Genomic DNA, 44,913 nt, shown 5'->3' on the forward strand with positions numbered 1-44,913 from the left:
CCCACCCTTCCCACCCCGGACCAACTCGGTTCCTTTACTTACCAGTCGGTGCCCGGCGATCCAATGCAAGCCAGGATTTAGACCCTGGACAACGGGCTCACAGTATATATCAGTGTAAATAAAAACGCCCCGCGCATCCAGACCTACATTGCAGTAAGAGCCGGCAGCAAGAATGATCCGTCGGATGCCACAGGCCTGGCCCATTACCTCGAACACATGCTTTTTAAGGGAACGGATAAATACGGAACCATGGATTTCTCCAAAGAAGAGCCTATGCTGAAAAAAATTGAGGAACTCTACGAGAAATACCGGTCTACCAAAGATGAGAAACTGAGAAAAAGTATCTACCGCGAGATTGACAGCATCTCAGGTCTGGCGTCGAAATACGCGATCGCCAACGAGTACGACAAAATGATGTCGGTTATTGGTGCTAAAGGTACAAATGCCTATACCTGGATGGAACAAACAGTGTATGTAAACGATATCCCATCCAATCAATTATCCACCTGGTTAGATGTTGAATCGGAGCGGTTCCGGAATCCTGTCATGCGCATTTTCCATACGGAGCTTGAGGCGGTGTATGAGGAAAAGAACATCTCCATGGATAACGACCAGGATAAACTCTGGGAAAACCTTTTCGCAGGATTGTTTCAAAAGCATACTTACGGAACGCAAACCACGATTGGGACCGTTGATCACCTCAAGAATCCAAGCATTAAAAAGATCAGGGAATATTATAATACCTATTACGTTCCCAATAATATGGCGATCTGCCTGTCCGGCGATCTGGATCCTGACGCCACAATAAAAATGATCCGTGAAAAATTCTCCGGGTGGAAGAAGAAGGATGTGCCGGTATTCAAGGTGCCCGCAGAAGTGCCTTTCCTGAAACCGGTAGAGAAACATGTTTACGGGCCGAATGCCGAAACCATGGTCATGGCATTTCGTTTCAATGGTGCCGGTACGCGCGATGCCGACCTGTTAAACCTGATCAGCCGCCTGTTATACAACGGCACCGCAGGAATTATTGACCTGGACATTGTACAGGAACAGAAAGTGCTCGCAGCATCCGCATTTCCCCTGATTATGAAAGATTATTCCGCACTTGTGCTCAGCGGTGACCCAAAGACGGGGCAGAAACTGGAAGAAGTCCGTGACCTTCTCCTGCAGCAGATAGAAAAATTAAAGAATGGCGATTTCCCCGACTGGATGATTGACGCCACAATTAATAATATCCGCTATGAGGAAATGGTGCAGATGGAACAGAACCGGTACAGGGCCGATCTCTTTGTAACTGCATATGTGCAGCATCGCAAATGGGAAGAGGTAATTGGGGAAACTAATCGCCTCGCGGGCATTACACGTAAAGATATAATGGAATTTGTGAAAGCCAGTCTGGGAAATAATTACGTATGTGTATACAAACATACCGGTGAAGACAAAAATGTTCAGAAGGTGGAGAAACCTGTGATCACCCCGGTGGAGGTAAACCGCGATGCCGCCAGTGGTTTTGTTCAGGAAATTATGTCCAGAAAAGTGCAACCCATTGAACCGGTTTTTTTGAATTATGAAACAGATATCAAAAAGTACTATTTCAAAAACCGCGCTCCGGTTTACTATGCAGAAAATACAGAAAATAAGACCTTCAGCGTGAGTTTCGTCATCCGAATGAGTAACAAGAAGGACCGCAGGGTGCCCATTGCAGTAGACTACATCAATTACCTTGGAACATCCAAGTACACGCCAGCCGCACTGAAACAGGAATTTTATAAACTGGCCTGCAGCTATTCCGTTTACGCCAGCGAAGAAAATGTTCATGTCAATATTTCCGGTCTGACGGTAAACATTGAACCGGCACTGGCACTTTTAGAACAATTACTCAGGGATGCAAAACCCGATGAGTCTGCCCTGAAAAACCTGGTAAGCGACGTCCTTAAATCGAGGGCGGATGCAAAGCTGAATCAAGACCAGATACTTTGGTCGGGCATGATGAATTACGGCACCTACGGAAATGCTAATCCGTACAAACACATGCTCAGCGAAAAAGAACTGACTGCACTGAAAGCAGAAGACCTGGCGGCTTTCCTGCGTGACCTGATCAATTACGAACAGGAGATATTCTTCTATGCGGACCTCCCCGGAGAAAAAATGCTTCAGCTCTTTGAAAAACATCATCCACTTCCCGCTGAATTCAAAGTGATGAAAGACAACATCACATTTACCCGGCTCCCCAACACGGAAACGAAAGTTTTTGTTGTGGACTTCGACATGAAGCAGGCAGAGATTCTTTTTCTGAGCAAAGGCCCGGACTTTGATCCCGCCCTCATTCCATATGCACGCATGTTCAATGAGTATTTCGGAGGCGGCATGGGTTCTGTAGTGTTCCAGGATATGCGCGAGTCCAAAGCACTGGCCTATTCTGTATTCTCCAGCTTTTCGGTGCCCGACCGCAAGGAAAAGCCCTTTGGCGTGATGGCTTATATTGGTACTCAGTCGGATAAATTATCTGATGCAATGGCCGGCATGATGAATCTGCTTACCAAAATGCCCCAGTCGGAATTGCTCTTTAGCACTTCCAAAGATGCCCTTTTGCAAAACATCCGTTCACAGCGCGTCAAACCATCGGAAATGCTGGGGTATTTTCTAAATGCAACAAAACTCGGAATGAATTACGACATTCGCAGAAATGTTTTTGAGACCGCCGGAAAAATGACACTCGCAGATATCAATTCTTTCCACGAAAAGAACATTTCCGGAAAAAAGTATAACATTATGATTCTTGGAAAAAAGAGTCTTCTGGATATGAAAACCCTCGAAAAATACGGAAAAGTGGAGTTTCTTACGCTGGAACAGATTTTTGGATATTGAGGAGAAAGTAAACATCATACAGGAGCAAATGAAGATAAAAACGATACTATGAAAAAGATCAAAGTAGCCAATCCGGTAGTGGAACTTGATGGGGATGAAATGACCCGCATCATCTGGAAATTTATTAAAGACAAATTGATTCTTCCTTACATGGAGGTGGATATTAAATATTATGACCTTGGCGTAGAACACCGGGATAAAACAAACGACGAAGTAACTGTAGAGGCCGCGAATGCAATCAGGAAGTATTCCGTTGGTATCAAATGCGCCACGATTACGCCCGATGAAGCACGGGTAAAGGAATTTAATCTGAAACAAATGTGGAAGAGTCCGAACGGAACGATACGGAACATTCTCGACGGAACGGTTTTCCGCGAGCCTATCGTGTGTAAAAACGTTCCCAGGTTAGTACCTAATTGGACAGCACCTATTTGTATTGGGCGTCACGCATTCGGCGATCAGTATCGTGCTACCGATGTGCTGATCAAAGGAAAAGGGAAGCTCACCATGACCTTTACTCCCGAAGATGGTTCGGCACCACAAAACTGGGAAGTGTTCAACTTTAAGGGCGATGGCGTGGCCCTCAGTATGTACAATACAGATGCTTCCATCGCCGGTTTCGCTCAATCGTGTTTCAACCTGGCCTTACAGAAAAAATGGCCCTTGTTCCTCAGTTCTAAAAACACGATTCTGAAGAAATATGACGGTCGTTTTAAAGACATTTTCCAGGAGATCTATGAAAAGGAATGGAAATCTAAATATGAAGCTGCCGGAATATACTATGAACACCGACTGATCGACGACATGGTAGCTTCCGCCTTGAAAATGCACGGGAACTTTGTGTGGGCCTGTAAGAATTACGATGGCGACGTGCAAAGTGATACCGTGGCTCAGGGTTTTGGATCGCTGGGCTTAATGACCTCTGTGCTGATCACGCCAGACGGAAAAACCATGGAAGCCGAAGCAGCTCACGGAACAGTAACCCGGCACTTCCGGGAACACCAGAAAGGCAAACCTACCTCTACCAATCCCATCGCCTCTATTTTTGCCTGGACACGCGGGCTTGAATTCCGGGGAAAGCTGGACGGGAATCAGGAACTGGTTAATTTTTGTCAGACCCTCGAAAAGGTTTGTGTAGAAACTGTGGAAAGCGGTAAAATGACAAAGGATCTTGCGGTTTGCATTCATGGCGGCCAGGTGAATCACGGGGAGCATTTTCTTTACACGGATGAGTTTTTAAACGCCCTGGATGCGAATTTGAAGAAGAAACTGGGGTAAGGAAAAACGCGGGATGATGAAGACCTTTCAAATGATCTTGTACGCCTACACGTTATCCCGCACCTCCTAACCCATGCCAAAATTCACCAGGGCCACCTTTTTAGATCCTCTGGTAACCGCCGTATACAACCAGCGCAGGTACTCGAGATTCAGCATCTCATCCTTCATATAGCCCTGATCAATAAATACATTTTCCCATTGGCCACCCTGGGCCTTATGACAAGTGATTGCATACGCAAATTTGACCTGTAAGGCATTATAGCAGGGGTCTGCCTTAATCTTTAAAAAACGTTCCCGCTTGTTCGTATAGCCCGAATAAAACTCCTGCATGGACTGGTACATCCGGTTACTGTCATCCCGACTCAATGCAGGGCCATCCGCTGTGAGTGTATTAAGCACAATGCGGGCTTCGCGCTCAGGCTCGTCCGGATAATCGGCCATACTGAATAAAATGTCTGCAAAGCGCAAACCATATAGGTTCTTTTTCGATTTCACCTTGGATACAATAATAGTGTCGCCATTTGCTATGAAGCCGGCCTTGCTTTCCGGCGGAAGCCAGGTGTAATTATTCTTCACTACCATCAGGTGATCTCCCGCACTCAACTCCTCCTCCTGGTACCTGATCCTGGCACGGATCTGTGCGTTATAAAGATTCGCATTTTTGTTGCTGCGGCAAATCACAATCGTTTCCTCCACCCCGCCCGCCGAGTAGGCCGCATTGAGCAATTCTTCCAGATCCGATCCGTAAACGGCCCTGAAATCTCTGAAACTTCCGGTATTAAATACGGGTTTGCTCACCGCCTCATTCCTGATCATTTCCCGCAGCATGGTGGCATTGTGAAGGATGCCGGATTCACCGGCCTGCCGCACCACCTCCGTCAGCTCGCACTTATAAACTTCCAGGTAGAACGTTCGGGAAAGAAACTTTTCATCGAGTGCCGGACTTTGAGCCGATCCCACCGGCGGCAGCTGTGCAGTATCTCCCGAAAATAATATTCTGCAATTCTCGCCCCCATACACAAAACCGAAAAGATCCTCCAGAAGATTCCCGCTCCCAAATACATGCTGATCCGGGCTTCCGGCTTCACCCATGATCATCGAAGCCTCGTCCACAATGAACAACGTATTCTTCCATTTATTCTCTCTGAGGACGAATTTTTCCACACCACCGGTACTAACTTTCCAGTAAATATTCCTGTGAATCGTTCCGGCCGGCTGTCCGGAATAATTTCCCAGCACTTTAGCCGCCCTTCCCGTAGGTGCCAGCAACACCACTTTCATCCCAACATGCGGAAGGGTGTTCACCAATGCCGAAAGCAAGGTTGTCTTTCCGGTACCGGCATACCCCTTCAGAACAAACAAAGATCGCGGATTGTTGTTGTACAAAAACTGCGACATCAGTACAATGGCATCCTCTTGTCCTGCCGTAGGCTCATGCCCACACTCCTTTCTCATCAAATGACGGAATAACACTTCGTCTGCCATTGGGTAAAGATACCCGTAAGAGTGGTATATTTAGTATCTTTATCCGTGCTTCTTTCCGTGGACGATCAGGAAAAAATCTCACTTACCGACGAACAGGCCTTTTCTGTACCGGCCGGCTCCTGCAGTCTGCACCTGCTGTGCAGGGATGGCGGATGGGAAGCGGGACTCTTTCACCGGACCGAACAGCGATGGCTGGGGATACATACCGGAAAAACAAATGATCTGTCATTCAATGGCCCTGAATGGTTGCATCGGGAGCATGGTTCCGTTTCGGTTTCCTGGGTTGGGAGACGTTTTACATTTATACCCAGCGATCTCTTCAACGACCGTCATACGGAGGATTACCTGAATACCGGCTGCGGGCGCGATACAGAGCATAAAACTTTTGTAGTTCCAATGAAGCATCTGCCCGCCCAGCTGATCTTCGGTATATACAAGGATACCACAGAGCGCATCCGTTCACTATGGCCGCGCGCAGAATTTCATCACCAGGCCAGGTTCACCGTAGACCCCTTCCTGGGAAGAAACAAGAACAGCGCGGGGAAAAAGGTGCAGGCCTGTATGCATGAGAATTTAATGGAGATTGTGGTCACAGAGGGCAATCAGCTTATTCTCTACAACGTAACAGAATACCGGAATCCGGACGAAGCCGCTTATCATGTAATGAATGCCTATGAAGTGCTTCGCCTCAATCCAGAGTCAGTGCCTGTGACCCTCGGTGGATGGTGCGGAAAAAATTCAGCTGTATACGCTTTGATTTTTAAATACGTACGACAGGTAGAACATTTTCCATTCCCGGAAGATCAACAGTTCTCGTGGCAACTTGCTGAACTCCCTGCCTACCGGTTCCATCCGCTTTTTTCCCAATGCGCATCATAGGGGGCAGTCACCGCAGCCGCAGGATAGGAGCTCCCCGCGATCTTCCACTGCGTCCAACCACTGATTTCGCCAAGGAATCTCTTTTTAATATTCTGCAAAACAAAATAGATCTGCAGGAAATCCGTGTACTTGATCTTTTCTGCGGAACAGGTGCTATTAGCTTCGAATTCTCATCCCGCGGCGCTGCAGAGGTGATTGCCGTGGATACCAACGCAAAATGCACCGGATTTATCCGTGAAAAAGCAGGTGAATTCGGATTTAGTAATCTGCGTTCAGTTCGAATGGATGCATTCGGCTTCCTGGAAACCAACCGGCTGGACTATGACATAATATTCGCCGATCCGCCTTATGATTACAAGAAATACCGTGAATTGGTGAAGGTTATCCTTAATGGCAATGCGCTGAAACCTAATGGCTTATTGATCGTAGAACATGAAGCCAAAATGGAATTTCCAGAGGAGGAACGATTTTTGGAAAAAAGAACATACGGAGCCGTAAATTTCAGTTTCTTTCAAAAGGACAATGCATGAACAAGACCGCTGTATTTCCGGGATCCTTTGATCCCATCACCAAAGGGCATGAAAGTGTGATCCGCCGTGCGCTTCCCCTATTTGACCGGATCATTGTGGCGGTAGGGAAGAATTCGGAGAAGAGCGGACATTTCCCGCTCGAAAAAAGAATGGATTGGATACGCCATACATTCGCGGGTGAAAAAAAACTGGAAGTGAAATCCTACTCCGGTCTTACTATTGAATTCTGTAAAGAGGAAGGAGCAGCCTACCTGCTGCGTGGGTTAAGAAGCGGAGCAGATTTCGAATTTGAAAAAACGATTGCGCATATGAACCGCGATATGCGGTCCGGAATTGAAACAATTTTCATTCTCACACTCCCCGAATACGCCCATGTGAGTTCCACCATTGTACGTGAAATCATCCGTAACGGAGGAGATGCTTCCATCTTTGTACCGGCGGCAGTAGCGCTTAAATAACATGAGAATATTCTTTTTATATCTCAGCCTGATCACAGGTTTTTCTTCCGCATGGGCTCAGAAAACCACGCTGGTAGGAAAAGCGGATGCAGTCTATTTCGGAAAAGAGATCCGGTTGGTGGGATATGATGACAATCTGAGCGACAGGGAAGTAGTACTCGCACGAGATACAGTACGCCCGCCTGGCTTCTTCACCTTTGTACTTCAGATGAAATATACCCGCCCCCTCTTTATCCGATGCGGAAACAAACAGGCGGTCATTTATGCTGAGCCTGGCAAAACGTATAAACTGGGATTGCTGAAGGCGGATTCTTCCATCATTGAAACAGTCGGGGGATTGATCCCGGTAAATCTTGTCTTCATGAACAGTGACTCAGCGGAGTTGAATTATCTGATATCCCGGTGCGATGAACGGCTGAATGAACTGTTAAAATCGGAGAAGGGCACAGCGGTCAAGGATCAGCGACCCAACGACCTGAAGCCGGACAGTATGGAGCGAAAGAAAAATCAGAACTACCGATTGCTGAAAAAGATTGATTCGCTTGAGAATGTGCTTCGTGCTGAACTGAAATACGCTAAACAGGATTATTTTCACACCTACCGCATGTATACGTTCGCAAAAGCGAAACTTCCGCTGATGAGCGGACAGGCCGCCTGGAAGGAATTCCTGAAAGGAAGACCGATTCTGTATGAACACCGGGAATACATGGAATTTATCTGCGCATTCTACGAATCTGAACTGGAGCACAAGTTGTACACCCATCCGGTGATCGGCGTGGTGAATGCCAATGAGGATTGCCTGAAGTTTCGTGATCTGGTAAAACACAGTGTGTACACTCCGAACGACACGCTGAAGGAATTGTCAGCCCTGGTTCTGCTTCGCCTGGCACAGAGCATCAAGCAATATAACAAGGATAGACTTTGCCGGACCATTTCCAGAGCCGCGGCAGAGTACAAACATCCGTACCATATGGTAATGGCCGGGAATCTCTCATTTGTATATTGCCGAATGATCCCCGGATCCGACCTGCCCTTGATGCATTTTCGGGATATCCAGGGAAATGAACGTACGCTGAAGGAATTTGGTGACCGGTATATTTATGTGATGTTCTGGCGCAGCGATATTTCCGTTTGCGAGGAGCACATGAGGCAGATTCCGGAATTAAAGCGAAAGTATGGTCAGAAAATTGCCTTTGTAGCAGTGTGGCTGGATGAGGATGCAGGAACAGTCAAGGCTCTGATGAAAAAATATCCAAAAGCCGACTGGGAAACATTCTTTCCTTCACCGGGAGGAGAAGTTCAGGAGCTTTTTAATGTACGCGGAGTGCCCATATATTTTCTGATCAATCCCTTTCATCGTTTGTCACTTTCACCTGCACCCGAACCGGGCTTAGAGATTGAGAAAAAGTTCGATGAGGTGAAGAAAAAAGGCAACAAAGCTTTTTTGCCGGGGCAGAAAGAGAATTAAGAACCCCGAAGACATCGCCTGATGTACTTCGGGGTTGTGATCCCGCTGGGGCTCGAACCCAGGACCCTTACATTAAAAGTGTAATGCTCTACCAACTGAGCTACGGAATCTCTCACCTTTCACGGCACGAACCGCAAAGGGCAAATTACCTTTCTAAAAAGGCCTGCAAATATACAAGTCTTCCCTATAATCCCAAACCCACCTGTCCTTTTTTTTAACAGGTTTTCAGCTAGTTAGCCGGGTTAAACTACCGGATGTCCTTTTCAGGTAAAGCATTACTTTTATCCTCAGTGGTAAAGGACATCCTTATTATTAAACCCGTTGTTGGCCTGGGCAACCTGAACTTCGGTTCTACCGTTGAACAGGCTATTGCATTGTTTGGAAATCCGGAAGAAACAGAAGAAATGGACAGCGCCGGGGAATACCCCTCTATGGTACTTCACTTCTGGTCCAAAGGATTCTCTCTCTTCTTCGACCATTCCCATGGAAAAAAATTCTCCTGTGCCGAAGTGGATAACCGTTCCACCCTGTTATGGGAAATGCCGGTGTTCTCTCTCTCCGAAACACAACTGAAAGACCTTTTCAGTTCCAAAGGCTATAACCAGTCGGAAACGGAAAAACACGAATGGGGTGAAAACCGCATCTCCTTTGATGAAGCCCTCATTGATTTCTACTTCGAAAAGGGGAAAATGAGTTCCATAAATTTCAGTATCCCGCCTGACGGGAAACCCCAACAGGTTCTTATACTCCCTAACTAATGATCATCTACCTCACCGGATTCATGGGCAGCGGCAAATCTACCGCAGGAAAACAATTGGCCGCTCTATTGCAATTCCCCTTTTTCGACCTGGACGAAGAACTCTCTAAGACCTGCGGTATGAGCGTGACGGAAATATTTTCCGAAAAAGGTGAACCCTGGTTCCGGGAACAGGAACACTCTCTGCTGCGTACGCTATCTGCCAGCCCAAACGCTGTGATTGCCACCGGCGGCGGCACCCCCTGCTTCTATGACAATATGGATTTCATGAATTCCAGCGGCATCACCGTTTACCTGAAACTTAGTGCCAGTGCGCTGCAGAACCGGCTCACCCCAAACCAGCAAAGTCGTCCGCTCATCGCCCGAAAAAACCCCGGTGAATTACTCAAATTCATTACCGAACTGCTGGAAAAAAGGGAAGATTTTTATCGCAAAGCCTCCTACACCGTGAAGGGCACTAATCTGGATGTTCACAAGCTGGCAGATATTCTGAAAGTAAAAGAAGTCAGATAAATTCCCGAGGCAGACATCACCCTACCGGATAAAAACACCACCCCCTTTACCGAACTTCACCTCCACGTGCTCCTGTAACGTGGTGGAAAGGGATAAACCCACATGATCTGCATGTACCGGATACCGGCGGTGGGAACGGTCAACCAGCACCGCTGTATTGAGCTTCTTAAGCGGCACAGATAAAAAAGGCTTCAGCCCATACATCAACGTGCTGCCGGAATTAAGTACATCATCCACCACCAGCACCACCTTCCCCGTTAGTTCACCGGCCGTTAATCCGGTTTCTACCTTCTTGCCGATCGGATGTTCTTTATCCACCCGCAGGCTTCGAAGCAAAATCCTGAATCTTTTATGCTTCTTCAGCGCCTTTGCCAGCTCCTTCGCCAGAAGAAAACCATTCTTCTCTATGCCCGCTATTATCAGCTCCTTCTCCCGGTAGTTCCGCTCCAGAATCTCCATAGCCATTCGCTCCACCTTTTGGCTGATCTGCTTCTGACTCAGCAATAAAGTGCCTTTGTTTTTCATGTGAGGGTAAAATTATGAATTTTCAAGGTTGAAATCCTTTTCCTGACCATTCATTCAACTCGCTGGTTTCCTTATATTTGTCCCTGCCAATGGCTACCGTACCTTCCTTTAAGATCATCCCACCCGCCATCTCCTCGGCCGGATTGTATTATTTCACCACTGATCTGGGAATAAAATATGAAGTTCGTTTTGGACGGAGGAAAGACAATATTCTTAAAGCCACCATCGTATTTGGTGTGATCAATGACGAATTTGAAGGGGAAGAATATGTTGTCACCAACAGCGGTGAACTTTACAGGGTAATGGAAACCATCAACCAGATCATTGCCTTGTTTATGAAAGAACATCCAAAGATGATTTCATATGAATTCACGGGACTGGCCCGTGAAAATGAAACCGAAGACAAAGCCTCCGCACGGATCAATCTTTATTTCCGTTATGCCAAACGCATATTTGATAAAAACTGGAAAATTGAATTCCAGGGAAATAACACCATTCTGGTTTCAAGAACTGGAACGTGATCAGGATGAAAGAGATCAGCAAAGTCTTAGTGGCAAACCGGGGAGAGATCGCTCTCCGTGTGATGCGCACCTGTCGTGAAATGGGGATCTGCACCGTAGCTGTTTATTCGGATGCCGACAAAGGAGCTCCCTTTATGCGCTATGCGGATGAAGCGGTAAATATCGGCCCCCCTCCTTCCGCACAATCCTATCTGGTAGCGCATAAGATCATTGAGGCTGCGAAGAGCACCGGTGCCGACGCCATTCATCCGGGCTACGGATTTCTCTCCGAAAATTCCGAATTTGCCGAAGCCGTTGAGAAGGCCGGTATTATCTTCATTGGCCCCTCTCCTAAAAGTATGGATACCATGGGAGACAAACTTTCGGCAAAAGCAGCGGTCAAAAAATTCAATATCCCCATGGTTCCCGGCTCAGACGGAGCCATCACAACTGTTGATGAAGGAAAAAAGATTGCCGCAGCCACGGGGTATCCGCTCCTGATCAAAGCCTCCGCCGGCGGAGGAGGCAAAGGCATGAAAATAGTTGAGAAAGCGGAAGAATTCGAAGAACAAATGAAACGCGCGGTCAGCGAGGCTACTTCCGCCTTTGGCGACGGAAGTGTATTCATTGAAAAATATGTGACCGGTCCGCGGCATATTGAAATTCAGGTACTGGGCGATCGGCACGGCAATGTAGTGCATCTGTTTGAAAGAGAATGTTCCGTGCAGCGCCGGCACCAAAAAGTAGTGGAAGAAGCCCCTTCTTCTGTGCTCAGCCCTGAACTGAGAAAAAAAATGGGCAACTGTGCTGTTAATGTTGCCAAAGCCTGCGATTACGTGGGCGCTGGAACCGTGGAATTCCTGGTCGACGAAGGAATGAATTTCTACTTTCTCGAAATGAATACCCGTCTGCAAGTGGAACATCCTGTAACAGAAATGATCACCGGGGTAGACCTGGTAAGGGAACAGATCCGCGTAGCCCGCGGCGAAAAACTTTCGTTCTCACAGGACGATCTGGAAATACGAGGACACGCCATGGAGATCCGGGTGTATGCGGAAGATCCTTCCCGTGGTTTTCTGCCCGATATTGGCAAACTGATTCATTATCAAACTCCCAAAGGCCCGGGGGTTCGGGTAGACGATGGCTTCGAAGAAGGAATGGATATTCCTATTTTTTATGACCCCATGATCGCTAAACTTATCACCTACGGTAACGACAGAAATGACGCGATTGAAAAAATGAAAAGGGCCATCCGGGAATACCGAATTGTTGGAGTGGAAACAACCCTCCCGTTTTGCCGTTTCGTAATGGAACATAAAGCGTTTGTTTCAGGAAAATTTGACACTCACTTTGTGAGCCGTTTCTTCCGGCCGGAGCTGATGGACGAGCAGAAGGAGGATGAATTACTGGTGGCCGGCGCGATGGCAATGCTTCTCCAACAGGAAATAAAAGCAGCATCCTCCGGCGTTAAAACTACCGCACAACCCCGTACCGCCTGGAAACGCAGCAGGTAGCCTCTGTTAAGGAGTACTCAAACTTACCGGCAATACCTTTCCGTTAAAGTATTTGTGCCCGTTCACGGTAAAATCGGCAATAAACTCTCCCATCTGTGACGCATTCACCGGCGCCTTGAAGCCCGGAAAGGCCTGCGCTAACATCTCAGTCTGAACTGCTCCCGGGGCGATGCCGTTCACGCTGATATTTTTCTTTTGCAATTCAACTGCCAGGCATTCGGTAAGAATGCTCAACGCTCCTTTCGACGAAGAATAGGCACTTAGTCCGGCAAACTTGGCGGTTCCCGTTATCCCGCCCATGCTGGATATATTCACGATGTGTGCTCCCCTGGCCTGGATCACCTGCTGCCGCAATGACAGTCGCTCCCCGAGACGCTCTCCCCCGGAAGATTCCAATACTTCAGTGGATTCCACAGTAATAACACCTTCCATCAGGGGAACGAGATACTGGATCAGTCGGAAAACGGAGAATACGTTAACTTCAAATACCCGCCGTAGTTCAGCAGAGCTGATTTGTTCAAAAGGCCTGGAAACAAGCAAACCCGCATTGTTCACCAGGGCATGAACTTTCGGAAAAATCTTCTTTACCTTCTGCTCTACCAGCGATTCCATATCTCCCTTTTCCAGGTCAAAGGAAATCATCTCAAACCGGGCTCCGGGCATTTCCCTTTGCAGCCGTTCGGCCAGATCCGGGGCGTTTCTCGAAATCCCCAGCACATGGTGTCCGCCCAATACAAGATGACGGGCCGTTTCATAACCGATCCCCCGGGATACACCTGTTACAATAATGTTCATATCACAAAGGTAGACAAAACGGGTAGTCTCCTTTTTAGTAATTTTAAGGAACGGAACCCATGAAAAATAAACTACAACATTTGCTGCATCCTGTCCGCTTACTGCTTCTGCCGTATGCCTTACTTATCGCAATCCCGGTTTTTTCTCAGGATGATTTCATGACTGATTCTGTCAAACATCCGCCGAAACAAAAAAAGGAACCTTTCTGGAGCTGGGATAAAGTAGAGTTCGGTGGTTCGTTGGGAGCTTCCTTCGGCAATGTCACCTTCATTGATGTTTCACCTACTATCGGTTATCGCCTGGTAAAAAATATTGTTGCAGGTGCGGGTCCATTATATAATTATTTTCACGATAAGAGAAACAATATCGAAATCAATATTTACGGCGGCAGAACCTATGTAAGGCCTTACATTTATAAAGGCGCCTTTCTCCACGGCGAACTGGAGTGGATCAACGGTAATTTTCTCCTGAACAAACCGAAACAGCGTTTCAATGTGTTCGGATTACTGGCAGGCGGGGGGTTTCAGCCAAGTCCCGACGGGGGTTTTTTCGTGCTGGCACTGTGGGAACTGCTTCATGATCCTTTGTATCCTTATCCCAATCCCATCTTCAGAATGGGATTTACCATCGGTATTTGATTCTCCTTCAGGCACTTCGACTAAAACGTTGATTTTTTCGCCCAATTGCCATATTTTAGCGATAAATAAAGCTCTTATGCGTTTTTTGACACTTTCCCTCGCGCTTTTTCTTTTCCTCCAAGGTTATTGTAATGAAAAGCAAATTCATAATCTGTACGGTAAGGCATTCACAGAAGCATACCACCTTCACCCGGAGATTCCGAAAGGATTGCTTGAAGCCGTATCCTTCACACAGACCCGATTGTATCACCTCACTGCCAATGAGCCGGTATCATGCCTCGGACTCCCGCAAAGTTTTACCTTATTCGGAATGGTGGAAGACGGGAAAGGCGTTTTCAGAAATAACCTCCAGACCATTTCCTCCTTATCAGGCTATTCTGCGTTAGAAATTAAAACGGATCCCCGCACGGCCATCCTTGCTTATGCCACTGCACTTGTAACACTGAATACAGAGACGCGAGGTTCCGCTTTTTTTTCAGCCGACTTTCCCTGGCTTACACGGGTTAGCATGTTATCAGAACTGCCGGCAAAGAAAGATTTTGCATTCGATTCCTTCCTGTACGAAGTGGTGCGGTTCATAAACAACCCTGAAATGGCAGCGGAATATGGTTTTAAAATACTGGGGTGGGACGAAGAAAAAATTTTTGGTGAAAACCTGAAAGTACTGTCCTCACGAACGATCATCGCAGGAGAGAAGGACGTAAAGACCCCGGAAGGGAATGTATACAAACTCTCGCCGGAACTGCAGTCGCCCGATTATCCCCCCGCCCTCTGGAATCCTGCGGGATCATGCAACTATTCCAACGGCCGTTCCCAGGCTGTTTCCGCCGTTACCATTCACACGGTTCAGGGCTCTTATGCAGGTTGTATCTCCTGGTTTCAAAACTGCGCTGCTTCCGTTTCCGCCCACTACGTGGTACGCTCCTCGGACGGACAGATCACTCAGATGGTGCTGGAATCAAACACGGCCTGGCATGTTGGAAATCAGAATTCCTACACGGTTGGAATAGAACATGAAGGTTATGTAACCCAACCGAGCTGGTATACTATGGCCATGTACAACGCCTCTGCTGCTTTGTCGGCCGACATTTGCGCGAGTCATGGTATTGACCCGCTCAGAACGGGTTGGTGGCCCTGGCTGGCAACTACTAATTACAATACATCTTCCATCCCCGGAGCCTGTACCCGGGTGAAAGGACATCAGCATTATCCCAGCCAGACACATACAGATCCCGGGCAATACTGGGACTGGGATCTGTACTACAAACTTATCAACCCGGCCCCTGCGGCCACGATGCTCACCTCGGCCAGCGGAATTTTTTTTGACACCGGCGGATCCGGCGGAAACTATACAGATGATGAACGCGTTGTATGGACCATTGCCCCTCCCAACGCCAGTTCAGTCACCCTCACCTTCAGCGCATTTAGTGTAGAGAACACCTGGGATTATCTTTTTATCTACGACGGAAATTCTGTCAATAGTCCTTTGATTGGTATGTATACAGGCTCCAACTCTCCGGGCACAATACTGTCCACCGGCAGCAGCATGACGATTGAATTCAGGTCTGACTGTTCCACAAACGATGCCGGCTGGAACGCCACCTGGAATTCCTCCGCCTCTGCCCCGCCCTCCAACTTGACGGTACAACAGAGCAGCTGTCCTTCACTGGGTGTAACCCTTAACTGGAGCAATACCGGCAACGGCTGGTATGCAGATGTTTCCACAGACCCTAACTTCACCGTTTATTATAACAAAAACGTTTCCAATACCACCAGCTCCGCCTGTCCGGGCAGCTTTTGCGAATACCCTTCGTGCAACACCTACCTGCAGTTTGAACCCAATACTACCTACTACTGGAGAATCTGGGATGGAATCTCACAAACTTACGGCACACCGTTTACCACTCCCGTTTGTGCCACCACGGATAATAATTGCTCGGGGAGCATCGATGATTCAGGAGGGCCCAACGGCAACTACGGAAGTAACGAAGATTATACTTTTACCATATCTCCGCCGAATGCCGGAAGTATAAGTATTAATTTTTCCGCATTTGACCTCGAGAACGGGTTCGACTCACTCTATATTCATGATGGTCCGAACGTAAATGCTCCCTTGCTGGGCGCATGGACCGGGTCCATCAGCCCCGGTATAGTGAATTCTTCCGGCGGAAACATGACGCTGCATTTCGTATCCGATCCACTGGTGAATAACACAGGTTTCAGTGCTGTATGGAGTTGTACACAGGTAACCGGAACAAATGACCTACCTGCTCTTTTCCTGAATACCTACCCGAATCCGATAATGCCAGGGGAAGATCTGTTCATTCAAACATCAGTGAGCGGAATGGCTGATATTACTCTCTCCGACATTTCAGGAAAAATTGTTCTCCGCTACCGCATGGAACTCAATACCGGAGACAATGCAATGATCCTGCCCTTGCTGGCCGGAGGCAGTTACGTTCTCGATATCCACATGAACGGCTCGAGCCGGAGATTTCCGGTGCTGATCAGATAATTTCATCCTATTTATCTGACTATTCAGCCCTCTTGCTGATCTATTAGGCGAAAGACTTTTGTTTTCACCTTTCTCCCCGTTAGATTTGAGGAAAACCAGGCTCTATGAAAAAGATCTTTACGACGATCATTTCGTTCATCACACTATCCGCTGCGGCTCAGTGGGTAAATCAGAATTCCGGCGTAACCCAGGAATTGAAAGGAGTATTCTTTGTGGATCAAACCACAGGATGGGCAGTAGGAAACCAGGGAACCCTTCGCTACACGAATAACGGCGGAACCAACTGGACTTCCCAGGTTTCGAACACCACCTGGAACCTTTGGGATATTTTTTTCGTTAATTCTCAGGTAGGTTTTGCCTGCGGAGCAAACGGAACGATCATTAAAACCATTAATGGCGGAACCAACTGGACTACACTTACCACCGGTACTACTACCGAAATGCTCAGCATTTTCTTTCTGGATGCAATGAACGGTATCTGCGTTGGAAGGGGAGGAAATATGATTGGCACCATCAATGGAGGAACCAGCTGGAATCCGCTGACCTCCGGCGTTACGGAAGATCTTTATCATATTCAGTTTGTGAGCGCATCGGAGGGATATATGTGCGGCGTAAACGGCGTTTTTCTTAAGTCAGTGAATGCCGGAATTACCTGGACTCCGCAAACTACTTCTACAACCGACACCCTGCAGGCACTTCATTTCAGTGCATCCGGAAACGGCTATGTTGCGGGACAAGGAGGGCATGTTCGTTTTACTGACGGTGCCGGAACGTTTACATCTGTCAATACACCAAATAACAAATCAATGAACGATGTTCACTTTGTTTCCAATACAAGAGGATGGGTCGTGGGAGATTCCGGAAAAATTTATACTACATCCAACGGCGGGACAAACTGGACACTTCAAACATCACTCACAACCCAGCGACTCAACGCCGTGCATTTTCCAAATGACACTACCGGATGGTGTGTCGGAAAGAACGGTATTATCCGCAAACTGCAATTTACAAACGTGAATCCTGGATGGTCTGAAAACAACAGCCTGAAGATTTCGGCCCGTGTGTTTCCTAACCCTACCACCGGAACTATTCATCTGAGTTATACCATGAATGCAGCCGGAACCGTAATGGTTGCCGTTGTAGATCTGCTAGGAAAGGAAACACTGATTGTAAAGGATCAGAAATCAGTGAGCGGGCAAAATCACCTTTACCTGGATCTGAACGAGCTGAACTTAAAGAAAGGCGCTTATTTTGTAAAAATCCGCAGTGGAAGCAGTGTTTCTTACGCGAAAGTGCTCTACCAATAATAGACTGTCATTCTGAGCGAGTCTGCGTCAGCAGACGAGACGAAGAACCAAAGCCCCGGAAGAGTTGGAGCTTCCGGGGCGAGACCAATTAACCAATTAAACCAACTATTGTTTTTACCGGATGAAAACGCTGGCCGCGGCCACACCGGTATTAAAATTCAGTGAAGCGGAAGTCTGGATCACGCCGTCAGAATGAATTTCCAGAACGATCTCCTTACGCTCCCCCTTCGTATTCCAGGCTTCAATGCTGACCTGGTTATTTCTGGGAATTTCAACTTCAAATTTCTCATCCGCACGGAGAACATATTTCTCAACTACCGTCAGCATTCCGTTCTCAAATACAGTGTACCGTACAGTTAAATCCGCGCTCTCTCCGTAAACGGAGTACTTCACCAGCGCAGGAGAAGTATTTACAGGAGTTTGGGTAATACTGTTTTGCGGTGCCGGGCTGTTCTTTTCACAGGATGTGAAGCCGGCGGCAAGTACGAGAAGAACAAAAAACACAAGAATGGATACAAGAACCTTTTTCATTTTTAAAGACCTTTAATTCGGGCGCAAAAGTAATACAATCAGGCCCAGAAAGCAAGATTCGTCGATAAAATAACAGCTTTTATCGAATAAATTTAAATACTTGTCTGATTTTCAATGTAATGGGCTCAGCGCACGGATTCCTCCGTAATACCCCGTCTTTCTTTTACGGCGTTCCGCCCTTTTCCATTTTTTCTTGTGTGCCTTGTTCTTCTTCTTCAGCAATTTGCTTGTTTCCTTGCTGCTTTCGGTGGGACGGAGCTTGTTTGGCCCGCCGCAGGAGAGCAGCAGGAACGAGAACAATCCGATACACAGCACTGTGAGACGCATGGTGCCGAAAAATAAGTACTACTTTTATACGGTGAATATCACTTAAGGGTAATAATATTAACATGCCTTCCATGCAACCTTCCCGGGTTTTTGATCTTTTAAAGCGTTTACAGGAAAAGTTTCCGAAAGAAGACGCGCTTGCTGCAAAAGAAAACGGAGCCTGGAGAAAATGGTCTACCACTGAATTTACGGAAACGGTGGATCATCTGGCTTCCGGACTCTTGCTGGCCGGATTGGGCAAGGGAGACCGGATCGGGATTATCTCCAACAACCGTCCGGAATGGAATATTGCAGATTACGCCACGCAGCGGATTGCCGCAGTTTCCGTTCCCATTTATCCCACCATTTCCGAGACCGACCTGGCTTTTATTCTTAAGGACGCGGAAGTGAAACTGATCTTCGTTTCGTCGGAAGATCTTTACCAAAAAGTGAAGAGTGTGGCCACTGTGGCTGCACCGCAGATGTCTGTTTACTGCTTCAATACCATTCCCGGATCCTTGCACTGGACCGAGCTTACCGCCTCCGGAAAGTCGCACCCCCAGAAGGATAAGATCGAAGCCCTTTCCGCAGCCGTAAACAGCAATGATCTTTTTACGATTCTTTATACTTCCGGCACCACCGGTGTCCCCAAGGGTGTGATGCTCTCCCACGCCAACCTGCTCAGCAACTGCATGGCCACAGAAAGTCTTGCGCCGTTCCGTTCGGACTGGCGGGCACTCTCTTTCCTGCCGCTCAATCACGTATACGAACGCATGCTGAATACCTTATATATATACCTCGGCATCTCGATCTATTACGCTGAATCCCTGGAAACCATTGGCGAGAACCTGAAAGAAGTGAAGCCACAGATATTTGTTACCGTACCCAGGCTGCTGGAAAAGGTGTATGATAAAATTGTTGCCAAGGGCGCTGAACTAAGCGGTGTTAAAAAGAAACTATTCTTCTGGGCACTGAACCTCGGCCTGCAATTTGAGCTGGAAGGTAAGAGCGCATGGTATTCCATGCAGCTTTCCCTCGCCAATAAACTGATTTTTTCAAAATGGAGGGAGGCACTGGGAGGCAATATTGTAGCCGTATGTTCAGGAGGTGCCGCCCTGCAGCCCCGACTCGCCCGTGTTTTCAATGCGGCACAGATCAAGGTTTTGGAAGGATACGGACTTACTGAAACCTCTCCGGTTGTAGCCGTGAATACATTTTGGCCGGGAGGAATGAAATTCGGTACCGTAGGACCTGTTATAGAAAAAGTAGAAGTGAAACTCGCCGATGACGGAGAGATCCTTGTCAAAGGACCCAACGTAATGCTGGGATACTATAAACGGCCCGACCTTACCGCAGAAGTGATGGATACAAACGGGTATTTCCGCACCGGTGATATCGGCACTTTCATCGACGGAAAATTCCTTAAAATTACTGACCGTAAAAAGGAAATCTTTAAAACTTCAGGCGGCAAATACATTGCCCCGCTTGCCATTGAGAACAAGCTGAAAGAATCGCCATTTATAGAACAAGCCATGGTGATTGGGGAAGGGCAGAAATTCCCCTCGGCTTTCATTACACCCACCTTTGCCGCCCTGGAATCCTGGGCTCAGAAAAAAGGCATTAATATAAATGACCGTTTAGTGCTGGTGGAACATCCTGAAGTAAAAGCCCTGTTCCGCCAGGAGGTGGAAAAAGCGAATACGCACCTTGCCCAGTACGAAAAGATTAAGCGGGAAGCCGTGCTGCCCGCAGAATGGTCTGTGAACGGTGGAGAACTCACCCCGAAACTCTCCCTGAAAAGAAAAGTGATCTTAGAAAAAAACAAGTCGGTGTACGACCGCATTTACGCAGAGTAAACGATGACCCGAAATATCAGGAAAGTAGCCGTGCTGGGAAGCGGCGTGATGGGTTCCCAGATTGCATGTCATTTTGCAAATACGGGAGTTGAAGTCCTTCTTCTGGACATTCCTGCACCCGGATCTGCTCCGGATAACCTATCTGCAAGAAACAAAATAGTAAACGAAGCGCTGGCCAACGCGCTCAAAATGTCACCCTCCCCGATTTACCGGAATGCATTCGCCGGCCGAATTCAAACGGGCAACCTTGAAGATGATTTTGCACGCATCAGCAATTGCGACTGGATCATCGAGGTGGTGGTAGAGCGGCTCGATATAAAAAAACAAGTATTTGAAAAAGTAGAAGCCCATCGCCGTCCGGGCAGCCTGGTTACCTCCAATACCTCCGGCATCCCGATTCAGCTTATGACCGAAGGCCGTAGCGATGACTTCAGGAAAAATTTCTGCGGAACACATTTTTTCAATCCTCCCCGCTATCTGCGCCTTCTCGAAATCATTCCCACCTCTTTTACCGACAAAGAGGTGATTTCCTTTCTGATGGAATATGGAGAACTGCACCTCGGTAAAACCACTGTACTCTGCAAAGACACACCGGCCTTTATTGCTAACCGGGTGGGAGTATACAGCATCATGTCGCTCTTTCATACGGTGGAGCAAATGGGTCTAACCATTGAAGAAGTAGACAAACTGACCGGACCGGTGCTGGGCCGGCCCAAATCCGCCACCTTCCGCACGTGTGATGTGGTAGGTCTGGACACCCTGGTTCATGTGGCGAACGGCCTTGAAAAAAATCTTCCGGACGACGAGGCGCGCGCCTTGTTCACCCTTCCCGGTTTCATTCGCAAAATGACGGAGAATAACATGCTGGGTGCTAAAACCGGTAAAGGTTTTTACTACAAACCAAAAGGAGCCTCCAAAGATGAAATACAGGTACTGGATCTTTCCAAAGGAGGTTACCGGGCCCGGCAGAAAGTAAAATTTGCCACACTGGAAGCCGCAAAACCCGTAGAGGATCTGCGGCAGCGCATGAAGATTCTGATCAGCGGAAAAGACAAAGCAGGCGATTTTTACCGGCCCAGTTTTGCCGGTTTATTCTCCTATGTATCACATCGCATACCCGAAATCGCCGACGAGATTTACAAGATCGATGATGCTATGCGATCGGGCTTTGGCTGGGAACTGGGACCATTTGAATGCTGGGATGTTTTCGGCGTGAAGGAAACAGTAGAGATGATGAAAGCCAACAACGTGAAAGTAGCCCCGTGGATAGATTCAATGCTCGCCGGCGGAAATTCATCCTTCTACCGCCTGCACAACGGAAGAAAAGAATTCTATGACCCTTCGGTAAAAACATATCAACCCATCCCCGGAACGGAAGATTTCCTCTTCCTCGACATCCTTCGCGGAGAAAAAACGGTATGGAAAAATGCCGGAGTTACCCTTACCGATACCGGCGACGGAATACTCAACCTTGAATTTCATACCAAGATGAATTCCATCGGCGGCGAGATCATCCAGGGCATCAACACCGCCATTGAAAAAGCTGAAAAAGAATTCAGCGGACTGGTCATATCCAACGAAGGACAAAATTTCTCGGCAGGCGCTAATGTTGGAATGATCTTCATGTTCGCCGTGGAACAGGAGTGGGACGAACTGAATCTGGCCATCCGGATGTTTCAGAATACCATGATGCGTATACGTTACTCTTCCGTTCCTGTGGTGGTGGCTCCGCATAATCTCGCGCTTGGCGGTGCCTGCGAAATGAGTATGCATTCGGATCGTGTGGTAGCGCATGCAGAATGTTATATGGGTCTCGTGGAATTCGGCGTAGGATTAATTCCCGGCGGTGGGGGAACCAAAGAGTTCGCCCTGCGTCTTTCAGATGAAATCCGCGATGGGGATGTAGAACTCAATGCCTTCCGGAACCGCTTTCTCACCATCGGACAGGCCAGGGTGGGAACCTCTGCCTACGAGGCTTTTGACCTCGGATACCTTCGCAACGGAAATGATCTGGTAGTAGTATCCCGTCAGCGCTTACTCACTGAAGCAAAAAAGCAATGCAAAATGCTTGCGGATGCCGGTTATACACAACCCCAGCCTCGAAAAGACATACGGGTGCTTGGAAAACAAGGACTGGGTTTGGCCTATCTCGGTGCCAACTCCATGCTGCACGGCCATTATATCTCAGAACACGACGTCAAAATTTCCCAAAAGCTGGCCTGGGTACTCTGCGGCGGCGATCTCTCGGCACCAACCAAAGTGAGCGAACAATACCTCCTGGACCTCGAACGCGAAGCCTTCCTTTCTCTTTGCGGAGAACGAAAAACCCTTGAACGAATCCAAAGTATTCTGACCGGAGGGAAGGTGCTCCGGAACTAGACGAAAAAGCCTCATCCCCGGTCAAAGCCGGGTTATTCACCGACCTGTTGAAAAACCTGCGTTTTTTAACCGACTGATAATCTGTGATTTATATCAATCTTCGAATTAAGGTGCATCCTTTTTGACTCGTTGATTGTCAATCAGATAGTAGGAAGATCATTATTTAAAAACAGCAGATTTTCGTACATTTAAAGGTTGATTCGTTCATCATTTTTAGAACCATAAGCCCCATGGTCGAAGTTATAACGGCATTGCGTAAAGGAGCGGTGATTTCGCTCACACTGCTCTATGTCTTTTCCGGTGTACGTGCACAAAATAAATCCGGAAACTGGAGTGTATCCAAACCATTCCGTCAATCTGCCTTTATTGAGAATAAGGATCAGTTCCGGGGACAGAACGGGCTTCCTGAAGTTCCGGTGCAGTTTGGAATTTCTAATGATGGAGTAGACATTTTCCTCAGCAAGAACGGAATTACCTACCGGCATTTTGAAAAAGTTTCAAAAGATTATTCAGGAACTCCTACCGGAAAGCGGTTGAAGGGACAAACCAAATGGGAAGCCGTTCCGCATTATGTTCATGTTCGTTTCGCCGGAGCTAATCCCAATTGCATTGCCACTCCCGAACAAGCCCTTGCATGGTATTACACTTACTCGCATCCTGACGATGACAACAAGGGGCTGAAGTGCAGCGCCTTCAAAAAAGTGATTTACAAAAATCTTTATCCCGGCATTGACATAGAATACACTGTACACGAACAGGGGGGAATAAAATATTCCTTCATTGTTCATCCCGGCGCAGATCCTTCCGTTATCCGCCTGGAATATTCCGGCGAAGTTGATCAATTGGAACTGGAGAATGGAAACCTGCTGATCCGTTCAGCCGGGGTGGGAAACATTACGGACCATCAACCGGTTTCCTTCATGCAGTCGGGAAACACTCCCGTGAGTTCCTCTTACGTATTGTCAGGAAATTCCATCACTTTTAAGCTGGGAAAATACAACACAGCCGGAACACTGATCATTGACCCCTGGACGTCTCCCACCGCTTTTACCGGTTTTCAGGGCGCTTATGAAGTGGATTATGATCAGAACGGAAATCAATGGGTTTATGGCGGTGCTTACCCCTGGCAGGTAATCAAATACAACAACGCCGGCGTTCAGCAATGGGTTTTCACCTGCAATGCCTTCAACCCTACCTGGAGTTATTATTTCGGTGACTTCTGCGTTGATCCTGTAAGCGGAAGTGCCTACATGGTAGAGTCCATCAACACAGGAATCGGAGGAGAAATCATCAAGATCAACACCAACGGAATACTGGTGATCGTATTCCCCGGGAATGTGATGCTGGAAGAAATGTGGAGAATAGCTTACAATGGCTGTACGGACAAGCTGGTGATCGCCGGAGGCGGAGTTTCACAAACCAACCAGGCCTGCCTGATCGACACTTCGCTCACCTCCGGATTCGCAGCGTTTAATGTATGCAGTACGAATGAGATTGCCCATGACATGTGTTACCTGGCACTGGATAATGCCAACCAGGCCTATATGCACACCACCAACTGGGGCAACCCGGCACTGAATAACCGGTTGCTAAAAATGCCGGCCAATACACTTACTCCCACCACCTGGATGGTTGCAACCAACTACACTTATCAGGAAGGAGGGAACCTGACCTATATCAACGGAGGTGGTTCTCAGTCGAATGGTCACAACGGAATTGCGGTAAGTCCGAACTTTATTTACACCTGCGACGGCGCCGATCTTAAAAAATGGGATAAAACCACCGGCGCGCTTATCCTCTCTGTGAATATTGCACCTACTCCCAGAACATGCGGAGGAATGGCCGTTGACAATTGTGATAATATTTTTATCGGCGTTCAGAATAATATCCGTGTGTACGATGTGAATCTCACCCTCCAGCAAACCATTCCCGCAACCGCTGTTGTTTACGATGTTCGCCTGAACGGCAGCCTCATCCACGTTTCCGGAAACAACTTCGCGCAAACAATTACCAATCCCATCACCTGTAACCAAAGTCTGAACCTGACGGTAACATCCACCGGCTCGTCCTGTTCATCCAACTCGGGAACCGCTACTGTTGTTGTTACCGGTGGATCCGGGCCCTATTCCTACGTGTGGAATCCGGGAGGGCAAACCACGGCAACAGCAACAGGACTTTCTTCCGGAACCTACACAGTTACCGTTACGGATGCATCCTGCATTGCACTTGTTCAAACAGCCACTGTAACCGTTACCAACTCCGGTGGTCTTACCGTAACAACGCAGCAAAATAATCTTGCATGCGCCAGCAGCACCAATGGGAGCGCTACTGTAACCGTTACCGGCGGTCAGTCGCCTTACACCTATGCATGGAATCCCTCCGGGCAAACAACCGCAACCGCAACGGGACTTGGTCCGGGAACCTACACCTGTACCATCACGGACGCATCCGGCTGTACCGTAACACAAACATTCACGATTACTGCACCTCCGGCTCTGGCCAATACCACTGCCACCACACCGGCTAACTGTGGCAGCAATAACGGAAGCGCCTCGGTAACTGCCAGCGGCGGAACGGGACCTTATACTTATGCCTGGTCTAGTGGCGGAACTGCGGCAACGGAAACCGGACTATCTGCCGGAACATACACCGTAACCGTAACCGATGCCAACGGATGTACCATGACAGCAACTGTTACGGTAACGAGTTTGGGCGGTGGTCCAACGGTAGCGATAGCCTCTCAAACCAATCCTTCCTGTTCTAATTCCTCAAACGGAACAGCAACAGTGAACGTTACAACGGGGAACGCTCCCTATACCTATGCTTGGTCTCCCGGCGGAGGAACAGCTGCCACCGGAACAGGGCTCGCTGCAGGAACCTATACTGTTACAGTTACGGATGCCAACGGATGTATAGCCACTATTACTGTAACTGTTACCGCACCTCCACCTGTAACTGCTACCACATCAAATGTACCTGCCAATTGCAATTCAAGTGACGGAAGCGCCAGTGTAACCGCAGGCGGTGGAACAGGGCCTTACACCTACTCCTGGTCAAGTGGCGGAACCGGCAGCACCGAAACCGGACTTGCTTCCGGAACATACACCGTAACTATTACTGATGCGAATGGCTGTACACTGACCGCCACCGCCAACGTACCCGTTCTAAATGGTCCTACTGCCATTGCCAGCGGGAACACCATCATCATGGCCGGAAATTCAACCAATCTGACTGCCACCGGCGGCGGAAATTACCAGTGGAGTCCGGCCTCAGGGTTATCCTGCACCACCTGCCCCAATCCGGTAGCAACACCCAGCGTGACTACTCAGTACTGCGTAATCGTAACGGATGCCTCAGGTTGTTCGGATTCTGCCTGTGTATATGTTGTGGTCGAATATCCTTGTCCTACCGCAGCAGACTTCACCGTCCCCAATGCCTTTTCTCCGAACAAAGACGGCAAGAACGACATCTTTATACTACAGGGTCTCGGACTTTGCCTTGTAGAATTCAAAATGGTGATCTATGACCGCTGGGGTGAGAAAGTGTGGGAAACGGAGAATGTGAATACCGGGTGGGACGGAACCTTTAAAGGAAAGCCACTGGATCCTCAGGTTTTTGTGTACTACATCAGTGCTAAGTTTTTAAATAATAATGAAGAGTTCATTAAAAAAGGTAATGTAACCTTGATGCGCTAATCTCCAAACATTCACTATCATGAAAAAGATCGTTCTATTCGCTGCAGTTCTTTTATTCTCGGCAGCTCACGCACAACAGACTTGCTATCAGAACCCGTCTGTTGAGGGTCCGTCTGCACCACACGTGGTACCGGCTCCATGGCAGGCTTGTTACGGATCACCTGATACTCAACCCGGACAATGGGGCATTACCCTTCCTCCGTCGAACGGAACCGGTTATGTGAGTTTCCTTCATTCCGGAAATTCTGTGAACGGCTACAGCGAGGGAATGACCCAGTTGCTCGTTCCGGCTATGGTGGCCAATACTACCTATTCATTTACGGTAGACCTGGCCTATTCCCCGATTTATAATACTGCCAGTCCTGGCAATTGCTACAGTTCACTGCAGATCTGGGGTGGTAATTCCGCCTGTGCGCAAACAGAACTTCTATGGCAATCAGGTCCGTTCACACATCCCAACTGGCAAACATATAACGTAACATTTACCCCCACCGGTAACTGGACGTACATTGCCTTTGAACCATATTATATCACACCCTGCACCGGTTATATCAATTGCCTTCTGGATAATATTTCCTGTATTGCACCGGTGAACGGTAACGTTACGGGCACAGCCGCTCTGTGTGCAAACACCTGTGACGGAACCGTTACGGCGAATCCCTCTTCCGGTACACCTCCCTACACCTACCTTTGGACTCCAGGAAACTACACAACTCAAACAGTAACCGGTCTTTGTGCCGGTACCTACTCCTGCGTAATTACGGACGCAAATTCTCAGACCGTTACCGGCTCCTTTACGGTAACTGCTCCTCCCCCTGTTGCGCTCACTGCCACTTCCACAAACATTCTTTGTTTCGGACAGTGTACTGGAACTGCCAGCGCCAATGGATCCGGTGGTACCGGAACACTTGGCTACAGTTGGAGCAACAGTTCTACAACGCAAAGTCTGACAGGATTATGTCAGGGAACCTACACCGTGACGATGACAGATGCCAATGGGTGTTCGATAACCAGTTCAGTCACCATAACGGAACCACCACTACTCACTTCATCAGCAACGTTTACAGATGTCACGTGCTTTGGAGCGGCTAACGGAACGGCGAGTGTAACGGCCAGCGGCGGTACTTCGGGATATACCTATTCGTGGAGTCCTTCAGGAGGCAATCAATCCACCGCCAGTAACCTGGGACCAAACACCTACACGGTTACGGTAACAGACGCCAACGGCTGCACAAGTACCAGCACTGTCACAATTATTCAACCGACTCAATTGATTACTACCAGCAACGGGTCATCTGTTCCCTGTGCAGGTTCATGTACCGGAATTGGCACCACCTCTGCATCCGGCGGAACGGGAAACCTCACCTACTCCTGGTCGCCGGGAAATATGACCACCACAAACCCGACCGGTTTATGCGCCGGCACCTATACGGTAACTGTAACCGATGCCAACGGATGTACTTCCACGGATACCATTCAGGTAGTACAGCCGCCGGCAATTTTGCTTTCTACTACCGTGCAGGATGCTTCCTGTAACGAATCAAATGGAAATGCAACCGTTACTGCCACCAACGGAAATGCACCGTACTCCTATTCCTGGTCTCCCAGCGGTGGAACAGCTGCCACAGGAACAGGACTGGGAGCAGGAACCTACACAGTTACCGTTACCGATGCCACCGGCTGCACCTCAACCGCAACAGCCACGGTCATTGACAACAGTCCGACCGCTACCATCAGTCCAACTATAGTAATCATGGCCGGTAATAATACTGCACTTACTTCTACTGGTGGAGGTGTCTATTCCTGGTCTCCAACGAATAATCTTTCATGTACGGATTGCCCCAATCCCACAGCAAATCCTACTGTTACTACCCAGTATTGCGTAACCATAACAGACCAGAACGGGTGTACCGATTCGCAGTGTACCTATGTAATTGTGGAATATCCCTGCCCCATTGACGAAAATTTTGGGGCACCCAATGCCTTCTCTCCAAACAAGGACGGGAAGAATGACATTTTCCTTGTTCAGGGTATGGGACTGTGTTTCAAGGACTTTGTACTTACAGTCTACGACCGCTGGGGTGAAAAAGTGTTTGAAACCACCAATCCGAATACCGGTTGGGACGGAACTTATAAAGGGAAGCCACTAGATCCCGGAGTTTACGTCTATTATATAAGCACCACTTTAGTTGGTACGAGTACAGCTATTGAAAAGCGGGGCAATGTAACTTTGATGCGGTAATCCTATGTTTAGAACGTTCTTAGCCTTTTCCGCAGTTTTAGGTCTGTTTCCTCTGAATTCGTGGGCGCAGAGTACCTGCAATTATATCAACGGAAAACCCGGCACCTGCCAGTCACCCGCCCCGAAAATTGTAAATCCCACTCCAACGAACGGGAACGGAGTGCTTGGCGCGACATACGATTTCCAAAAATGCGGATTGAATTTCGTGCAGTCCAGTGTAAAGCTGGGACAGCGGTACACGATTTCCTGTTGTCCGAATACAGTTGGTGCTGCCCAGCCCGCCACCTTCGCCATTGCCGGTATACCCGGAACGGCTGTAATTGAGCGCGCATACCTATGGGCCGGTACTTCCGGAAACGGAATTGCTATAACAGCCAGCATTACAAACCCACTCGCGGCGAACCAGAATTTTCCTATGACCATTGTAGGACAGGATCAGGATAAGTGCTGGGGATTTACAGGAACGTACACCTATCGTGCGGACGTTACCAGCATCATTGCCGGAAACGGGAATTACATTATCAGTGGTCTTCCAACCAGTACCACACAAAGCGGAAATGATACCGACGGAGCCACGCTGATGATCATTTATTCCGATGCGTCTCAAACCTGGCAGGGGGAAATACACATCTGGGACGGATGCCTTGTGGGCATCGGAACCTTTGAAACAACCAATATCACGGGGTTCAATGCCTGTGCCAATTCACAAAACGGAGTCGGGTTCATCTGCTCGGCGGATCATCAGCAGATCAATTCAGGATTTGTGATCAACGGAGGCGCCCCATTCACCATTGGCATGACAGAAGACTGGTACAACTATATTTCCGCGCCCACCAATGTCACCGCCGGACAAACTACTTCGAATTTTCAGATACAGGCCAGCGGAGACTGTTTCAACTGGATGGTGGCCGGATTGTATTTTCAAACGGTTGGATGTACCACCTGTTGTACGCCCACCGGTACCCTCACGGTGTCCCCTACTGTAACTACCTCCAATTGTAATCCTTGTACAGGCACAGCAACCGCCAATCCCAGCGGAGGACAGGCGCCTTACAGCTATACCTGGAATACGATACCTGCACAAACCACACAAACTGCCACAGGACTTTGTCCGGGTTCATACGTTGTGAATGTTGTGGACGGATCCTGCAATACCGGAACGGACACCGTCATTATTCTGCCATCGGCTCCTGTGACCGCCACTACCAGTTTCACCGATGTACTTTGTTTCGGCGGCACTACCGGAACGGCAACAGCGAATCCGGGCGGAGGAACTGCCCCGTTTACCTATTCCTGGAGTCCTTCCGCGCAAACAGGACAAACAGCATCCGCGCTTGCAGCAGGAGTATACACTGTAACGATTACGGATGCGGCCGGGTGTACAGTCACCGCCACGGTAACAGTGAATCAGCCCACGCAATTACTCAATGCCGCCAACTCACTTACCGGAGTTACCTGCGGCGGTTATACAGACGGAACGGCCACAACTGGCGGAAGCGGCGGTACGAGTCCGTACACCTATTCCTGGAATCCGGGAGGACAAACCGCGCAAAATGCCACAGGAATGGCGGCAGGCACCTATACCGTAACCGTGACGGATGCCAACGGGTGCACGGCAACCGATACAGTAATTATTGCTTCGCCTCCGCTGATGCTTCTCACTACCGGCACAACCGACGCTTCCTGCAATGAAGCCAACGGAGAAGCCACTATTGCCGCAAGCAATGGCCCCGGACCATTTACCTTCCTGTGGAGCCCGAGTTCCCAAACTGATTCTCTTGCCACCGGACTGGCGGCCGGAGTTTATACTGTGCTGGTAACGGATGCCAACGGCTGTACGCTTACCACCACTGTTACCGTAGTAGATAACAGTCCTGTTGCTACCATCAGCCCAACGGTAATAATTATGGCCGGCAATAACACCACCATTATTTCCACCGGAGGCGGCACCTACACCTGGTCGCCCACCAATAATCTTTCCTGTTCTGATTGTCCGAGCCCCGTGGCAAATCCAACTGTAACCACGCAGTATTGCGTAACGGTAACCGACCAGAACGGATGCACCGATTCGCAGTGTACGTATGTTATTGTTGAATATCCTTGTCCGGTTGATGAAGATTTCGGTGCACCGAACGCGTTTTCTCCGAACAAAGACGGCAAAAATGATATTTTCATTGTACAGGGGATGGGACTTTGTTTCAAGGATTTCATTCTTGTTGTGTATGATCGTTGGGGAGAAAAAGTGTTCGAAACCAATAATCCGAATACTGGATGGGACGGAACATACCGCGGAAAAGTTTTGGATCCGCAGGTGTTCAGCTATTATATATCCACTACCCTTGTGGGCAGTGATAAGCCCATTGTGAAACGAGGAAACGTAACATTGATACGGTAATTATTAAACTTACGAGTGATGAAAGCCAAGAAGATGATTCCTGTACTAACAACCGCCATGGTATCGGCAGCCTGCTTGCTTTTTACGGGCGTGAACGCACAGGATATCCATTTTTCCCATTATAACGAAGCGCCGCTGACGCTGAATCCGGCGCTTTGCGGTGTTTCTTATAACTACCGGGCCGCTGTGCTGTACAGAGATCAGTGGAGAAGCGTAACGGTGCCGTATGTAACCTACGGAGGCTCGTTTGAAGCAAGAATCAAACTCAATGCCTGGGAAAAGGTGGGAAATAATCTTACCCAGATTTATAAAAAAGCATTTCGGAAAGTAGCGGCCGGCCTCGCATTTTACAACGACCGCGCAGGTGACGGTGCGCTAAGTACCATACACGCGAATTTTTCACTCTCTACCCGCGTGCAGATCGACGATTATACTTTTGTAGCAGCCGGCGTTCAGGGAGGGATCATTCAGAAAAAAGTAGATTTCTCAAAGTTCATCTGGCCGGATCAGTTTGTAGGCACAGGATATGATACCGGTGTGGATCCCGGGGAAAATTTCAATTCCAGCAGTTTCATACACGGTGATTTCAGCGGGGGAATTCTCTACGCTTACGATCGTGGTGAAAAGGCCATCCGCGCCAATAACGAATTGCGTTTTGATGCCGGCATCTCTGCCTTTCACATTAACCAACCGACGCAACGATGGCTCGGAGGTTCCAGCGAAAAACTGGGTATGCGTTACGTAATTCATACGAAGTGTCTTTTCGGGATTAAGAACTCTACGATCTCGGTTTATCCCAGTTTTGTATTCATGCTTCAGGGACGTCAGAAAGAGATTCTGTTCGGAAGCCTGCTGCGCTATCACTTTAAGGACGATTCCAAGTTCACCGGCTACATCAAAGCCACACATGCCGGCTTCGGAGCACATTACCGGAACCGGGATGCTCTGATTCCCAGCGCCTTTATCGAGTTCGGTACGGTGGCTATCGGAATGAGCTATGATGTGAACTTGTCAAAACTCCACTACGCGAGCCAGTACAAGGGAGGCTTTGAGGTGTTTCTCCGCTTTAACGGAGCTACCCCCTTCATTTACCAGAATGCGCCCTCCTTCTAAGCGCCGCCGGTACGTTTGATAACCTTTCAAACTCCTCAGTTTCAACAGCACGGGATGCAGTAACCTGTTAACAACCTGTTATTAAGTAGAGCCCCCCTAAACCCTTGATTTCCTGTAATTTTAGACTCATTACGGGTACCTATGAGGATTACTTATTACGGTCATTCCTGCTTTGGAGTAGAGGTGGCCGGCAAACATCTTTTATTTGATCCCTTTATCTCCGGGAACCCCCTCACCAAGGGAAAGCTGGATGCATCCAGGGTGCCTGCAGATTACATCCTGCTGTCTCACGGGCATGAAGATCATATTGCCGATGCCGTAAGTATTGCCTTGCGCACCAGTGCCACTTGCATTTGCTCCTGGGAAATCAGCGTGTGGCTGGGGAAGCAGGGGGTGGAGAAGACACATCCCATGAATACCGGTGGAAAATGGTTATTTGATTTCGGAAAGGTTAAATGTGTGAATGCCGTGCATTCCTCGGGTTTGCCTGACGGCACTTACGGAGGTAATCCGATGGGGTTTATCGTTGAGTCGGGTGGGAAAAACTTTTATTATTCCGGTGATACCGCGCTTTCGTACGACATGAAACTCATCGGAGAATACCGGAAGATTGATTTCGCATTTCTTCCTGTCGGGGATAATTTTACCATGGGAATTGACAACGCCATCATTGCAACAGAGTTCATTCGCTGCAAGGATATCATTGCCATGCATTTTGACACGTTCGGGTATATAAAAATCAACCATCAGGAGGCTCAGAGCAAATTTGAGCGTGCCGGCTGTAAACTCCATTTGCCGGAAATAGGAGAAACCATAGAGAAATAAAAAAAAGAAATGGGAAAGATCATTGCTATTGCGAATCAGAAAGGGGGAGTAGGAAAAACCACCACCTCCATCAACCTAGCAGCCGGCCTTGCCGTGCTGGAGCATAAGACCCTCATAGTGGATGCAGATCCCCAGGCGAATTCCACCAGCGGTGTGGGATTCGATCCGCGAAACGTCAAGACAAGCATTTACGAATGCATCATCGAAGGATTAAACCCGAAGGATATCATTCTGCAAACATCTACCCCTAACCTGGATATTCTTCCTGCACATATTGATCTCGTAGGCGCAGAAATAGAAATGATCAATATGCCGAACCGGGAGAAGATGATGCGAAAGGCGCTGGAAAAGATCAAGAATGATTATGAATTCATTATTATTGACTGTTCACCTTCGCTGGGGCTGATCACGGTGAATGCACTCTCCGCAGCCGATTCGGTTATCATTCCCGTTCAATGTGAATATTTCGCGCTGGAGGGGCTCGGGAAACTGCTCAACACCATCAAGATTGTGCAGCAGCGACTGAATCCTGATCTGAACATTGAAGGCATCCTGCTGACCATGTATGATATCCGTCTCCGCCTGAGCAACCAGGTGGTGGAAGAAGTAAAAACCCACTTTCAGCAAATGGTGTTTGATACCATCATCCAGCGAAATACAAAGCTCGGAGAAGCTCCCAGCTACGGGGAAACCATCATCATGCACGACGCTTCAAGTAAGGGTGCCATCAACTACCTTAATCTTGCAAGAGAAATTTTACAGAAAAATGAATTAACCCGCATGAAGGATTCCGACAAGGTGATCAATGTGGAGAATGTAAAAATGAACTAATGACAAAGAAATCAGCCCTCGGTCGCGGCCTTGGCGCACTGCTGGAGAATGCAGGCACCGATATTACATCTAATCTGGAGAGCGATCAGAAAATAGCCGGCGCCATTTCCAATATTCCCGTAAACCAGATCGAAGCTAATCCCTTCCAGCCCCGCACGGATTTTGAACGGCAGGCACTGGTAGATCTGGCCAGGAGCATACGCGAACACGGAATCATTCAGCCGGTAACCGTTCGCAAACTGGGGTACGACAGGTACCAGCTTATTTCCGGCGAACGCCGGTTCAGGGCCTCTCAGGCAGCAGGGCTCACTTCCATTCCGGCCTATATCCGCATCGCCAATGACCAGGCCATGTTGGAAATGGCCATTATTGAAAATGTACAACGGGAAAATCTCAACGCCATAGAAGTCGGACTCGGATACAAACGGCTCATTGACGAGTGCCACCTTACTCAGGAACAGCTCAGCGAGCGGATCGGAAAGGACCGCACTACGGTTACGAATTATCTCCGCCTGCTCAAATTGCCGGATGAGGTTCAGGCAGGGATACGCGACCGGAAAATCTCCATGGGGCACGCCCGCGCAATTCTTGGTGTTGGAAATGAGAACGGACAACTGGATATTTTTCGCCAGGCCCTCAGTGAACATCTTTCCGTTAGACAGGTAGAAGAACTGGCCCGGCAATTCATGGACGGAAAATATGTGGTAAAAAAGGTTAAAAAAAACGCCCGGACTAAATCTGCATCAGCACAGGATCAGCATATTCTTTCCGAACTGAGATCCCGCTTCTCCCGCCGCGCCGGTCTCATACGGAGTCCAAAAGGAAAAGGAAAGATCATTCTCCCCTTCAACAATGATGAAGAATACCGCAGGATCACGGATCTTTTGGGTATCCGGTAATATGCGCAGCGCAGTACTCCTTGGTCTCCTGATCCTCGGCGGCTCTCTGTACTGCCAGGACAGCACCAGAATAAAGAAAACGGAAAAACCCCGCTCACCCCGCACGGCATGCATTCTCAGCGGAGTGCTTCCGGGTGCCGGGCAGGTTTACAACCGCAAGTACTGGAAAGTTCCCGTGATTTATGCCGGCATGGCGATTCCTGCCTGGTTCGCTGCTGATATGCACCGTGAATATGATTTGTTCCGGGATGCCTACCTGCTCAGAACCGATGGCGACTCTGCAACAACAGACAACTTCCCTTTATTTACAGACGATCAGTTACGGGAGAATGTAGATTTCTACAGAAGATACCGCGACATGAATATCTTTTTGACGGCTCTTGTTTACGTTCTGAATATTGTTGACGCCGGGGTGGATGCACACCTCAGCACCTTTAATGTCAGCAATGATTTATCCGTAAACTGGACCATCAGGCCAGGCCCTGATTCCCGGCCTCAATACGGACTTCGTTTCACTTTTTAATTTCTCTGATATGAATATCGCCATAATGGGTTACGGGAAAATGGGAAAAGAGATCGAGAAGGTTGCTCTCCGGCGCGGCCATCGTATTTCGGTGAAAGTAGATGAAGAAAATGCCGGCAGCATCTGCGGAAAAGACCTCAGCGGAACCGATGTAGCTATTGAATTCTCTACGCCGGAAACTGCCGTTGAAAATATCTTCAAATGCTTCGATGCGAAGATTCCCGTCATCGTAGGAACAACCGGCTGGATGGCGCGATTCCAGGATGTGAAAAACCGTTGTGAAAAAGAGAAGCAGGCGTTATTCTGGTCATCGAATTTCAGTCTGGGCGTGAATATTTTTTTCCGCATGAACGAACACCTTGCCCGACTCATGAACGGGCAGAAAGGTTACGAACCAAGCATGACGGAGATACACCACATTCAGAAGAAGGATGCTCCAAGCGGTACAGCCATTACCCTCGCAGAAGGACTCATGAAAAATTATGAACGGAAGAAAAAATGGATCAACAACCACACCGAACGGGAAGATCAGCTCTCCGTTATTTCTCTAAGGGAAGGTGAAACACCGGGAACCCACATTGTCCGCTGGCAATCCGAAGTAGATGATATAGAGATCCGGCATACTGCACATAACCGGAGCGGATTTGCAATTGGAGCAATTCTGGCCGCTGAATACATGAAAGGTAAAACAGGAGTGCGCGGAATGGCTGACCTGCTGGGCTTTTAACATTCCTTAACCGAATACTCATAATCTTTCACGACCTTTACGTTTTTGTAACCATACATGCTTCTGCTACTGATTGTTATTCTAACCACCCTGCTGCTCTATGCAGGGTTGGCGAAACTTTTCGCCAAGGCCGGCCTCCCAGCCTGGAAGGCATGGGTTCCCTGGCTGAATTACTACCATTGGATCAGGCTGGTAGAACGCCCCAAGTGGTGGTGGTATGTCACCTTCATCCCTGTGGTGAATATGGTCGTATTTCTGCTTATCCGCGCCGATCTCGCCAACCATTTCGGAAAACGAAAATTTGCTGAACACTTATTGGTATGGCTCTTTCCCTTCGCGGCATTTATGTGGTGGGGATACGACGCATCCGTAAAATACACCGGGTATTCTGAAAAAGAAAAAAAGATGAAGTCTGCCGGCAGAGAATGGGCAGATGCCATTGCTTTTGCCGTTCTTGCCGCCACCATCATCCGAACATTCCTCCTGGAGGCTTTTACCATTCCCACCCCCTCTTTGGAAAAATCGCTTATGGTAGGAGATTTCCTGTTCGTGAGTAAAGTAACCTACGGTCCGAAACTTCCCAACACCCCCCTCGCACTTCCGTTCATGCATCATACGGTTCCCTTGCTGGGAATTAAATCCTACAGTGAATGGCTCTCGCTCCCCTATTACCGTCTTCCTGGAATGCGCAACGTAGAACGTAATGATATTGTTGTCTTCAACTATCCTGACGGAGACACCACACTGAGCTATATGCAGGACCGCAGTTACTACAACGTAGTACGGCAGGAAGCCTTCCTTATGTGGAAGCAAAGTAATGACACGGTTAAAACAATGGCTGATTTCATGCCTGCTGCATGGGTATATGTCAATAATCCGTCTAATCTTCCGTCCACCGGAGAGAATTCACCCTTTGGGGAAAAACTTGCCCGTCCGGTGGATAAGAGAGAAAACTACGTAAAGCGTTGTGTTGGTTTGCCGGGAGATAAATTAGAAGTCAGAGACCGTGTTCTTTTCATCAATGACCAGCCTGCTTATCAGCCCCCCGACATGCAGTATTCCTATACCATTGGATTACGGGGCGATGATTGGGCGGAGATTCTTGACGAAATGGACATCACCGGATATACTCCCTGGTGGAAAACAATACCGGGAGGGGAAATCGTCCGCGATACTACCGGCGCATACTTTTTCCGAATTCACGCCACCAGCGAAAAATTCGAGATGCTCAAATCGCATCCCAGCCTGAGCTTTATTCAGGCAGACATCCAGGAAAAAGGACAGTGGGATTATTCCATTTTCCCTCACAGCCCTGATTACCCGTGGAACAACGATAATTTTGGCCCGTTTGTGTTGCCCAAAAAAGGAACATCGGTGGAAATCAATGCTAAAAACATAGTGCTCTACGACCGCATTATTGATGTGTACGAAGAAAATGATCTGAAAGTGGAAAACGAAAAAGTGTATATCAATAATAAAGAAGCCGGTTCATACACATTTAAAATGGATCATTACTGGCTGATGGGAGATAACCGCCATAACTCCGCCGACTCCCGATCCTGGGGTGTGGTTCCGGAAGATCATGTTGTAGGAACACCGGTGTTCATTTGGCTTTCTATGAAAGACCCGAATTACAATCCGTACAGCGGTACCCTGAAAGCCGGTAATATTTTCCGGAAGGACGGGAAATTCCGCTACCACCGCATGTTCACTTTTGTGAGCCGCGACGGCCTTTCCGCCTCTTTCCTGCTCCCTGCCACTATTCTATTTGCTCTCTGGTACGGATACAGCCGCTGGAAAAAGAAAAAAGAAGGAACCAAAAATCCTTCCGCACGTAAAAAATAAGGTGCAGGCCTCCCGCTTACGTAAAAACCTGTTCGCTGCCGCCACGGGAGCTATCCTACTCTACATTGCTCTCCGGCTATTGGTATTTGATATCTATTTTATCCGAAGCACCTCCATGCGCGGCACACTCTGGGAAGGGGATTACGTGCTCGTAAACAAATGGTTCTTAAATACGCCGGATCGTTACGATATCACGGTTTTTGAACCTCCTCTTCAGGATTCCTCGTACGGCGGGATCGACAGTTATATCAAACGCTGTGTGGGACTACCCGGGGATACGGTGCTCATCAGTGCCGGTGTCTTAAAAGTGAACAATGTAGAGCCGCTGATCCCTGAGCTGCTGTTCCAGTATCACATTATGACTTCGGATCAGAAAACGACAGACTCCTTGCAGAAAACTCTCCTTATTCCACCATCGGGTTTCGTACCGGGCAGCAACGCCTTCTCGGTGTTTCTCCACGCCGGACTTGCCGACAGCATCCGGCTTCTGCCAGGGGTGCTCTCCGTGGAAGTCACCCTGGATGAAAAGGGCTGGTTCGATAAGAATATTTTCCCTTTCTCCTCTTCTCTGAACTGGAACCTGGATCACTTCGGCCCCATAATCGTTCCGGTCAAAGGGATGGAGGTTGCGATGAACGAAAAGAATTATTTGCTCTACAAGGCAATCATTCAGTTCTTTGAGAAAAAGGACATCTCTGCGAAGAACGGAAAGTACTTCATCGGAGAAACGGAGTGCGGAACATATACTTTTGAAAACGATTATTACTTTATGATGGGAGACAACCGCCATGCCTCCAGTGATTCACGGGCCTGGGGCTTTGTACCGTCTGACCATATTCGCGGAACCACAGGTCTTATTCTCTGGTCCGTTGACCCCGTAAACGGGAGTACAAGAGACCAGCGGAGGTTCCGTCTGATTCATTAATTTTAGCTGCTATTCCCACAGACGTAACCCGGCAATGCTGCTTCCCACGTCCTACTTCCCTCCCATCACCTGGATGAAATATGCCTTTGATTCCGGATCATTCCGGATCGAATCCATGGAGCACTTCCCGAAACAAACCATCCGGAACCGATGCATGCTGTCGGGGCGGGAAAAGCAGATGCTTGTGGTTCCCCTGCGCGGAAGGAAAGATAAGACCCCGACCGGTGAAATCCGGCTCGACCATTCTCAGCCGTGGCAGAGAATTCACCTGCGTACACTGCAGGCTTTCTACCGCCGCACTCCCTGGTTTGAATTCTATGAAGATGACCTCGACGGTTTTTTCAAACGGCGCGACGAATACCTGATAGACATGAACGCTGCGCTGCTGCAAATGCTTTTCCGGTGGCTAAGATCGGACGCAGAATATTCCGTTTCTGCCTCTTACGAAAAACAGGTGCCGGACGGTGATCTGCGCAGCTGGTGGGATTCAAAGAAGATTCCTGCTGCTGCTATCACTATTCCTGATTACTGGAAAGGATCCGGCAGAACCATTCCGGCAGACCGCTTGACCAGCGTGCTTGACCTTTTCTTTTACGAAGGAAAAAATACGGGCGAAGTCCTTAAAAATGTCACGGTGCCAGTACCAGCCGTCTGACAAATTGTTTCTCACCGGAAAGAAAACGTACAAAATAAACACCCGGAGAAAAGCCGAGCGTGTGCACACGCGCATCAAAGAAACTGAGGTCCGGCAAGGGCTCCCGGTGAAGAACGGTCCCCGAGATGTTTAGCAACTCAAAGGTATAATCCTCCCCGGGCAATGCCGGCTCGAAGGTAACGGCGAGCTGTGAAACAGAAGAATAAAACACAGAAATAAATGTTTTCGGAGTGGAAGTCTGCACTGAAGTTCCCTGCGGTGTGGTGTAGTGAACGGAAACAGAAACCACATCCAGTTTGAACAGCGGCATTGAATCACTGCGATTGAACACTTTGAAAAAGACTCCAAAACCGGGATCATTAATTTCAGCGGGTGTCCAGGTCTCTCCCCACAAACCGAGTCCAACGCCATAAACCCGGTTTTCATCCTGCAAATCCCAGGCTGCACTATCGGGCGTATTTGCTCCCACCATAGCGTAATTCTTGGTCAGACGAATCGTAGAATCGTATACCGCGAGCGAATGAGAAGCGAAACCGGAGAGCCGCACTTCGATGCCCGTGATTGAAGCATTGGCAGGAATTGAAAACTCAAAGCGGTTAGCGGCCATATACCGCGAGCGATAACACATACTTTGAAAACAAAACAGGAAAGGCATTAATTCAGTTTCCGCATATTGATTATCGAACAGCTGCACCTTGTTTTCGTCCGTCCACATGGCGCCCGCACAGATCGTACAGGATGCCGGGGGATGCGTATAAGTTGAATCAGGCAATGCAACCACTGTCTGCTGCGCAGAGCAGAAAAGCGGAGAAAGCGCCAACAGAAGTACGGATAGTAAGAACCGCTTCATCCGGGTGGTCCCCTTTGCTTCGTTATACGCATGTAACCATCTAAGGTTCAGGGGCTGAGAGAAGTTTAGCCCATTGGTTCAAAAGCATCGACCAAGGGCTGTTTTTGGGGTCCCGGCCCCGGGGTATTTGCTTTATAGCCGAAAATAGCGGAGGTTTGAAAAAAGGAAAGATTCATGAGCGACCGCAGAGAGTTTGTAAAGAAAGTACTCGCAGGGGCGGGAGCCTTTGCGGCCACCGGATGGCTGAACGAATCCTTCGCCGGAAAAATGGCGCCTCAGCTGAACCGGATAATATCTTTATCACCGCAAGCGGCTGCCTCGGATGAAGCCTTCTGGGAACTTGTACGTAATTCGTTCACCGTTTCGAAGGAAATAATAAATCTGAATAACGGAGGAGTAAGTCCGCAGCCCCGGCCGGTACAGGAAGCACATATAAGAAATTACCAGTACTGTAACGAAGGTCCTTCGTACTATATGTGGCGCATGCTGGACAAAAGCAGAGAGCCGCTGCGGAAGAAGCTGGCCGAACTGGGAGGATGTGATCCGGAAGAAGTGGCCATCAACCGGAACAGCACGGAAGGTCTGAACTCGATCATTTTCGGACTGAATCTTAAACCGGGTGACGAAGTTGTACTGTGCAAATACGACTATCCCAACATGATGAATGCCTGGCGCCAGAGAGAAAAGCGTGACGGAATAAAACTGGTATGGGTTGATCTTGAATTGCCGTTTGAGTTTGACAAGGCAGCCCATGCTGCTTACGTACGCGCCATGACGCCAAAAACAAAAGTGGTACACATAACGCACATGATCAACTGGTGTGGTCAAATGATGCCAGTAAAGGCCATTGCAGAGCATGCCCACTCCATCGGAGCAGAAGTAATTGTGGACGGCGCGCACACCTTTGCGCACATCGAACATAAAATTCCGGAACTCGGTTGTGATTACTACGCCACCTCCCTGCACAAATGGCTCTGCGCGCCATTCGGCAGCGGGCTGATGTGGATCAAAAAAAACAAGATCCAGAATGTATGGGCATTGCTTTCGAACGACAAACCGGACAGCAATGATATCCGGAAATTTGAGTCGCTGGGCACGCGGAGCTTCGCGAGCGAAATGGCCATTCTGAGCGCAATAGAATTCCATGAGACCATTGGTGGAAAGCGGAAGGAAGAAAGACTGCGGTACCTGAAAGACTACTGGACACAAAAAGTGATAAAATTTCCAAAGGTCAGAATGAACACGTCACTTCAGCCGGGATGGTCATGTGCCATTGCCAATGTATCTGTAGAAGGATGGGACGCTGTGGATATGGAGCAAACACTTTTTGAACGGCATAAAATTCATACGGTAGCCATAAAACATGAGAAGCTGAACGGCCTCCGCGTTACGCCGCACCTGTACACCAGTCTTGGCGACCTCGACAAACTCATCGAAGGACTTGAGTACATTTCGAAAACCCCTTCCCCGGGTAAAAAATGAAGAACACTTTATTCTGGATCACAGCCCTTGCGGCAGTGGCACTGCTGGTCTATCTGAATTTTTTTAAAAAAGATGCCTCTGATCCCGATCCCGGGATTATCTTCTCTGCTGATGCTCCGAAACCCATAGGTCCTTACAGCCAGGCTGTAAGCAGAGGAAATGCTGTTTTTGTTTCCGGGCAGATTGCAATGGATCCAAAAACAGGAAAGATGGATACCGCAGATATCGGGCGTGAGACCGAACGGGTGCTGACTAATATCCGGGCAGTGCTCTCCTCCGTGAAGCTGGAAATGAAGAATGTAGTGAAATGCACCGTATTTATGACCGATCTTCAGGACTTCAAGGCAATGAATGCCACCTACGCGAAATTTTTTTCGTCGAACCCGCCGGCACGGGAAACCGTGCAGGTTTCAGGACTGCCTGCAGGTGCACACGTTGAAATTTCAGTAATCGCTATCCGGTGATGATCTTACTCCTTCGCGGCGTCGCGAAGTTTTTTGTTCTCCCTGCGCAATGCAACATTCTCCTCCTTCAGGTCATCCACCTCATAGCGCGTAAGTTTTAACTTCTCGTTCAACTCCTTCTTTTGCTTCAGAAGGTCTTCAATCTCCTCTTTATACTTCGCGATCTTTCCTTTATGTGTCTCCGCCTGTTTCTCCAGTTCCTCGTTCATTTTTCGAAGGTCAGCGTAGGAATGAATTTTCTCCGGAGACTGCTTCTTCGGAATCAGGCGGTATGAATTCAACTTATAAGCCATTTAAAAAAGCTATTATCTGTGTTGTTTAAAAATCCTTTCTGGCGTGCAAAAATATGCTTTTTGAGATAGCAGTACGCGGATTTTAACCAAAAGATAAGGGTGAAAAAAATATTGTCGGCAATGCTTTGCAGATATCAGAATTTTTCCTTTATTCCCATTCGCACAGCGGAGCTTACATAGCTTTTTAAGCTATATTTGAAGCTCATTATCAAATCTATACCACCTCCGATGGACCTGGAATTCAACAAGAACGAAGATCAAATGAAGATGCTCATTTCCGGCCTCAACAAGAAGCTGGACAAAGTATATGAGGGTGGCGGAAAGGGCAGGATACAGAAAATGCATGAGCAGGGAAAAATGACCGCCAGAGAACGGATTGATTTTCTGCTTGACCCGGACACGCCCAGAATTGAAATCGGCGCGTTCGCAGGTGATGAAATGTACAAAGATCACGGCGGTTGTCCGTCCGGAGGCGTAGTAGTGATGATTGGATATGTCTCTGGAAAACAGTGCATCGTGGCGGCCAACGATGCAACGGTAAAGGCGGGTGCCTGGTTCCCTATAACAGGTAAAAAGAGTCTGAGGGCACAGGAGATCTCACTGGAGAACAGGCTTCCCATAATATACCTGGTAGACAGCGCCGGGGTGTATCTTCCGATGCAGGATGAAATCTTCCCGGATAAAGAACATTTCGGAAGAATTTTCCGCAACAATGCCATTATGTCTTCTTCAGGAATCCTCCAGATCGCTGCTATCATGGGCTCCTGCGTGGCCGGTGGCGCTTATCTCCCGATTATGAGCGACGAGGCAATGATCGTTGACAAAACGGGGAGCATCTTTCTCGCCGGATCTTACCTGGTAAAAGCGGCGGTGGGAGAAAATATTGACAACGAAACCCTGGGGGGCGCTACCACGCACTGCGAGATTTCAGGTGTTACGGATTACAAGTGCAGCGACGACAAGGACGCGCTGACGCGTATCCGAAATATCATGAGTAAGATCGGCGAACTGGAAAATGCAGGATTTAACCGGGTGAAGTCCGAAGCGCCGGCGAAGGATCCAAAAGAAATCCTCGGTATTATTCCGGATGCACGCGACAAACAGTATGATATGAGAGAGGTGATACGGCGGCTGACGGATAAATCTGAATTTGAAGAATACAAGGAAGAGTATGGAAAAAGTATTTTATGCGGACTTGCGCGTATAGATGGCTGGAGTGTGGGCATTGTAGCTAACCAGCGCAAAGTAGTAAAGACAAAGAAAGGTGAAATGCAGTTTGGCGGAGTGATTTATTCAGACTCTGCAGATAAAGCCGCCCGTTTCATTATGAACTGCAATCAGAAAAAAATTCCGCTGGTATTTCTTCAGGATGTTACCGGATTTATGGTGGGAAGTAAATCAGAGCACGGAGGGATCATAAAAGACGGCGCTAAAATGGTGAATGCCATGAGTAACTCCGTGGTGCCGAAATTTACAGTAATCATTGGTAATTCTTTCGGCGCAGGCAATTATGCCATGTGCGGAAAAGCCTATGATCCGAGGTTGATTGTGGCCTGGCCCACCTGCAGTCTGGCGGTGATGGGAGGTGCACAGGCCGCCAAAACACTTTTACAGATCCAGGTGAGCGCGATGAAAGCTCAGGGGAAAGAAGTTTCTCCGGAAGAAGAGAAAAAACTATTGCAAACCATCACCGACCGGTACAACACCCAAACAAGCCCGTACTATGCGGCAGCCCGTTTGTGGGTAGACGCTATCATTCACCCGCTGGATACCAGGAAATGGATCAGCATGGGAATTGAAATGGCTAATCACAAAAGGATCCGGAAGAAGTATAATGTGGGAGTGATACAAACCTGAGTATACCACTTATAAATATTTTTTTGTAGCTTAGTTCACTGTTGCTTTAATATTAACCTGTGGCGCCCCTCACGCAACTTTTATCCGTATGCGATACTTCGTTATCCTTCTCACCATTTTTACCGGCTCCCTAAACGCTCAAAACAACCTCTGTACGGGTGCTATTCACCTCGACACTATTTCCCAGGAA

General features: G+C 48.4%; 37 protein-coding genes and 1 tRNA gene. 30 read left to right on the forward strand and 8 right to left on the reverse strand.

The annotated features are described in order from the left end of the window. Positions 1-216 precede the first annotated feature (216 nt). Together IT233_07155 and IT233_07160 are read left to right on the forward strand one after the other, a co-directional pair. Positions 217-2,868, forward strand: a complete 2,652-nt coding sequence (locus tag IT233_07155; GenBank protein MCC7302401.1) for an insulinase family protein — start codon at positions 217-219, stop codon at positions 2,866-2,868. 48 nt (positions 2,869-2,916) lie between these two features. Beyond that, entirely contained in the window at positions 2,917-4,146 is a 1,230-nt protein-coding gene (locus IT233_07160; protein MCC7302402.1) for an isocitrate dehydrogenase (NADP(+)), read from the forward strand. A gap of 66 nt (positions 4,147-4,212) precedes the next feature. Here IT233_07160 and IT233_07165 read toward each other — a convergent pair whose 3' ends face one another. Beyond that, positions 4,213-5,631 carry an AAA family ATPase gene (locus tag IT233_07165; protein ID MCC7302403.1) on the reverse strand — a complete coding sequence of 473 codons (1,419 nt, stop codon included), beginning with the start codon at positions 5,629-5,631 and terminating at the stop codon, positions 4,213-4,215. Positions 5,632-5,676: 45 nt separating this feature from the next. Here IT233_07165 and IT233_07170 point away from each other — a divergent pair, with 45 nt between their 5' ends. From IT233_07170 to IT233_07185, 4 genes are read left to right on the forward strand one after another with little or no spacing between them, the layout of a single operon-like run. After that, positions 5,677-6,510 (forward strand): DUF3822 family protein, encoded by an 834-nt coding sequence (locus tag IT233_07170; GenBank protein ID MCC7302404.1) that lies wholly within the window; start codon positions 5,677-5,679, stop codon positions 6,508-6,510. Then, on the forward strand, positions 6,498-7,040 hold the full coding sequence (gene rsmD, locus IT233_07175) for a 16S rRNA (guanine(966)-N(2))-methyltransferase RsmD (GenBank protein ID MCC7302405.1): 543 nt from the start codon (positions 6,498-6,500) through the stop codon (positions 7,038-7,040). Before IT233_07170 ends, rsmD begins: the two co-directional genes overlap by 13 nt. Then, entirely contained in the window at positions 7,037-7,498 is a 462-nt protein-coding gene (coaD, locus tag IT233_07180) for a pantetheine-phosphate adenylyltransferase (GenBank protein ID MCC7302406.1), read from the forward strand. The genes rsmD and coaD overlap by 4 nt, the downstream gene beginning before the upstream one ends. A 1-nt stretch (position 7,499) precedes the next feature. Next, positions 7,500-8,966, forward strand: a complete 1,467-nt coding sequence (locus IT233_07185; GenBank protein ID MCC7302407.1) for a TlpA family protein disulfide reductase — start codon at positions 7,500-7,502, stop codon at positions 8,964-8,966. Positions 8,967-9,003: 37 nt separating this feature from the next. Here the strand turns inward: IT233_07185 and IT233_07190 are convergent. Next, positions 9,004-9,076 (reverse strand) — tRNA-Lys (locus IT233_07190). A 180-nt stretch (positions 9,077-9,256) separates the two neighbouring features. On the opposite strand from IT233_07190, the gene IT233_07195 reads away from it, so the two are divergent. Next, positions 9,257-9,724: a hypothetical protein gene (locus IT233_07195; protein MCC7302408.1), complete on the forward strand. Its 468-nt coding sequence runs from the start codon at positions 9,257-9,259 to the stop codon at positions 9,722-9,724. Further along, positions 9,724-10,236, forward strand: a complete 513-nt coding sequence (locus tag IT233_07200) for an AAA family ATPase (GenBank protein ID MCC7302409.1) — start codon at positions 9,724-9,726, stop codon at positions 10,234-10,236. The genes IT233_07195 and IT233_07200 overlap by 1 nt, the downstream gene beginning before the upstream one ends. 21 nt (positions 10,237-10,257) lie before the next feature. Here the strand turns inward: IT233_07200 and IT233_07205 are convergent, their stop codons facing one another. After that, positions 10,258-10,761, reverse strand: a complete 504-nt coding sequence (locus IT233_07205; protein ID MCC7302410.1) for a phosphoribosyltransferase — start codon at positions 10,759-10,761, stop codon at positions 10,258-10,260. An 89-nt stretch (positions 10,762-10,850) separates the two neighbouring features. Here IT233_07205 and IT233_07210 point away from each other — a divergent pair, with 89 nt between their 5' ends. Together IT233_07210 and accC are read left to right on the forward strand one after the other, a co-directional pair. Continuing rightward, positions 10,851-11,282, forward strand: a complete 432-nt coding sequence (locus IT233_07210) for a hypothetical protein (GenBank protein MCC7302411.1) — start codon at positions 10,851-10,853, stop codon at positions 11,280-11,282. Between the two features lie 5 nt (positions 11,283-11,287). Then, on the forward strand, positions 11,288-12,775 hold the full coding sequence (gene accC / locus IT233_07215; protein MCC7302412.1) for an acetyl-CoA carboxylase biotin carboxylase subunit: 1,488 nt from the start codon (positions 11,288-11,290) through the stop codon (positions 12,773-12,775). A 6-nt stretch (positions 12,776-12,781) separates the two neighbouring features. Here the strand turns inward: accC and IT233_07220 are convergent, their stop codons facing one another. Continuing rightward, on the reverse strand, positions 12,782-13,570 hold the full coding sequence (locus IT233_07220; protein MCC7302413.1) for an SDR family oxidoreductase: 789 nt from the start codon (positions 13,568-13,570) through the stop codon (positions 12,782-12,784). A gap of 59 nt (positions 13,571-13,629) precedes the next feature. Between IT233_07220 and IT233_07225 the strand changes: the two genes are divergently transcribed. The 3 genes from IT233_07225 to IT233_07235 all read left to right on the forward strand — a co-directional run bounded on the left by IT233_07225 (position 13,630) and on the right by IT233_07235 (position 18,030). Beyond that, complete coding sequence (locus IT233_07225) at positions 13,630-14,208, forward strand: hypothetical protein (protein ID MCC7302414.1); 579 nt, start codon at positions 13,630-13,632, stop codon at positions 14,206-14,208. A 76-nt stretch (positions 14,209-14,284) separates the two neighbouring features. Further along, positions 14,285-16,723: an N-acetylmuramoyl-L-alanine amidase gene (locus tag IT233_07230; protein ID MCC7302415.1), complete on the forward strand. Its 2,439-nt coding sequence runs from the start codon at positions 14,285-14,287 to the stop codon at positions 16,721-16,723. A 104-nt stretch (positions 16,724-16,827) separates the two neighbouring features. Then, positions 16,828-18,030, forward strand: coding sequence for a T9SS type A sorting domain-containing protein (locus IT233_07235; protein MCC7302416.1), 1,203 nt, complete (start codon positions 16,828-16,830; stop codon positions 18,028-18,030). A 114-nt stretch (positions 18,031-18,144) separates the two neighbouring features. On the opposite strand, the gene IT233_07240 is transcribed toward IT233_07235, so the two are convergent. Next, positions 18,145-18,561 (reverse strand): hypothetical protein, encoded by a 417-nt coding sequence (locus IT233_07240; protein ID MCC7302417.1) that lies wholly within the window; start codon positions 18,559-18,561, stop codon positions 18,145-18,147. A 111-nt stretch (positions 18,562-18,672) separates the two neighbouring features. Beyond that, positions 18,673-18,888 (reverse strand): hypothetical protein, encoded by a 216-nt coding sequence (locus tag IT233_07245; protein MCC7302418.1) that lies wholly within the window; start codon positions 18,886-18,888, stop codon positions 18,673-18,675. 71 nt (positions 18,889-18,959) lie between these two features. On the opposite strand from IT233_07245, the gene IT233_07250 reads away from it, so the two are divergent. From IT233_07250 to IT233_07315, 14 genes are all read left to right on the forward strand, one after another. Beyond that, positions 18,960-20,723, forward strand: a complete 1,764-nt coding sequence (locus tag IT233_07250) for a long-chain fatty acid--CoA ligase (GenBank protein MCC7302419.1) — start codon at positions 18,960-18,962, stop codon at positions 20,721-20,723. Positions 20,724-20,726: 3 nt separating this feature from the next. Further along, positions 20,727-23,102, forward strand: a complete 2,376-nt coding sequence (locus tag IT233_07255) for a 3-hydroxyacyl-CoA dehydrogenase/enoyl-CoA hydratase family protein (GenBank protein ID MCC7302420.1) — start codon at positions 20,727-20,729, stop codon at positions 23,100-23,102. A 230-nt stretch (positions 23,103-23,332) separates the two neighbouring features. Beyond that, entirely contained in the window at positions 23,333-26,797 is a 3,465-nt protein-coding gene (locus IT233_07260) for a gliding motility-associated C-terminal domain-containing protein (GenBank protein MCC7302421.1), read from the forward strand. A gap of 19 nt (positions 26,798-26,816) precedes the next feature. Further along, on the forward strand, positions 26,817-29,039 hold the full coding sequence (locus IT233_07265) for a gliding motility-associated C-terminal domain-containing protein (protein MCC7302422.1): 2,223 nt from the start codon (positions 26,817-26,819) through the stop codon (positions 29,037-29,039). A gap of 4 nt (positions 29,040-29,043) precedes the next feature. Further along, entirely contained in the window at positions 29,044-31,434 is a 2,391-nt protein-coding gene (locus IT233_07270) for a gliding motility-associated C-terminal domain-containing protein (protein MCC7302423.1), read from the forward strand. An 18-nt stretch (positions 31,435-31,452) separates the two neighbouring features. Continuing rightward, on the forward strand, positions 31,453-32,547 hold the full coding sequence (locus tag IT233_07275) for a PorP/SprF family type IX secretion system membrane protein (GenBank protein MCC7302424.1): 1,095 nt from the start codon (positions 31,453-31,455) through the stop codon (positions 32,545-32,547). 141 nt (positions 32,548-32,688) lie between these two features. Further along, on the forward strand, positions 32,689-33,372 hold the full coding sequence (locus tag IT233_07280) for a metal-dependent hydrolase (protein MCC7302425.1): 684 nt from the start codon (positions 32,689-32,691) through the stop codon (positions 33,370-33,372). Between the two features lie 9 nt (positions 33,373-33,381). Continuing rightward, on the forward strand, positions 33,382-34,203 hold the full coding sequence (locus tag IT233_07285; GenBank protein MCC7302426.1) for a ParA family protein: 822 nt from the start codon (positions 33,382-33,384) through the stop codon (positions 34,201-34,203). After that, positions 34,203-35,102 (forward strand): ParB/RepB/Spo0J family partition protein, encoded by a 900-nt coding sequence (locus IT233_07290; GenBank protein ID MCC7302427.1) that lies wholly within the window; start codon positions 34,203-34,205, stop codon positions 35,100-35,102. The genes IT233_07285 and IT233_07290 overlap by 1 nt, the downstream gene beginning before the upstream one ends. 1 nt (position 35,103) lies before the next feature. Beyond that, entirely contained in the window at positions 35,104-35,625 is a 522-nt protein-coding gene (locus tag IT233_07295) for a hypothetical protein (GenBank protein MCC7302428.1), read from the forward strand. Positions 35,626-35,635: 10 nt separating this feature from the next. After that, a complete protein-coding gene (gene dapB / locus IT233_07300) occupies positions 35,636-36,352 on the forward strand; it encodes a 4-hydroxy-tetrahydrodipicolinate reductase (protein MCC7302429.1) in 717 nt (238 codons plus the stop codon). Between the two features lie 57 nt (positions 36,353-36,409). After that, on the forward strand, positions 36,410-38,197 hold the full coding sequence (locus IT233_07305) for a hypothetical protein (GenBank protein MCC7302430.1): 1,788 nt from the start codon (positions 36,410-36,412) through the stop codon (positions 38,195-38,197). A gap of 1 nt (position 38,198) precedes the next feature. Then, positions 38,199-39,122 carry a signal peptidase I gene (gene lepB, locus IT233_07310; protein ID MCC7302431.1) on the forward strand — a complete coding sequence of 308 codons (924 nt, stop codon included), beginning with the start codon at positions 38,199-38,201 and terminating at the stop codon, positions 39,120-39,122. Positions 39,123-39,156: 34 nt separating this feature from the next. Next, a complete protein-coding gene (locus IT233_07315; protein MCC7302432.1) occupies positions 39,157-39,777 on the forward strand; it encodes a WbqC family protein in 621 nt (206 codons plus the stop codon). Here the strand turns inward: IT233_07315 and IT233_07320 are convergent. Next, positions 39,752-40,627 (reverse strand): T9SS type A sorting domain-containing protein, encoded by an 876-nt coding sequence (locus tag IT233_07320; GenBank protein MCC7302433.1) that lies wholly within the window; start codon positions 40,625-40,627, stop codon positions 39,752-39,754. The genes IT233_07315 and IT233_07320 overlap by 26 nt on opposite strands. A gap of 174 nt (positions 40,628-40,801) precedes the next feature. On the opposite strand from IT233_07320, the gene IT233_07325 reads away from it, so the two are divergent. Both IT233_07325 and IT233_07330 read left to right on the forward strand, forming a co-directional pair. Beyond that, positions 40,802-42,109, forward strand: coding sequence for an aminotransferase class V-fold PLP-dependent enzyme (locus tag IT233_07325; GenBank protein ID MCC7302434.1), 1,308 nt, complete (start codon positions 40,802-40,804; stop codon positions 42,107-42,109). Then, a complete protein-coding gene (locus tag IT233_07330; GenBank protein MCC7302435.1) occupies positions 42,106-42,573 on the forward strand; it encodes a RidA family protein in 468 nt (155 codons plus the stop codon). Before IT233_07325 ends, IT233_07330 begins: the two co-directional genes overlap by 4 nt. A 5-nt stretch (positions 42,574-42,578) precedes the next feature. Here IT233_07330 and IT233_07335 read toward each other — a convergent pair whose 3' ends face one another. Further along, complete coding sequence (locus IT233_07335) at positions 42,579-42,866, reverse strand: hypothetical protein (GenBank protein ID MCC7302436.1); 288 nt, start codon at positions 42,864-42,866, stop codon at positions 42,579-42,581. A gap of 228 nt (positions 42,867-43,094) precedes the next feature. On the opposite strand from IT233_07335, the gene IT233_07340 reads away from it, so the two are divergent. Next, positions 43,095-44,723 carry an acyl-CoA carboxylase subunit beta gene (locus IT233_07340; GenBank protein ID MCC7302437.1) on the forward strand — a complete coding sequence of 543 codons (1,629 nt, stop codon included), beginning with the start codon at positions 43,095-43,097 and terminating at the stop codon, positions 44,721-44,723. Positions 44,724-44,913: the final 190 nt, after the last annotated feature.

Source organism: Bacteroidia bacterium (genome assembly GCA_020852255.1).
Taxonomy (GTDB): Bacteria; Bacteroidota; Bacteroidia; order JADZBD01; family JADZBD01; genus JADZBD01.

Bases quoted from the DNA above. Each gene is read 5' to 3' on its own strand.
- IT233_07155 (MCC7302401.1), top strand. From the start codon at position 217: ATGCTTTTTAAGGGAACGGATAAATACGGAACCATGGATTTCTCCAAA.
- IT233_07160 (MCC7302402.1), top strand. From the start codon at position 2,917: ATGAAAAAGATCAAAGTAGCCAATCCGGTAGTGGAACTTGATGGGGAT.
- IT233_07165 (MCC7302403.1), bottom strand. From the start codon at position 5,631: ATGGCAGACGAAGTGTTATTCCGTCATTTGATGAGAAAGGAGTGTGGG.
- rsmD (MCC7302405.1), top strand. From the start codon at position 6,498: ATGCGCATCATAGGGGGCAGTCACCGCAGCCGCAGGATAGGAGCTCCC.
- coaD (MCC7302406.1), top strand. From the start codon at position 7,037: ATGAACAAGACCGCTGTATTTCCGGGATCCTTTGATCCCATCACCAAA.
- IT233_07185 (MCC7302407.1), top strand. From the start codon at position 7,500: ATGAGAATATTCTTTTTATATCTCAGCCTGATCACAGGTTTTTCTTCC.
- IT233_07200 (MCC7302409.1), top strand. From the start codon at position 9,724: ATGATCATCTACCTCACCGGATTCATGGGCAGCGGCAAATCTACCGCA.
- IT233_07205 (MCC7302410.1), bottom strand. From the start codon at position 10,761: ATGAAAAACAAAGGCACTTTATTGCTGAGTCAGAAGCAGATCAGCCAA.
- IT233_07210 (MCC7302411.1), top strand. From the start codon at position 10,851: ATGGCTACCGTACCTTCCTTTAAGATCATCCCACCCGCCATCTCCTCG.
- accC (MCC7302412.1), top strand. From the start codon at position 11,288: ATGAAAGAGATCAGCAAAGTCTTAGTGGCAAACCGGGGAGAGATCGCT.
- IT233_07220 (MCC7302413.1), bottom strand. From the start codon at position 13,570: ATGAACATTATTGTAACAGGTGTATCCCGGGGGATCGGTTATGAAACG.
- IT233_07225 (MCC7302414.1), top strand. From the start codon at position 13,630: ATGAAAAATAAACTACAACATTTGCTGCATCCTGTCCGCTTACTGCTT.
- IT233_07230 (MCC7302415.1), top strand. From the start codon at position 14,285: ATGCGTTTTTTGACACTTTCCCTCGCGCTTTTTCTTTTCCTCCAAGGT.
- IT233_07235 (MCC7302416.1), top strand. From the start codon at position 16,828: ATGAAAAAGATCTTTACGACGATCATTTCGTTCATCACACTATCCGCT.
- IT233_07240 (MCC7302417.1), bottom strand. From the start codon at position 18,561: ATGAAAAAGGTTCTTGTATCCATTCTTGTGTTTTTTGTTCTTCTCGTA.
- IT233_07245 (MCC7302418.1), bottom strand. From the start codon at position 18,888: ATGCGTCTCACAGTGCTGTGTATCGGATTGTTCTCGTTCCTGCTGCTC.
- IT233_07250 (MCC7302419.1), top strand. From the start codon at position 18,960: ATGCAACCTTCCCGGGTTTTTGATCTTTTAAAGCGTTTACAGGAAAAG.
- IT233_07255 (MCC7302420.1), top strand. From the start codon at position 20,727: ATGACCCGAAATATCAGGAAAGTAGCCGTGCTGGGAAGCGGCGTGATG.
- IT233_07260 (MCC7302421.1), top strand. From the start codon at position 23,333: ATGGTCGAAGTTATAACGGCATTGCGTAAAGGAGCGGTGATTTCGCTC.
- IT233_07265 (MCC7302422.1), top strand. From the start codon at position 26,817: ATGAAAAAGATCGTTCTATTCGCTGCAGTTCTTTTATTCTCGGCAGCT.
- IT233_07270 (MCC7302423.1), top strand. From the start codon at position 29,044: ATGTTTAGAACGTTCTTAGCCTTTTCCGCAGTTTTAGGTCTGTTTCCT.
- IT233_07275 (MCC7302424.1), top strand. From the start codon at position 31,453: ATGAAAGCCAAGAAGATGATTCCTGTACTAACAACCGCCATGGTATCG.
- IT233_07280 (MCC7302425.1), top strand. From the start codon at position 32,689: ATGAGGATTACTTATTACGGTCATTCCTGCTTTGGAGTAGAGGTGGCC.
- IT233_07285 (MCC7302426.1), top strand. From the start codon at position 33,382: ATGGGAAAGATCATTGCTATTGCGAATCAGAAAGGGGGAGTAGGAAAA.
- IT233_07290 (MCC7302427.1), top strand. From the start codon at position 34,203: ATGACAAAGAAATCAGCCCTCGGTCGCGGCCTTGGCGCACTGCTGGAG.
- IT233_07295 (MCC7302428.1), top strand. From the start codon at position 35,104: ATGCGCAGCGCAGTACTCCTTGGTCTCCTGATCCTCGGCGGCTCTCTG.
- dapB (MCC7302429.1), top strand. From the start codon at position 35,636: ATGAATATCGCCATAATGGGTTACGGGAAAATGGGAAAAGAGATCGAG.
- IT233_07305 (MCC7302430.1), top strand. From the start codon at position 36,410: ATGCTTCTGCTACTGATTGTTATTCTAACCACCCTGCTGCTCTATGCA.
- IT233_07315 (MCC7302432.1), top strand. From the start codon at position 39,157: ATGCTGCTTCCCACGTCCTACTTCCCTCCCATCACCTGGATGAAATAT.
- IT233_07320 (MCC7302433.1), bottom strand. From the start codon at position 40,627: ATGAAGCGGTTCTTACTATCCGTACTTCTGTTGGCGCTTTCTCCGCTT.
- IT233_07325 (MCC7302434.1), top strand. From the start codon at position 40,802: ATGAGCGACCGCAGAGAGTTTGTAAAGAAAGTACTCGCAGGGGCGGGA.
- IT233_07330 (MCC7302435.1), top strand. From the start codon at position 42,106: ATGAAGAACACTTTATTCTGGATCACAGCCCTTGCGGCAGTGGCACTG.
- IT233_07335 (MCC7302436.1), bottom strand. From the start codon at position 42,866: ATGGCTTATAAGTTGAATTCATACCGCCTGATTCCGAAGAAGCAGTCT.
- IT233_07340 (MCC7302437.1), top strand. From the start codon at position 43,095: ATGGACCTGGAATTCAACAAGAACGAAGATCAAATGAAGATGCTCATT.